Origin of the sequence: Rothia sp. LK2588, from assembly GCF_040946465.1 — a bacterium.
Lineage (GTDB): Bacteria > Actinomycetota > Actinomycetes > Actinomycetales > Micrococcaceae > Rothia.
In genome coordinates this window covers 1-57671 of sequence record NZ_JAYWLS010000001.1, presented here as the reverse complement: position 1 = coordinate 57671, position 57671 = coordinate 1, and the positions used below count along the sequence as shown (strand labels likewise).

Sequence of the window (57671 nt, the reverse complement as noted above, 5' to 3'; positions counted from 1 at the left end):
AGCTGAAGACCGGCGTCCGGAAACCCACCGGGCATTACCCCATTCGCTCGGCGTCACAGAACAACCTGCAGACCGTGGACGTGGACGTGCCGCTCGGCGTGCTCACGGTGGTCACCGGGGTGGCCGGTTCTGGTAAGTCGTCGCTGATTCACGGCAATCTGGTCGGAGCCGAGATCGACGGAGCCGAGGTCGTGGCGATCGATCAGGCACCGATCCGCGGTTCGCGACGCTCGAACCCCGCCACCTACACCGGTCTCATGGACCCGATCCGCAAGGCCTTCGCCAAGGCCAACGGGGTCAAGCCGGCGCTGTTCTCCTCGAACTCCGAGGGCGCCTGCCCCGACTGCAAGGGAACCGGCACCATCGACGTCGAGGCCGGCGTGATGGCCAAAGTGTCCCTGCCCTGCGAAACCTGCCAGGGCAAGCGATTCAACGAGGACGTACTTCAGTACCGCTTAGGTGAACTGAACATCAGCGAGGTCTTGCAACTGCCCGCCGAGCAGGCGCTGGAATTCTTCTCGGCCGCAGAAACCAAGGTGCCCGCGGCAGCCAAGATTTTGGCGCGGATGAACGAGGTCGGCCTGGGGTACATGACACTGGGCCAGCAGCTCTCCACGCTCTCGGGCGGCGAGAGGCAACGGTTGAAACTGGTCACCCACATGAACGATCAGGACGGGGTGTTCGTTTTGGACGAGCCGACCGTGGGTCTGCACCTGGCCGACGTGGAGCAGCTGCTCACCCTGCTCGATCGGCTGGTGGACTCGGGAAAGACTGTGGTGGTCATCGAGCATCACCAGGCGGTCATGGCCCATGCCGACCACATCATCGACCTCGGCCCCGGTGCTGGCAGCGAGGGCGGCCGGGTGGTCTTCACCGGTTCCCCCGCCGAGCTGGTCGCACAGGGCGAGACGCTCACCGGGCAACACCTGGCGCAGTACGTAGGCGCATAACCGCAGGCCACTGACCTATGCGGCGATCACCGGTTCGAGCGTGCGGGCCATGACGGCGCGACCGGTCTCCACGGCTTCCCGTAGCACCTTCGGGTTCGAGCCGACCATCGAGATCTTGGGGACGCCCGCAGCCGGGGCGACCTGCAAGACCCGCTCATCGGCGTCCATCAGACGCTCTAAACGCTGTTTCATGCGGTCGCGCTCCACCCAGGTGTGCGCCGCCCCCGCAGCGTGATTTGCCATCCAGCGCGCCACGGTGCGCTGTTTGAGAGTCGGAGTGCTGGGTAGCGCGAGACTGGGCGCCTTGGTGCGGATCACCAATACGTGGGTGGCACCGTCGGCCAGCGCTGACTCGACCGGCACGTTCTCGGCCATGCCGCCGTCGATGAACCGCCGCCCGCCCAGTTCCACCGGCTCCCCCGACAGTAGCGGGACGCGGGTGGTCGCCTTCATCGCCCGCTTCAGGCTGTCGCGGTCGTGGATCATCGGACGCAGGTCGGTGGAGGCACCGGTGTCGGCGTCGGTGGCGATCGGGTGAAACTCGATGTCGCTGGCCAGGATCTCGTCGAAACCCATCGGGGTGAAGTTCTCATATATTTCATCCACCAGGAAGTCCCCGTTGACCACGGGCATCCGCTTGAGGGCGTTGCTCAGGCGGATGGTTCCCTTCATGGATTCCGGAGCCCACCAACCGTGAATGTTGGCGTTGGCACGCTCGCAGATGAGCCAGGCACCGTTCAGCGCTCCCGCCGAGACCCCGTAGACCGCGTCAAAGACGGCCAAGAGGCCTGCGTTTTCGAGCGCGCCAATCATTCCGCCACCGTAAGCCGCGCGGGAGGATCCCCCTTCGAGCACGATCGCGAGGCGAGCGTCGTCGTCTCTTTTCAGCGGCTGGGATGCGGTGGTGTGGCGCTGACGCATGAGGTGCAGAACTGGGTGCATGTGGTTACTTTCTCTTATGCTGGGTAATCGGCTGTAAGTTTTTCGACAGGATTACCCCGGTCTGACGATGATTAGATTTTGAATTTCGCCTGACAAAAGAATTTTATTATTTTCTTTATCAAATAAAACTATCACGCGTAGACTTGTCTGTTTCTCCCGTGTTTACGCAGGTGACGGCCAGCTTGCACACATCAACGCCGCCGACTCCCCCGGCGACCTATTATTCTCGTCTCCCGCAGAGCCGGCTGAAAGAGAGCACAAAGTTCCCCAAAAATTCGCTTCTTCATCACTATATTGATGGAGTCAGTTTGTTCGCATTGCCGCACTTTTATTGGGGGAAAGATGAAGGCAAAAACTGTATTGGCAAGCGGTGTGCTTGTGCTGTCGGCCGGTTGGGGAATCCCGGCCCAGGCGCAGAGCGCACCTTCCACAACGGTGGCCGCCCACGAGATCCAGGTCCAACCCGCAGGGGAGCTTACGTCAGAAAAGCCCGCGTCCCTGCTGACCACCGAGATCCCGGAGGCGGCTGTGCAGGTTGCGGCTGAGGGTTCAGAGCAGAGCACCACGGTCGCATCCGAACACAACAACTCGGGCGCCCTGGCACAGGGTCTTGCAACCGGGTTGGGACTGCTGGCCCTGGTGGCCTGGACGTTCCAGGCCATGGTGCGCCGCTTTCACGAAAACTGTGATTTCTAAGCGGTAGCGCCCACAGGTAAACGCGCGCCCCGGTCTTCCCTGAGAGACCGGGGCGCGCGTCCGTTTAACACCCTGCGCGATAAGCTGAAGTTTCAGGTTGTTGGCGCGGAGGAGCGTGAGAGTCATGCCGGAACCGGAGAAGACGGAAGACGGTCGGTACATCATCGTCAAGGGTCGCAAGTGGCGCGCGACCGACCCGAATATCCCAGAGAAGCTGAAAAAAGAGCTGGTTAAGGAGCTCATGAACGCTCGCCGGCTCGTGAAGTCTCAAGGGGACGCCGCGCGGTTCCGGGTGCAGGACGCCAAGGTGGCCCTAGGTGAGCGCGGTGAGAAGTGGTGGGAACCCACCGAGGAGGGCCAGCGTCATCGTTTAGCTGCCACGATGCGCACGCTGTTACGTGCCCGCGACGGTTCCACGATCTGCCCTTCGGACGCCGCGCGCGTGGTCGGTGCCGATCATTGGCGGGATCTCATGCCCCTGGCCCGCGAGGTGGCGGCGGAACAGTCTGAAGCGGGGGTTCTAGTGATTATGCAGAAGGGTGAGGAAGTTAACCTCGCCGAGGTGAAGGGCCCGATCCGGTTAGGCCCCGGCCCGCGCCTTTTCGAAAAGCTGTAGCTGTTGCTGAGCAGGCCTCCAGTACCCGGCGCGGTCGGCGATGATCTCTTTGAAATAGGGCGAGGCGATTTCATCGAGGGCATTGATGTAGTCGCCGACCATGCGGCGCGGTAGGCGCAGGCCAAGAGTGAGGTGTGGGATCCACCGCTCTCCCCTGCCTTCGGGGTTGGTGGCGCTGATCTGCCGAGCAACCGCTTCGAGTTGGAGGTCTGTTTCGAGCATCCAGGCCACGGTCTGTTTACTGCGCGTGCCGAAGGTGACGAAACCGCGCCGGGAGAACGTGGCAGGTAGGTGGTCAGGCAACAGCCTGGCTGCGAGGTCGACGGTTTCTTGCGGCAGTCGGGGTGCGAAGGTCACGCTGATGTGCGGTGTCTGGTGTTGCTGAGGAAAACCGCGGTCGGCGAGCTGGGCGAAGATGTCGCGCACCTGGGCGTCGTGGTCGGTGCTGAGGTAGAAGAGGATGTTCTCCGGTGAGGTCATGTGCTCCCTCGCTGACGCCGACAGGTGTGGTGGGTGAGACGGCGACAAACCGGGATTCCCGCGCCGCGCCGTTTCTTGGACGGTTGCGGGCGGGTCTCCCGGTTTGTCGACATGGTACGCCTTAGCGGCGGTGGTTGGCGGGGCCTTCGTCTTCCATGGCTGCGGCGGGGTCAGAGACGACGTCTGCCGGTGCCTTCTCGGCGAGCTTCTCGGCCTTCTTATCAGCCTTCTTCTCTTCGCGGTTGGCCTTGACCTCTTCGGCCTTAGCCTTGGCCTGGTCTACGCCGGAGGCTGCTGCTACCTTGCCCTTTTCGGCGACGACGGGTGCCTGCTCGCGAACGGTCTGCTGAGCGTTCTGGATGCCTTCCTGCACCTTGGGGTCGTTCCAGGTCTTGACGGTCTGAGCCTTGAGCTTCTCGTAGCTGCCGCGGCCCGCTGCCGAACCGGCCACGAAACCGACGGCTGCGCCGGCGACGAATGCGATCTTCATACGCAACATGGTGTTCTCCTTGTTTGGATGGTAGTTACCGCACACCATCTTATGACACAGCGCACGTCGAACGCGGTCCGCCCCGCGGCGTCCCCGCTATATGACGGGCTAAACGTTGAAGCGGAACTCCACCACGTCACCGTCGTGCATCACGTAGTCCTTGCCCTCCATGCGCACCTTACCCTGGGCCTTAGCCTCCTGCATGGAGCCGGCGGCGTCCAGGTCTTCGAAGGAGACAACCTCGGCCTTGATGAAGCCGCGCTCGAAGTCGGTGTGGATCACGCCGGCGGCCTGCGGTGCGGTGTCGCCCTTCGAGATCGTCCAGGCGCGGGACTCCTTGGGGCCCGCGGTCAGGTAGGTCTGCAGGCCCAGGGTCGAGAAGCCCACGCGAGCCAGCTGGTCTAGGCCGGATTCCTCCTGGCCGTTCATCTCCAGCATTTCGCGGGCCTCTTCCTCGGAGAGCTCCACGAGGTCGGCCTCGAGCTTGGCGTCCAGGAACACGGCTTCGGCCGGCGCCACCAGGTCGCGCAACTCCTGCTGCTTCTCCGGGGATTCCAGCACGCCCTCGTCCGAGTTGAACACGTAGATGAAGGGCTTAGTGGTCAGTAGGTTCAGTTCCTTGAGCTTGCTCAGGTCGATGCCGGCCTTGTCCGCCTGCGAGATCACGGTGTGGCCCTCTTCAAGCACGGCCTGGGCCTTCTTGTACTCCTCCAGCGCCGCGGCGTCGCCCTTCTTGATCTTCACAGCCTTCTCCAGGCGCGGGATCGCGTTTTCGAGGGTCTGCAGATCGGCCAACACCAGCTCGGTGTTGATGGTCTCCATGTCCGAGGCGGGGTCGACCTTGCCGTCCACGTGCACCACGTCGGGATCGTCGAACGCGCGAACCACCTGGGCGATCGCGTGAGCGTCGCGGATATTGGCCAGGAACTGGTTGCCCAGGCCCTCACCCTCGGAGGCACCGCGCACGATTCCGGCAATGTCAACGAAGGAGACGGTCGCGGGCAGGATGCGCTGCGAACCGAAGATCTCGGCCAGGCGATCCAGGCGGGAGTCGGGCAGGTTGACGACGCCCACGTTGGGTTCGATGGTCGCGAACGGGTAGTTAGCCGCGAGAATGTTGTTCTTGGTCAGAGCGTTGAAGAGGGTGGACTTGCCCACGTTGGGCAGACCCACGATACCGATCGTTAGAGCCACGAAAATTGAACCTTACTGGATGGGAATTGATCTGCTGTCTAGTTTAGCGGTTTTCACCGGGGTGCTGGCTCTCGCTGACATCTAGTTGCGCGGTGACCGGTTCGTGATAGAGCGGGTTCTCCTCGAGATAGCGAGCCTCGACCTCGGTTTCCGGCTCAAAACCGGCCTCCGCGTGGGAGACACCGCCGAGATTCAAGATGACCACGCCCGCGGCGATCAGCCCCACCCCGAGCAGCTTAATGGTCGAGAGCGGTTCGTGCAGAAAAACCGCGCCGATCGCCACGATCGCCACCGTTCCCAGGCCACTCCACAGCGCGTAGGCCACGCCCACCGGGATGGTCTTCACCGCCTGCGCCAGCCCTAAAAACGAGACACTGTAGAGCGCCAAACAGGAAATCGTGGGTACGAGCTTTGTGAACCCTTCGGTGGATTTCAGCAGCGAGGTCGCGCACAGCTCGGCGGCGATGGCGACGAACAAGAAGACGTAGGGCACGGGCGCTCCCCTATCAATCGGAATAGTGGTTCAGGGCATGTGAGTCCCCGAGATACTCCAATTTTATCGGCGGGTGACAAGCGGTGGCGAGGGCGCACCGGCAGGACGTAGGCCACAGCGATGCGCCTGCGGGGCAGGTTCAGCTGCGGTTGAGATCGAGAAAAATCTTCGTGACGGCAAATTTTTCGCTTATTTTGTCAGTCGGCTCTGGCACAGTTGAACCGTGACTTTTACAACGGTTGTTTTGGCAGTAATCCTGGCGCTCATCATCGGAGTGGCGCTGGGTTGGTTCTTGGCGAGCTCCCACGGCGGTTCAGCTGAAGGGTTACAACGCGAGAACGCTCAGCTCCGCGCAGACTTGGCGGGCGCCACCGAGGCTCGTACCCTGCTCAGCGAGCGGGTCCGCGACCTCGAGGAACGCTCCCGCGCAGACGCCGACGTGCTTCAGGCCCTCGCCCCGGTCAAGACCCAGCTGGCCACCATGGAAAAATCGGTGCGCACGATGGAGCAACAGCGCGCCGAACAGTACGGTTCGGTCTCCGAGGCGCTGCAGCATTCGGCGCGCACCCAGGAACAATTGCGCGCCATGACGGCAACCCTCTCGACGGCCCTGCGCTCGTCCTCGGCGCGTGGCACCTGGGGTGAGGCCCAGCTCAAGCGCGTGGTCGAAGCCGCGGGCATGACCGAGCACGTCTCGTTCTCCGAACAGGTCTCGGCCCAGGCCGCCAACTCCTCCGACCGCGACGCCGCCGTGCGCCCCGATATGGTCATCGCGCTGCCCGGTGGCAAGACCATCGTCTGCGACGCCAAAGCACCGCTGGTCTCTTATCTCAATGCCCAAGACGCCGAGAAAGACACCGAACGCGCCGAGCACCTCAAACGGCACGCCAAGGCGGTACGCTCCCACGTGGACGCCCTGGCTTCCAAACGCTACTGGTCCGGTTTCGACGCCTCCCCCGAGTTGGTGCTCTGCTTCATCCCCGTCGAGTCGGCGCTGTCTGCCGCGCTTACCGCGGACGCCACCCTGCTGGACTACGCGGCATCGAAGAACGTGGCGCTGGTATCGCCTGTCTCTCTGCTCTCGGCGCTGAAGGCGATCTCGTTCTCGTGGCGCCAAGACGCGCTGACCGACAACGCCCGCGAACTCTTCGCGCTCTCCAAACAGCTCTATGAACGCCTTGGCACCGCGGGCATGCACCTCTCCTCGATGGGACGCATGCTGGGGCGCACTGTGCAGTCCTACAACTCGCTGGTCGGCTCGCTGGAATCCCGAGTCTTCGTCACTGCCCGCAAGATCGCCGCGCTGGATGCGGCCGGCATCGTCGACGACCTGACCCCGTCGGTCCTCGAAGAAACGCCTAAACCGATCACCGCCGCCGAGTTCCTCGAACACATCGAAGAACCCGACCCTGCCTCGCATCAACGGGAAGAGAACGACGCCGATGTTGCCACGGATGCAGCTCAGCAGGAAACCGACCCGGCGCAGAGCGCTTACGAGCAGTACATCGCGGCCCTCGAAGAGAACCGGCTCACCGATGGTTCTGCCGAAGAACCGGACCACATGCTTGACCCGAAGAAGGCCGCCTACACGCCCACCTATGAGGACATCCCGCTCTGGGAACAGTACCCCGACGGGTTCAATGAGGGCGCAGACGAGAGCTTCGACGACTACGACGACGGCCCGGCGATCATCACCGAACGCCCCTACCCCGGTGGCGATACGGCGAAGGGCCGCCCGTCGTCCGACGAGCAGCCCTTCGACTACGATTCATGGAATAGCTAGCTCGCAACCGCAAGGAACTCGCAAGCTCGTACCCACCGGATTCGCCCAGCTCTTACTTGCTCGCTAGCTCGCAACCGCAAGGAACTCGCAAGCTCGTACCCACCGGATTCGCCCAGCTCTTACTTGCTCGCTAGCTCGCAACCGCTGGGCTCATCTAGTTGGCTTAGCGCCGCGTCCACCCAGCTGACGGCCGGCGTCCCCCTCATTCTTCAGGGCCGCACGCAGCTCCTTCGGCAACGAGAAGAGAATGTCTTCCTTAGCGGTCTCAACCTCTTCAACCGAGGTGTAACCGTATTCGGCCAACAGGCTCAACACGTCGCGCACCAGCACCTCGGGCACCGACGCACCAGAGGTCACGCCCACGGTCGCCACGCCCTCGAACCACGCCTCGTCCACCTGGTTGGCGAAGTCCACGCGTTCGGCGCGGGCCGCACCGTACTCCAGCGCGACTTCCTTCAAGCGCACCGAGTTCGACGAATTCGCCGACCCCACCACGATCACCAAATCCGCCTGCGGCGCGATCTCCTTGATCGCACCCTGACGGTTCGAGGTCGCGTAACAAATATCGTCCGAGGGTGGATCCTGCAGAGACGGGAACCGCTCGCGCAGCTTCGCAACGGTCTCCAAGGTTTCGTCCACCGACAGCGTGGTCTGCGACAACCACACGACCTTCTCGGGGTCGCGCACCGTCACCTGATCCACCTCGTCCGGTGAATTCACGATCTGAATATGATCGGGGGCCTCACCGGCGGTGCCCTCCACCTCTTCGTGGCCGGTGTGGCCGATCAAAAGAATGTCGTAGTCCTGCTTGGCAAAGCGGATCGCCTCGCGGTGCACCTTATTCACCAACGGGCAGGTCGCGTCGATAGTGTTCAGCGAGCGCTCCTCGGCACCGGCAATAACTGCCGGAGAAACACCGTGAGCGGAGAATACGGTGACTGAACCCTCGGGTACCTCATCGACCTCGTCCACGAAAATCGCGCCCTGGGCCTCCAGCGTCTCTACCACGTGGCGGTTGTGCACGATCTGCTTACGCACATATACCGGCGAACCGTAGTGCTCGAGCGCCTTCTCGACGGCGATCACAGCGCGGTCAACACCGGCACAATAACCACGCGGGGCCGCGAGCAACACCCGCTTTTCACCGGTCACGGGGGCGGCGGCCTCGACCTCGGCGCGGGTTCGGCGGGTGCGCGGCACCTGCGGCAAACCCAGGGAAACGGAAGAATCAACTGCAGTAGTGGACATGCAGACTATCCTACTTGTTCCGCTCACACGGTTGAAGAGCGGCCGCGGGTTCTCGCGGATAGCTGAGCCAGCTGAATCAACATACCGATCACCAAGAATGCGGCCGCAACGAGGACGATGGGGCCGATCAACCCGTGCCAGAAATCACCCAGGCCTGCGGCCACGCGGGTGGCCAGCTGGTTGATGAAGACCCGGCCGGCGTCGGTGGAGACCTGCAACTGCCCGGCCTGGTCGGTGATGTAGGAGGTGTTCTGGGTGCAGAAGAACAATCCGGCCGCGACTAGGGCTGTGACGACGGCGGCGAAGTAGAACCGTTTGCCGGGAAAGATCAGGAAGGCCACAACGGCGCAGACGCCGGCCAGTACCAATTGCAGCATCCAGCTCTTCGAGAAGTCCTGAAGCTGCATGATCTTGTCGTGGATCGGGTACGAGCCCTGTTGCGGGGCGTCCAGGTAAATCATGCGTTCGCCGAACTGTTTGAGGTCCGGGTCGAAACCGGCCACCGTGCCGATACTCTGATCGACAGCGTCAAAAACCGGACCGATCACCAACGCCGCCGCGCGGGAGTCCACGGCCATCAGATAGGCGTGGCTACGCTGGGTCACTTGGTTCCAGACCTGGGGGTATTGATCGGATTCCACCACTGACTGCGTGGCAGACGATACCGCTCCCGAGAGTTGGCCGTGCGCCCAGTTCTGCACGGTGCCTAAGATTCCGTCGCGGTGGCCGTCCCCCACTGAATTCTTCACCATATCCGAGGTCATGATGTCGTTGGTCACGGCCTGGGCCAGTGTCGATTGAAACTCGCGGTCGTGCGCCATCTCGTTGGAGAGCTGCGCGAAACCGGCGGGGTCGACGAGGTGCTGTTGCACCCAGTAGGCGGTCGCGCCCGAGATCCCGAGGACCACCGCGGTCAACGCCAACAGGGTCGCCGACAACGCCCGGAGACCGCGCGCCCTAGCGCGGTGCTCGGGTCGACCTCCTGCGATACGGGACCCCCAGCTCAGCCGGGCTGAAGGGCTGTACTCGGCCCCTTGTTGGGTGACCGGGACGAGGGGTTCGGTGCGGCGCCAGCTACCGTGATTGTCTAACCGCTGGGTCTTCTCTGCGTCGTCCCCGGTGACGCTGAGCGCAGGGGAATCCTCACCGCGGTGCGCAGACACGCGCGGCGTGGTCTTCTTCGGATCAATGGCCATGAGGTCAACGCTACCGTTGTTCGAGTTCACAACCGGGCCACCGGGCTCTGAGAAATCGCTCAAAGTTCTTGGAGGCGGTCGCCAAGAATGCGCTTATTTTGTCAGTCGGGCGTGTCACGATGGGTCTATGACTGATTCCCTGGAACCCTCCTTGGTGCCCGATGAACAGCCGGTTGCGCCCCAGCAACCACAGGCCGAGCGTGCCTCAGACACCACGCCCGAGAACCCGTGGCCGTTGAGCCGGCTGTCGCAGAATATGCACGCCTATATCGCCAAGGTGTCCCCCACCTGGGTCGAGGGGCAGGTTATCGAGTTGAACCGGCGTCCGCGGGTTACTTTCCTTACCCTCCGCGACGTCAACGACGAGGTTTCGGTCTCGGTCACGCTCTTCGCCCAAGAGGCGGCCCGCGCCGGTGATGAGTTGGCCGAAGGTCAGCGGGTCGTGGTGCGGTTGAAGCCCGATTTCTGGATGAAGACCGGCAGGCTGTCGATGATCGGTTCGGGCATCCGCCCGGTGGGCGTGGGAACCATGCTCGAACGCATCGAGAAACTGCGCCAACAACTGGCCGGTGAGGGGCTGTTTGACACCCGGCACAAGAAACCGCTCCCCCTGTTACCCCACCGTGTAGGGCTGATCACCGGCCGTAATTCGGACGCCGAGAAAGACGTCATCCGGAACGCCAGCCTACGCTGGCCCTCCGTCGAATTCGAGGTGCGCGAGGTCGCTGTCCAGGGCGTCAACGCTCTGCGTGAGGTGACCGAGACCCTGCACGAGCTCGATGCGCACCCCGAGGTGGACGTCATCGTGATTGCCCGCGGCGGTGGCTCGTTCGAAGACCTCTTGCCCTTCTCTGAAGAGGCGCTGGTGCGGGCCGTCTACGCCGCACGCACCCCGGTTGTTTCGGCGATCGGTCACGAGGCGGACTCGCCGCTGTTAGACCACGTCGCGGACCTGCGCGCGTCCACCCCCACGGACGCCGGCAAACGGATCGTGCCGGACGTCGCCGAGGAGCGCGCCCGCATCGCCGAGGCACGCGCGTTTCTACAACGCTCGGTGCATTTCTTTCTCGACCGTGAGCAGCAGATGCTGGCGCAGGTACGATCGCGGCCGGCGCTCACCGCGCCCGAGACCGTGCTCATCCACCGTGAGGAAGACATCGACCGCCTGCGCTCTCGCGCGTTGACCGCGGCGACCGCCCAGATCCACCGAGCCAGCGACGTGGTGGCTCAGATGCGGGCTCGCGTGACGGCACTGAGCCCGCAGCAGACCCTGGAGCGCGGTTATGCCCTGGCCCAGAGAGCAGACGGCTCACTCATTCAGGACGCCACCGAGCTAGACCCCGGCGAAAAAATTCTGGTGCGTGCCGCCCACGGTGCCGCCCACGCGTCTGTCGAATCCACCGAAGACTCCAATATCTAAACCGCTGAACGAAAGGAAACCTATCATCATGGCCAATAACGCGGCAGAAAACATCGAATTCACCACCGAAACCAACGGCACCCCCGTGGAGCAGCTCTCCTACGAACAGGCTCGCGGGGAGCTCATGCAGGTGGTCAATCAGATGGAATCGGGCTCAACCAACCTCGAACAAACCATCGCGCTGTGGGAGCGTGGCGAACAACTGGCCGCGCGGTGCGAGGCGTGGCTCGACGGTGCCCGCAAGCGCCTCGAGTCCGCCCGCACCGCGCGGGAAGAAAATCAGTAACCGAACCTAATTCTGCTTGTAGTCGTCCAGGAAGTCAGCCAGGCGTTCCAGCGACTGCTTGAGCGTGCCGACGTCCGGAAGGAAGACCAGGCGGAAGTGGTCGGGCTTGGGCCAGTTGAAGGCACGGCCGTGGCTCACCAAGATCTTCTGGTCTTGCAAGAGGTCCAGCGCGAACTGCTCGTCCGAGGTGATGTTGAACTTCTCCACGTCGAGCTTGGGGAACAGGTACAACGCGCCGTCCGCCTGTTCACAGCTCACGCCGTCGATCTCATTGAGCATCTTGTACGAGAGGTCACGCTGTTCGCGCAGCCGACCACCGGGAACGATGAGATCGTTGATCGACTGGTAACCGCCCAAGGCAGTCTGGATCGCGTGCTGGGCCGGTACGTTAGCGCACAGGCGCATCGAGGCCAGCAGCTTGATGCCTTCGAGGTAGGGGCGCGCCGCGTGCTTGGGCCCGGTGATCGCCACCCAGCCCGCGCGGTAACCGGCCACGCGGTAGGCCTTGGAGAGACCAGAGAACGACAGGCACAGTACGTCGTCGCCGGCCACGGTGGCCATGTGGGTCATGGTCACGTCTTCGTAGGTGATCTTCTCGTAGATCTCGTCGGCGAAGATGATGAGGTTATGCTCGCGGGCGATATCGACGATCTGCTGCAGCACTTCCTTGGAGTAAACCGCGCCGGTGGGGTTATTGGGGTTGATCACCACGATGCCGCGCGTGTTCGGGGTGATTTTCGAGCGGATGTCTTCCAGGTCCGGCTGCCAACCGTTTTCCTCGTCGCAGAAATAATGAACCGGGGTGCCGCCGGCGAGCGCGGTGGAGGCGGTCCACAGCGGATAGTCGGGGGTGGGGATGAGGATCTCGTCGCCCGGGTCGCACAGCGCCTGCAAGGTCATCGGGATCAGCTCGGAGACGCCGTTGCCCAGGTAGACGTCGTTGGGCTCGAGATCCAGGATGCCGAGGTTCTGGTAGTACTGCACGATCGCGGTGCGTGCCGAGTACAGGCCGCGGGAGTCGGAGTAGCCCTGCGTCTGAGGCAGGTGCTGAATGATGTCCATCATGATGGCATCGGGGGCTTCGAAACCGAAGGGCGCGGGGTTACCGATGTTCAGCTTGAGAATGCGGTGGCCCAGGGCCTCCATCTTCTCGGCTTCTTCGAGTACCGGTCCGCGGATGTCGTAGAGAACGTTTTGAAGTTTCGCTGATTGTTTGAAAGATGCCATGAGATTCAGATTACTCCGTTGTGCGGCGCATCCAGAAGTCTGCGACGCTTTGTTTATCGATCGCATCTTGGCCGCCGGTGAGCCGGTTGAAAGTTTTCAAATCGTCGGTGCTCAGCTGCGCGGAGACGCTGTTGATGGCGTTTCGGGCAGATTCGGGCAGTGACTGCTCGTTGTACACCGGCACGATATTCTGCGGGATGAAGATGTTTTGCGGGTCTGCCAGCGAGACATACCCGTTGTCGTCGATATCGGCTGAGGCCGAGAAGATGTCGGCCACCTGCACGGTATTGTCGGCCAGCTTGTCGGAGAGTTCCGATTGGTCGTTTTCCACCACGAACTTCTTCGGGGTGCAACCGTATTTCTCTTTCAGCGACTTCAGCCCGTATGAGCGGGTCTTGAAACCTTCGGGGCCGCCGAAGGTCAGCTTCGAGCAGTGCGCGGCGAGGTCTTCGATGCTCGAGAGGTTGTACTTTTGCGCGGTGGCGGCGGAGACCACCAGGCCGTCGCGGTTCTGCGCGTCCGAGGCGTCCAGCAGAGACAAGGACTCGGGCAACACGCGCTTGATGGAGGCGTCGATCTCGTCGGTGGTCAGCGCCTTGATGTTCAGCTCGGTGGGCACCGGCGAGGGCGTCACTGAGCTTCCCGGGCCGCCCGAGACGACGGGGCTGGGATCTTGCCCGGCAGCTCCGGGGGCGAGGCTGGGTTCGGGGGTGGGTGCTGCGGTGGCGTTCGGGGTCGAACCCTCGCGGGCTGCAGCCTGGTCGTTGTCTCCCCAGCCGAAGTCGTAGTTCGGGCTGGCCGAAGCGGAAGCCATCGCCTCGCGTTGCCGCTGGATATAGGCGGGGCTGAAGGAGCCGTCCTGCGTGAGATAGAGCAACAGGTTGCCGGAGTAGTCTGCGGCGAGGTCCACGGAATTCTCGGGAGAGGCGGAGGGGTTCGGCGAGGCGGTGGGCATGCCGTCGACCTGCTGGGTTGTGGAGCGCATCTTCTCGAGGTACCCAGAGCGGTCGGAGCCGGTGTCGACGAGTTCTACCGAGTAACCGGCCTTGCGCAGGGCCTGGGCGTAGATTTCGGCGATCTGCGCGGTCTCGTCGGAGATACCTCGGGAGATGTGGATGGTGCGGTAGCTGGCGGCGTGCGGATCCACCGAGATTTCCGGTTGGGTGCTACAACCGACAAGGGCGCCGAGAGTCAACGTGGCCACAGCGATCGCCGGGGTGAGGCGCTTTTTGTCGCGCGGGCGTGCAGAGGTGGTGGACCGTAGCGAAAATTTAGTCATGGTTGCTCCCCTGCCCTTGCGGTGTTTCATCCTGAACCCTGCGTGAATGCGCGACCCACTCGGCGAGGTCCCGATACCCCAGGTAGGCCGCGACCACGTCGAAGAAAGGCATCGTTCCCGGGTTTTGGGTCGCCTCGATGAGGGCGGGCAGTTCAGCGATCGGCACCCACCGCACGTCGTCGGTCGAGCCGTCTTGCTCCACGGTCAGTTCCCCACCCACGATGTGGGAGCGGTAGAGAGTGCGCATTGCACAAAAGAGGGAACCGTCCGCCTGCTCCGCATAGGCGCAGTGTACCCCGAGCAGGTTGTCCACGCGAACCCGGTACCCGGTTTCTTCGAAGGCCTCGCGGACCGCGGTTTGCTCCGGTTGCTCTCCCGCTTCGATGCCGCCACCGGGCAGCGTCCACCCGCTGATCTGCCGCCCCTCGATCGTGGCGACGAAGTGGCTAAGCAGTATCTGGCCCTGCTCGATGATCACCGAGTAGGCCGCCGGGCGGGTACGCATGGGTTGAGGCATGCCCCTAGTTTAACGTGCTGATCGACGGGCACCACCCGCGCACCCGTCTGCAGGTTCATTATGCTGGAGAGACAGTTAGCTTGCCCCGATCCGAAAGGCCGTACGCCGTGTCGCAGGTTTTCGACGAATTATCCCGCTTGATCACCCTCGATTTTTGGCTGGGGGCCCCGCTGCGCATCGTCTTGATTGTGGTGTTCGCGGCGACAATCCGCGTATTACTTTCCCTGGTGATCAAGAAGATCACGCATTCGGTGGCCCGCGGCACCACCGCGCGGGTGGTGAGGGACGAACACAATGCGGCCCGCACCTGGCGGACCGACACCGTCATCTCCAATTCCCGTCAGGCCCAGCGGGCGCGCACGGTGGGATCGGTGCTTTCTTCGGTGGCCTCGATCGTGGTCTGGACGATGGCCGTGCTCATGATCATTTCGGAGCTGGGCTTCAATATCGCCCCGGTCATCGCTTCGGCGGGTATCGCCGGCGTGGCTCTGTCGTTCGGCGCGCAGTCTTTGGTCAAGGATTTTCTGGCCGGTATTTTCATCGTCGCCGAGGATCAGCTGGGCATCGGCGACTTTGTCGATTTGGGCGAGGCCAGCGGCACCGTGGAGTCCGTGGGTCTACGCATTACCGACGTCCGCGACGCCAACGGCACGCTCTGGCACGTACGCAACGGCGAGATTATCCGCGTGGGCAACTCGTCGCAGGGGTGGGCGCGAACCAACATCGACCTGCCGGTCCCCTACGACTCCGATATCGAGCAGGTCACCGAGCTGTTGTTGGACGCCGCACGCCAGGCCATCGCGGCTCCCGATATCGCCCCGCATGTGCTCGATGACCCGCAGGTACTGGGTGTCGAGGCCGTCAGCGGCGAGTCGCTGACGGTGCGAGTCTCGGTCAAGACCGCGCCCTCCCAGCAGTGGGCGGTGGCTCGCGCGTTGCGCGTGGCGCTCAAGCAAGCGCTGGACGCCAGCGGCGCCCGCATCCCCTTGCTCAACCAGTCGGTGATCCGCCGGGAGAACTAACGCTTACGGCCCGGTTTCCTACCGGCCCGCGAGGCGCTCCCCTTGCCCTTGCCGGACGCCGCACCGGGGCGTCCTGAACTTTTGCGGCCGGCGCGGGAGGCGGCTTGGGCTCGAGCGTTGCGTGCGCGACGAGCCTGCTTGGCGGCCGCCTTCTCGCGGGCCTTCTGCTCGGCGACCGCAGCCTGCGTGGGGCTACCCCGGTCGGAACCGGGAGTGCGCCCGCGGCAAATGCCGATGAAATCTTGGATGATCTGTTCTTCAGCGTCCTCGCGGGCTGCGCGCGGCCACACGAGCGCGACCGGGCTCTCCGACAGCTCGGGAACGATGCGATAGGTGAGGTCTTTGCGGTGATAAAAACGGGCCACCGACATCGGGACCAGCAGCAGACCCAGCCCCGCCGCGACCAGCTCGATCGCGTCCTGAGTGTGCCGCATCATCGGTAATTTCTGCGGGTGCGCTTGCCGATAAGCCACCGAGACGTGCGCCCACTCGGGCACCGTCTTGGGGTCTTGGAGCATGAACTCTTCGGCGAGCTCAGCCAACGGCACCTCGTCTTCGTACAGACTCAGGGTGTGATCGCGGGGCAGAACCACCACCATCTTTTCGCGGTAGAGTTCGATGAGGTGAAAAGCGTCTTTGTCGCGGCTGGCGAGCTCTTGATCGGGGCGCAGCAACACCATATCGGCCAAGGGCGCGTACCCCTGCCGGCCCTGCAAGGAGGTTAGCCCGCCGGCCTCCGTCAGGGGCGCTTCGAAGAGCGGGCACATGTGGTCGTAGCGTTCGTGCCAACGGGAGAACCACTTTCCGGGCATCACACCCGGCACGTATCCCACGCGTAAGCGAGGGCCGGAACACTCGAAACCGAGGTAGTCTGCGCGCTCGGGGGTCAGCAAAAGATCCCGATAGACATCGAGCATCTCTGGATTATCGTCGCGGTGCTCACCGGCGTTTTCAGGGGTGGTCATACCCCTCAACGTAGCACGAACCGCGCCCGCGAGGGGCCCGGGATTACTTCAGCGAGAGCTTCTTGATCTTCTTCAACTCGGCGGGCACGAGCGCGTGGTCGGTCATGCGCAACCCCACCTGATAGTAGGAGCTTCGACCCATGAGGTACCCGATACCTAGCCGATCTTGATCACCGCGTGCCGCACGGCGAGCGGTGGACGACAACCACCCGGTGAAGACCTGTTCGTCAGAGATCACCGAGAGCTCACGGTGGAGATCGATGCAGGTGTGCATGAGGCGACGCTGGTCGTCGGTGACCCGCTCCCCCAACCCGGCGCTGAGCGCGTGCAGGCAGTAGAGGCCGTTCTGGGCGGCCCGGCGGATGTCGAAGAGCAGCTCATTGTTGTCTTCGGCGTAGGCGAAGTCGGCTGTGGGCTGCACCCAGACGTCCTTGAAGTCCTCTTTGAGATACACCGTGAGGGACTTCCTGATCCGCTTGGCCACCTTGTTGAGGTAATTCTCGGGATTCAGCGGTAGCTCGACGAACGACTCGGTGTGTTCGGCGATCTCACCCAGCGCCTTATGCAGGTGTAGGGCAGAGTCGGTGTTGAGGCGATTGATCCCCAGCGGTTCGGCGTTGGCGCGGTCTTCGGCCAGTTGCCGGTGGAGATTCTCAACGTCGTGGGCGGTGAGCACCCCGGTCAGGGGCTGCACGGCGTTGAGGGACTGCTCGACGATATCGAGATCGCGGGCCGGCGCGAGCGCGGTGCGCAGTTCGCGGAGCACGTCGGTGCAGGCGTCCACCTCGAGCGCGTCCGCTTCGCTGCGCACATAAGGCCGCACAGCGAAACGCAACACCGCGCCCAGCGACTGAGCTGTTTGCCGTAGCTCGTGGACGGCGGTGGTGTCTCCGGCGCGCAGACGCAACTCGCGCAGGAGCAGCTGATCGATGAGCTGCGTCAGGGCCGCCGAGAGAACCTGGGTGGAGCCGGGCGGGGCGGAGTGCTTATTCTCGACAACCTGTGGCGTAGCCGCTGCGGAGTTGTTCTCCCCGTTCTGGGGTGAGGCCTCCTCGGTGCGGCCACGGCGCTCTCCTTCTGCGCCCCGGCGTGCCTCAAACGCCGGGTCTTTGCCAAGGGCGCGCACTAGCTTGGCCGGGCTATCCGAGGGGCCGATACCCGCCGCCTGCAGGACGCGCTCGCAGGCGAAGAAGATCTCTTCGCCTGTGATAACACCGCGGTTGAGAAGTTCGACCTCCCATTCGCTCCAGGCGCGCCGCGAGTCGTCGGCGGCCGAGTGCGACTCCACCTTGTCCGCGCAGATTTCGGCTACCTCCGTGCCCTGCCGGTCGGTCAGGACGCTACGCCGCCGAACCGTCTGTATCTCAACGGTGGGCTGCAACTCTTGATCGTGGGTGACGTTTCGCAGGGCGCGGTAGAGGGCGGTGGGCAGGGTCTCGACCGGATCGACGAGGTCAAAGTGCATCTCGTGGCGGTTGCCTGATCCGTCGTCGAATTTCACGTGCCAGCCCTGGTCGTATCCACCCACGCGGCGGCGTACTGCCACTTTCGCAGCGGAGAGCCTGCCATCGACGGTGTCGAGGTAGGTTGCGGTCATCTCTTCCGTCACGGTCTTCACCACGGTCAGTCGGCCATCGGTGAGCTCCTCGAGCTGGCCCCAATCCGGCGTGGGCGTTGGAGCCTGCGGGTCGAGTGCCTCGTACTTTCGTTCGACCTCGATGTGGTGAGCCGACATTCAGTTTTCCTCCGCGACTGCTGATGAAGTAGTTGTCTCTGTTTATCAGCTTACGATGAAGCGCCCGTTTCCGGTGAGGGAATGGGCGCTTAACGAGGGGTATTACGCGCAGTGCGGTGAGGTGGTATGGCTATGCTCGGCGGCGGCGCAGGATCTCGTCCAGGGCGATGGCGCCGGTGGCGGACTGAGTGGACTCGTGCGTCTCGGTTGCGGCGTTGCGCTGGCTGAGCTCGGTCTTCTCGGCGGCCTCTTCCTCTCGCTTGGCCTGCTCGTAGGAGGCGAAGTCAGCCGGTTGCGGCAGGTGCGCGTAGGAGGGCGCTACCTCCAGGTAGGTGGGAATCGGCACCTCGCGCGGCTCCCAGGAGCTGGTGGCCGGTTCGAACGCGGGGTGCAGTTCATGTTTCAGGCCCAGCTCCTGCACTCCGGCGGTGCCCAGCAGATCTCGGTAGGAGGGTTCGCGGGTGGCGCGTGCGTTCTTCAAGGACTTCACCGCCTGCTTCACCGGACGCTGGGGTTCGGCGGGTTCATCGTCCACCACAACGGTGGACGCCGCACGCAACGCCTCCGGCTCCTCGGCCTGCTGCTCCGGGGCGGGTTTCGTCAGAACGATCTGCGAGGCTTCTGCGGCATATTCGTCGCGGTAACGACGGCCGCGGCGGCGGGCGTCCGCCAAGGCCAGGGCGCGCAGGGCCGCGAGAGATCCGCCGGCCAGCAAGAGACCGGCTCCGGGTACCCACCACGAGAGCGCAGTCATCACGGCAATCGGGGCACCCACCAAAACCATGGCCAGTCCAAGAACGACGAAAGCCACCAACATGATGCGGCCCGGCGCGAGCGGGGTACCTGCTTCGCGACCCGTGAAGGTGGCGGCGTATCCTGTATCGGGGCGGCTGGGAGTCACCGTATCGTAGGCGGGATCGGTCAACTCGGCGTCATCGGCGATGATGTCGTCGGCGTTCCGCTCGGCGTGAATATCGCTGGTACGCGACCGGGCAAAATAACTGGGCATGGCTATAAGGAATGCGATCGCGATGATCACCAGAACACTCGATGCACCGAGCCATGTCAGAGTCATAATTACCTTGGGGTAGCGTGCGGAAAATGGTGATAAATATTCTTTAGAAGTATAACCGATAACACATGCGAAATCCGGAATAAAAACAGGGGTGTACCGAATGCCGGTACACCCCTGATATTAATCGGGATTCGCTAATGCGTTAATGTTATGCCTGGTCAGCTACGAAATCCTGCAACCAAGCACGCAGGGGCTCTCCCAGATCCTCACGCTCGGCAGCCAGGATGATGTTGGCCTTCAGGTACGAAAGCTTGTCACCGGTGTCGAAGCGGCGTCCCTTGAAGACCACGCCGTAGACGCCGTCGCCCTCACCGGTGCCGGCAGCCAGGGTCTGCAGGGCATCGGTCAGCTGGATCTCATCACCGCGACCAGGAGGGGTGTTTTCGAGAACCTCGAAGACCTTCGGGGACAGCACGTAGCGGCCGATCACCGCGTAGTTCGAGGGAGCCTCTTCAGCCTTGGGCTTCTCCACCAGTTCGGTGACCTTGAAGAAGTCTTCGCCTTCGACGGTCTCGATGGCGGCGCAACCGTAAGCAGAAATCTGGTCATTGGGGACCTCCATCAAGGCCACTACCGAACCACCGGTCTTCTGCTGAACTTCCACCATCTGCGAGAGGAGGTCTTCCTTCTCATCGATGAGGTCGTCGCCGAGTAGCACTGCGAACGGTTCGTTGCCCACGTGGATCTTGCCGCGCAGAACAGCGTGGCCCAGACCCTTGGGGTCGCCCTGACGCACGTAGTGCAGTTCGCCCAGGTCATTGGTGTCGACCACGGACTGCAAGAGCTTGTCTTTGCCCTGATCGTTGAGCTGCTTCTCCAGGGTGGGAACACGGTCGAAGTGGTCCTCGAGGGCGCGCTTGTTGCGGCCGGTAATCATCAGCACGTCTTCCAGACCGGCACGTACGGCTTCTTCGACGACGTACTGGATTGCAGGACGATCGACTACCGGCAACATCTCCTTCGGAGTTGCCTTGGTAGCCGGAAGAAAGCGGGTTCCCAGGCCCGCTGCGGGGATTACTGCCTTCGTAATAGGCTTCTTGTTCTGGTCAGTCATGTCTTACACCATACCCGACCTTGCGGGTACTTTAGGGAATAGACAATCTTGAAATAGCCCGACAATAAGCGGACAAATTAATTCCTCTGCAATGCCCTGAAGGGATGACTCCCATGTCAAGTTCTATAGCCGAAGCCAAAAAACTCCTCCGCTTTCATGTGCGCAGGTCACGCCGGAAATTAGCCCCGTCTCGCGCATCGTATAACGAGTCTTATACCGCCACCATCACGGGCCTGATAGCAGATCGGGGTGAGAATCTCACGGTTGCCGCTTACCTCCCAACGGCCGACGAGCCCCCGATCATCGAATCGCTACACCAACTCGTTCGCGCAGGTCACCGGGTACTCGTGCCGCGGGTGCTCCCCCGGCGTCAATTGGGGTGGGTACAGTGGCACCCCGACGGGGAATTCACCACGAATTCGCTCGGTATTAACGAGCCGGTCGGTGAAGTGCTGGGCAGCGAAGCTTTTGCCGCCGCCGACGTCCGGCTGATCCCCGCACTGGCCTATGACGTTGCCGGGCGACGCCTCGGCCAGGGCGGCGGATACTACGACCGTCTGTTACCCGCCGTTGACCTGGCTGCCGAAACGGGAAAGTCCCCGGAGCAATCGAGCAACTTCGGGATCGTCTTCGCCACCGAGGTACTCGACCGGCTACCGGCAGATACCTGGGACGCCGTGGTGCCCCATGTGATCACCGAGCACGGGGTACGCACCCTGGGTTAAGAGGGCCCCATCGCGTAACGGCGGGCGTAATATAATGAATCGACTTTACACAGACCTTGAAACAGGAGACGTCGTGCCCGTTTACGTGTACCAGTGCAAGAACTGCGAGTATATTTTCGAACAGCACCAGTCCTTCTCAGACGCTGCGCTGAAGACCTGTCCGAACTGCGGCCAGGATCAATTGCGCAAGAAATACGGCAACGTGGGCGTGGTGTTCAAGGGTAGCGGATTCTACTCCAACGACAAGTCGTCGGGTTCGGAGTCCTAACCCCTACTTCATCTCGTGGTGCGGCGGCCGTTGCTCCTGCAGCCAGCGGTCGCGCTCGGCACGTTCGCTGAGTTCTTCGTTCGCACGAGGCTCAGCGAAACCTAACCGAGGCTCGGGCCCCGAGAACCCTTCGGTCGAACTCACACGGCGGTGGCCCCGTCGTTTGCGAGGCGTCGGTGAATAACCGGCGCCTTTGTCATGCTCGCTCACCGGGCACCTCCCCTAGTTCTCTGATTCGGTTTCAACACCGAGGTACAGACAGATCTTGTCGACTACCGACTCGGGGTCGGCGAAGACCTCGATGGTCCACAGCGTCAAGTAGTTCCATCCGGTGCGCGCCAACCGGTCGGGCACCAGGCGGGCGCGTTCCCGCACCGACTGACCCACGTGCTGTTCCGAACCGTCGGAGAGCGCGGCCAGGGGGAAGTTTAGCGAGCTCACCGCGGCCTCCTTGCCCATTTTGCGCACGCGGGGGCTCGGGGTGGAACCGGCCAAAAGCGACTGCTGATGCGATGAGGCGATCAGCGAGATCTGGCCCGAGGCGTCGTCCTTGAGGGAGACCCCGCGGGCGGCCAGGCGACGCACCATGTCGTTGAGCAACCAGTCCCCCATGTCGATCGCCTCGACGTCTGAATTCTTCAAGAACTCGTTGGCGGGCATCGACTCGGTCACCGGAGCCGGCGTGGCCAGGTGCTTGCGTTCCTGCAGCTCGGCGTGGGCGCACAGCACCCGATAGACGTCCAGCGCGCCGTGTTCCAAAAGATTGGGGTCGAGATCCTCCGGTTGCACGCAGGTGATCAACCGCGTGAGGTGACGCGCGCGAGTCATACCCAGCACGAAGTACTCGCGGCCGTGCTCGGAGGAGAGCTGCCCCAGGGTGTGGTTGACCATGCCCTGTCGCGACTTGCCCGCACCCAGCGAGAAGATGATGACGTCGCGTTCCAAGCCACCGGCGCGCGAGAGGTCGACCACGCGGAAAGGTTCTTTCGCACCACCGCTGAAGAACGGTGCCAGCTGCGGATAGCTGGTCAGTAAGTCCTTGACTGCCTCGGCGATGCGGCGGGCATGTCGGGGCGAGGCGGTGACCACGGCCAGCGACTGCTGCGGGTTCTTGTACGCGTGTTCGGCCACGCGCTGCGCCACGCGGGTCACCTCCACGCCCGGCGAATCCAGGTTCGAGTTATCGGAGACCTTGCCGGTGGTGTCGATGTACTCGGCGATGAAGCTGGGGACGTCCTCGGACATCTCCTCGGCCCACGGGTAGTGGCGCAGTGCCCCGTTGTAGAAGTGCTCGTTGAGGTAGTCGAAGACGGCAGGATCCACCGCGTGATCAACCATCAGCGACAGCGTGCGCGAGGGCAACACCTTCGCGAGCGCGCTATAGGTTGAGTCGATCCGCTCGTGGTCGGTCTCCGGGGTGTCTTTGACGAGCGCCGAGACGACGAACGGCGAGGGGAAGCCGGCGTGCGGGTCGCCGAAGGCTATGACCTGGTCGGCACGGGTGACGGCGGGCAGGTTAGCTGCCAGCGGCGTGGACTCGGCGTCCAACAAGATAACCGTGTCGAAGCGCATGGACGCCGGGAGGTGGCGGGCCAGCGCGAAGGGGCTGGAGACCCACAGCGGGTAGAGGGTGCTGGCCATACTCGGGGCGTGTGTCAGCAACTCCTCTAACCGGAAATCGTGTCCGCGCAAGAGACTCTTGAGGTAGGCCGCGGGATGCGGTTCTCGTTCGATGCGGGTGCGCCAGTTTCGGGCCGCCGCAGCGGTGAGGCGGGCGGGTGCAGATTCGACGTGTGCGGTATCGAGGCGGCGGAAGGTGGATTCTAGCTCGCGGAGAGTATCACCGTCGAGGATTTGCACCTCGCGGGAGGCCAGCATCATTTCCAGCGCGCTTTGCCACCAGGCCAGTTCCAGTTCAGCGCCGACGTTTTCGGCGGAGACCTGACGGTTCAGCAGGTCGTCGAGGAGGCCCGACAGGCCCCAGGAAGCCAGCCAGTTCTCGAGTTCTACGCGTTCGGGCAGGGTCGTCAACAGGCGGTGGTCGTCGTGGAGGTTCTGCAGGCGGTTGGTCACGGCCTGTAGCGGTGTGGCGGTAAAGTCGTTGCCTTCCGGCGAGGCCTCGAGGACCAGGGCCAAGCCGTCGAATTCCTGATAGAGGTCAGCCAGCATCTCCCGTAGTTGCGGAAGATTCGCGGGGATATGGGGTTCGCGGGGCTCCTCGGCGAAGGCGATCCATTCCTCTCGTTGCGACTGGACCACCTGAAGGTTCTCGAAGAGGTCGGAGAGGTGTACGCCGGGGCGGATATATTCCTTGGCGACCCGGCGCAGCTTCGACCGCTGGATGGAGCTCATCTCCACGCCGTGTTCACGGCGCCAGGTGCCGGGTGCGGTGGCAGCGATGAGATCGGTGACGGGGCGGTCGTAGACGTCCGGGGTGAACCGAGTCAGCGTCTGCTGCATGCGTTCGAGAAGGTCGAGCTGGGCGTCGAACTCGTCGATGCTACGCGCCGGGGCCATCCCCGTCTCCTGTGCCAGCTCACGTATCTGTTGCTGGGCGGAGACCAAAGAACGCAGCAGGGAGCCCACCAGGTCGTGGGCGGCCTCGGTCTCGTCGTTGTTCAGTAACTTTGCGTTACGCCAGGGCGAGAGACGGGTGGAGGGTCGGAATCCGGCCAGTTCGGCGTAGCGCTGTAGTTTCTCGGCGACCTCGGTGCGGTCCACGAGTTGATCCATGGTGTGGCGGCTGAAGCGCACGGTGGTCGTCGGCGCCGGGTTCTGAGCGGTCAGCGCGGCCAGGGTCTGTAGCGCGTCGTAGACCGAGCACCCCCAGCGGGATTCGGTGAACCGCAGGGATGCGGTGTGCTTGGCGAGCTTTTCGCGGGTTTCCACGAGCTGCGGGTACACCGCGCTCATGTTGGGTTCGGCGACTCGCTCGTTGCGGATGATCGCCTGCACGAAGGCCGCGCGCTCTTCTTCACCGGTGCGTTCCTGCAACAGCGAGTAACTCAGTTCGCTCAGGTTCTTCTCGGCCAGCAGGGAGTTGAACTCGGATATCGTCGACGATTTCTCCCCCACCACCAGAACGGATTTACCGCGGCTGATCAGCGAGGACGCCGCGTTGACAGCGGTACGCAACGGGTCGGTTCCGGTGGGTGCGGTGACCACCAGCGAGTGGCCAGAGGTGGCGAGATCGATAACCTCCTGCGCCGAGGCGTCGGCGTCGAAGATCAGCACCTCGTGTTCGGGTTGGCGTTCGTCCAACGGGATCGCGCTGTTGCGCACGAACCGGGGGCTGAGCTGTTCAGCCTCGGGGTCGAGCAACATCGCCAGGTCACGCACCAGCGGGGTATAGGACGTCTCGGGCAGAGTCGCCGGGTTTTCCTTGAGGTCGGCGAAGGTCGAGATCAGGTATTTGGTCTCGATCATCATGCCCGGCACACGGCCGGCGGTCGTGCGCATACGGTCGATGACCGGTTCGGGATCCAGTTTCGACATCGACTTAGCGAGCTGGGCGACGTCCAGGCGTGAGAGGTCGATGCCGAATTCCTTCTTCAGCTGCCGAACCATGGCGGGGTTGAGTTGAGCGTCCCCGGCAAGGCGAATGTCGAAATCTTTACCGCTGGGGTGCGGAACGATGCTCACCGGTGCCAACAGGATCGGCGCGATGAATCGCTTTTCGCTAGCCATCGAACCGCCGTGAGTGTCGCGAGAGAGCCAGGAGGCGGTGCCGGCGGCGAAGTAACCGGCATGCAACCCGTGGTGGTGTTCCAGCTCGAAGATCTTGCTACGCAAGGCCGCGGCCGCGCGCATGCCGGCGTCGAACTTGGTGCGATCGTTGAGAATGGTGGAGAGCCGAGTATTGCGGCCCATCATCAGCTGCGCCAACCCCGAAGGGTTCGACTCGGTGATGTCGATGTGCACGTAATCGACCTGGTTGAAGTCCAGGAGCGCATCGGGGCCGGTGTAGCGGTCCATCTGCCGACCCCACCGCTCGAGTCCTGCCTGGATGCGCTGGGATGAATCGGCTGCGGCGGCGTTGTGATCAGTCACGAAATAGATGCTCTCTCACGATTGCGATGGTCTCGAATGTCAATACCCCATCATAGCCAACCGGCCAGGGCCAACACGGTGAAAACCGCTAGCTGGCCAACACCCGCAGACCGATCACCGCGGTCAGCAGAGTCAGAAAGCCGATCAGCGCCGTCCCGCCCAGCATCACCGCGCGGTGGGGTTGACCGAGGGGCTCCCGCGGGGCCCACCACAGGGAGCGGACCAAGAAATACGAGAGGAGCGCGCCCAGGACGTTGCCCACCACCAATTGCTGCACCCCGGCGAAGATGGCGAAGGCCTTCTCGGTGTGCTCATTGCACCGCCGTGCCAGCAGCAAGAGGGCTACCTGGATCGGCATCATGCAACAGATGATAAACGTCAGCGCGATGGTCGGGTCGGCCAAAAAGGCGCGGAAGTCGAGGCCGAGTTTGCCCGCGGTGAGCAGAGCGTAGGCGATAAAAGCCGCCGGAACCACGCACCAGTAGATGATAAGCGCCTTGCGTAGCTTCGCGGTGTCGTTGAGGAATGCCCAGATCGCACTCATGAGTTTCCTTCTTCTAAAAACTTAATGTACTGCCGAGTCAGGTAATCCAAGAGAACCGTCAGCGCCACAAAGGAATGGTAGGGGGTCTTGTGGCCGGGTAAGCGGGTGGGTGTGGTCTCGTAGTGGAGGGAGAAGTCCGCCAGGTGCGACATCGGGTTGATCCCGGCCCCGGTGATCGCGATCATCGGCACCTTGCGCAGGGAAAGCGTGCGTACGGTTTCCATCACCGACTCGGTGCTGCCGGAGAGCGACACCAGAATCACCACGTCTTGCTCCCCCATCGCCTGGACCGACCCGATGAACTCATTCTTGGCCGGAATCACGTGGGTGAACTTGCCACAGGCCACCATCGACTTGGCGAACTCCTGCACAGCGTTGCGCTGGGCGTACCCAGTGCCGAAACAGTAGACCGTCCGCGCCCGGTGAATCTTTTCTACCACCTCGGTGAGATCCCGCTGGGTGAGGTCCGAGAGGGTCTTGTTGATATCACGCGCCCCGGAGGCGATGAAGTCGGTATTGACCGGTGCCGCCTCGGCCAGCGAGTTCTTCACGAAGTATTTCAGCTCGGCGAAACCGGTGAACCCGAGCTTCTTGGTGAGCCGAATGATGCTGGAGGTGGAGGTAAAGGTGCGGTGCGCCAGGGAGGTGATGGTCGAGTCGGCAACGAACTGCTCGTTGTTGAGCATGAAGGCGAGAATCTCGCGCTCGGTCTGGCTGAACTGTTGTTGGTGCGCGTTGACCAGCGACTCTAAATCCATGAAAGCTCCCGAACTCGACGCTGCGGCATACCTAACAGATACTACCTGCAACGTGCGTCCGGGAGCCTTCACATCCCACGCCTCGGGTGGGCCTAGGGCGTGTTACTTGCCCGAGTTGACCATGGCTTCGAAGCGGTCACGCACCTGGGGTACGTCCATGCCCACGATCACCTGCAGGGCCTTGCCCTTGTTGACCAGGCCCAGCGCGCCCGACGACTTGAAGTCGGCTTCACCGGCCACCAGCGACGGGTCGCTGACCGAGACTCGCAAACGGGTCGCACAGTTGTTCACGTCGGTGATGTTCTCGGCACCGCCCAGCAGTGCCAGGAAGTCGTGTGCGCGCTGCGAGTAGGGATCGTCGAAGCTTGCCCCCTCTGCGGCCGCGGTGGTTGCCGCCGCAGCGGGTGCTGCCACGGATCCGTCGCGCTCGTTGTGCAGGGTGCCGTTCTTCTTCGCCTCGCGGTACTCAGCCTTGGTGTACAGCTTGGTGTCTTTACCGATCTCCTCACGGCCGGGGGTCTTGAAGTCGAACTTCAGGATCAAGAAACGGAAGATGAGGAAGTACAGGAAGGTGAAGACCAAGCCGATGAGGATCTGGAGCAGGTAGGTGTTGTGGTGGTTGCCCCACAGCGGGATCCAGTTCTGGAACAGCATGTCGATCAGGCCACCACCCATGTTGCCGCGCAGGCCGAAGGCGTACATGGTCGCTGCCATGGTGGCAGCCAGCACAGCGTGCGCTGCGAACAGCGGGGGTGCCACAAAGAGGAAGGTGAACTCCAACGGCTCGGTGATGCCGATGAGGATCGCGGTCAAGCACACCGGGATCAACAGGGCCAGGGTTTCCTTCTTCTTCTCGGGGCGCGCGGTGGTGTAGAACGCAGCCGCGATACCGATCGGCGCAAAGACCTTCGAGTTACCGTGCAATGCGAAACCGCCACCGGGGAACAGTTCAGACAGTGGCTGGGTGCTACGCGAGAACTCAGACAGCGAAGCCACCCAGTCTTTGGTGATGCCGTTGGGGGTCACCGCCGGACCGAACACGAAGGGGGTGTAGATAAAGTGGTGCAGACCGGTGGGAATCAGGATGCGCTCGAGGAACGTGTAGAGCCACACACCAAAGATGCCCGAACCCATAAAGACGCCCTGCAGACCGGCGATACCCTGCTGGGCAAAAGGCCACAGCCAGCAGAAGAGCAGCGCGATAGGCATCATGAGGAAGAAACCCAGGCCGTAGATGAACTGGGTGCCCTGGAAGATACCCAAGAAGTCGGGCAGTTTCTTCTCGAAGTAGCGGTTATGAAGCCAGACCACCAGCGCCGAGATAATGATCGCACCGAAGATACCGGTGTCCAGCGTCTTGATGCCGGCGATCATCTTTAGGCCGGTGCCGGCTGCGGACTCGCTGATGTCCTGCTCGAAGTCGATATTGAAGTTCGGTCCCCAGAAGCTGAGGATCGTGCCGACGAAGTAGTTGAAGGTCAGGTAAACCATGCCGGCCTCAAGCACCGCACGGGCCTGTGCCTTCTTCGCCAGGGCGATGGGCAGACCCAGCACGAAGAGCAGCTCCATCTGGTTGAACACGGTCCAGGCTCCAGACTCCCAGACGCTCCAGAACTTGTACCAACCGGTACCCTCGGCCGCGATCGGACCGAGCAGGTCTGCGTTCTTGCAGATGATCGCGATGCCGACGGCCAGACCGGCGAATGCAAAGATGAGAACGGGCGCCAGCATCGCCGACCCGAACCTCTGGATTTTCTCCATCATGAGAGAATCCTTCCCCGAATGTTGTAGTGAATGTCACGATGAATACTAGGCGGCTACACTCCCGGGGAGGGCTTTCACACGGAATTCAGATCAGATCCGGCAAAAGTTTCAGTTTTTGAACATCGTCCGAGGAACCTTGCGCTGAGAAGCGTTTATAGGATGGTGTGCCGTAGGGTCGATCCCCCCCCTGAGAATCAAGCGCACCGTGTATGAAAGCGAGCCACTCGTTGAAACTGCTCACTCTGAACACCCACAGCTGGCTTGAAGTACATCAACTCCACAAGATCCGAACCCTTGCGAAATTCATCGTCGACCACGAGATCGACGTGATCGCGCTCCAAGAGGTCAACCAGCTCAGCGACGAGCCCCCTACCGACACTCCGGTGAACTTCCTCCCTGTCTGTGAACACCCGCTCAAAGACTCCAATTTCGGGCTGTTCCTCATGCGCTATCTCGCCGAACTCACGCCGCAGCCCTATACCTTCAGCTGGGTCGATTCCCACGAAGGCTGGGGTCTGTACGACGAGGGGCTCATGATGATCACGCGCCTGCCCGTGCTCTCGGCGCACCGGCTCGTCGTCAGCCACGAGTACTACACCTTCCACGATGTTTTTCGTCGGTGCGCGCTCGCCTTCGAGATCGCAACCGAGCACGGCCCCGCGTGGTTCGTCAGCGTGCACATGAACTGGTGGGTCATGCACGAGACCGCGCTCTTTGAACACGACTTCGCCTCCCTCGATCAGCAAATCCGACGCCTGGCCGATGACGCCCCCATTTTTCTGCTGGGCGACTTCAACAATGACGCCGCGATCGCCGACGAGGGATACGCACAGATCCGCTCCCTCGGCTGGGCAGACGCCTTCGACCACGCCCGCCAGCGCGAGGGCGAGTTCACCGTACACAAGAGCATCGCCGGCTGGGAAGAAGCCATCCGCACCATGCGACTGGACTACATCTTCAGTTCGCACCCCATCCCCTTTGACTCCCATCGAGTCGTCTTCGCCGATAACACCGAGGCGGCGATCTCCGATCACTCGGGCTTAATCGGCGAGTTCGACCCGGCCCAGCTACGGCAGACCACGCCGCAACCGGCGTCCTCGGTGGTCACCGTCTCGGCGCTAGAACAAGGAGAGTAAAAGAATGTCTAACGCAGGAAAACAGTGGTGGAAAGAGGCCGTCGTCTACCAGGTATGGCCCCGCTCCTTCCAAGACTCCGACGGCGACGGAATCGGTGATTTACCCGGCGTCACCGCCCGCATCCCCTACCTGGCCGAGCTGGGCATCAACGTCATCTGGCTCTCCCCGGTCTTCGCCTCCCCCAACGACGACATGGGGTACGACATCAGCGACTACCGGCAGATCATGCCCGAATTCGGCACCATGGCCGACTTCGATGTCCTCTTAGAAACCGCGCATGCTCACGGGATCAAGATCCTCATGGATCTCGTGGTCAACCACACCTCCGACGAACATCAGTGGTTCGAGGCCGCCCGCGGCAGCCGAGACAACCCCTACCGCGACTTCTACATTTGGGCCGACTCCGCCGGCCACGACGAAACCGGTCAGCCGCTACCGCCCAACAACTGGGGATCCGAATTCGGCGGCCCAGCCTGGGAATACGACGCCGGCACCGACCAGTGGTACCTGCACATGTTCTCCCGCAAACAGCCCGACCTGAACTGGGATAACCCCGCGGTGCGCGAAGCCATCCGGGAACTGGTGATCTGGTGGTTAGACAAGGGCATCGACGGATTCCGGTTAGACGCTATCAATATCATCTCGAAACCGGCCGGCCTGCCGGACGACCCCTCCGTGGACCCAGCCAAGCACAGCTCCTCGGTGCCGTTCGTGATCAAAAACGGCACGCACGTCCATGCCTGGATGCACGAGCTCAACCGCGAGGCGTTCAGCCGCTATGACTGCATGACCGTCGGTGAAATGTCTTCGACCGGCCCCGATGAGGCCGCACGGTTCGCCGGGTTCGACTCTGAAGAACTCGACATGATCTTCCACTTCGAGCACATGAGTGTGGACTCCGACCCTGTCAGCGGCATGGGCAAGTGGTCCTTGAAACCCGTCGATCTCAGGGAGCTCAAGGGCATTCTCAACACCTGGCAGACCACCCTGGCCGGTAAAGCATGGGGGTCCCTGTACTGGAACAACCACGACCAACCGCGTGTGGTGTCTCGCTTCGGCGATGATTCCCCGCAATGGCGCGAGGTCTCGGGCAAAATGCTGGCCACCGTGCTGCACTTCATGCAGGGCACCCCGTACATCTACCAGGGCGAAGAGTTTGGCATGACCAACATCTCTTTCGCCTCTGTGGACGACTACCGCGACCTCGATTCGCTGAATTTCTACCACGACATGGTCACCGAGCGTTCACTGCTGAGCCCCGATGAAGGCCTGCACTTGATCCATCACGTGGGTCGCGACAACGCACGCACCCCCATGCAGTGGGATGACTCCGCCAACGCGGGCTTCACCGCCGCTGCGCCCTGGATTGACGTGAACCCCAACTTTCACGAAATCAACGCCGCCGAAGCGATGTCACGGCCCGACTCGCTCTGGAACTACTATCGCCAGCTCATCGCGCTGCGCCGCGGCGAACTGCGAGAGCTGATGGTCTACGCCGATTTTGTACCCCTCGATCCCGACGACGCCGAGGTCTACGCTTACGAACGCCGGGCCCACAACGGCGAGAAGCTCCTGATTCTGGCAAATTTCACCGACCGGGAGGTCACCCGCGACTACCTGGGAATGCACGGGGGCGAATCGGTGATTTCGAACTATCCCGACGACGCCGGTGAACAGCTCCGACCCTATGAGGCGAAGGTATACCGCATCCCTGTTCACGAGGTTTAGGCCCCGGAGAAACCGACATCGAGCCGCACCCCACGGCGGTGCTGCTCATCGTCGGTGCGGCGTCACGGGAAGATTCGATACCAAAGAAAAAGACGAGCCGGCCGCCCTCATCGGTGAAGGGGCAGCCGGCTCGTCGTTGCAGAATCCGTGACTTAGCGGGTCTTGCGGTTCTTGACCTTGTTCATAACGTCGTTCATCTTCTGCTGAACGCGAGGATCGTTCATGTAGCGCTGGATCTTCTCGCGCATGCGGGGATCGTTGATGATGGACTTGATCTTGTTGATGATCGAATTAACCATGTCGTGAAGTCTCCTTGAGAATCTTAGAATTTGAACTGCATCAATGATCTTACCGAATATTCAGGCAAGACACAGCTTAGGCGTTCCTCAGTTCCTCGATCCCCTACCCGGTTTTGACCGCCAAACATGCGAAATGACCGCCAACTGACGGTCATTTCGTACATTTCACGGTCGAGAACTTTCAGAAGTCCTGACCTCACGCTCTCACCGCTTCGCTGTGTGAGAGCGAGTAACCGAATTTTTTATTTCCTCGCTCGCTCGGAAAAATTCGGTTACTCCCATTCAATCGTTCCCGGGGGCTTCGAGGTGACGTCCAGAACAACTCGGTTGACTTCAGAGACCTCGTTCGTGATGCGGTTCGAAATACGCGCCAGCACGTCGTAGGGAATGCGCGACCAATCGGCCGTCATCGCGTCCTCCGAAGAGACCGGACGCAGCACGATCGGGTGACCGTAGGTGCGGCCGTCGCCCTGCACACCCACCGAGCGGACGTCCGCCAGCAAGACCACCGGGCACTGCCAGATCTCTTCGTCTAGGCCGGCGCGGGTCAACTCTTCGCGAGCGATAGCGTCTGCGGCGCGCAATACCTCGAGGCGCTCGCGGGTCACCTCACCGATGATGCGGATGCCCAGCCCCGGGCCGGGGAAGGGCTGGCGAGCCACGATCTTCTCGGGAACACCCAACTCACGGCCGATCGCGCGCACCTCGTCCTTGAAGAGGGTACGCAACGGCTCCACAAGCTCGAAGGTCATATCGTCGGGCAGGCCACCCACATTGTGGTGCGACTTGATGTTCGCCGCGCCTTCACCGCCGCCGGACTCTACGACGTCCGGGTAGAGGGTGCCCTGCACCAAGAACTTGATGTCGGCGCCGTCGTCCGAGGCCTCTTCGATGAGCTTGCGCTGAGCGGCCTCGAAGGAGCGAATGAACTCGCGGCCGATTGCCTTACGCTTGGTTTCGGGGTCGGTGGTTCCGGCCAACGCGGCCAGGAAGCGCTCCGACTCGTCGATGGTCACCACCTTGATGCCCATAGTCGACGCGTAGTCGTTCTCCACCTGCTCGCGCTCGTCCTTGCGGAGCAGACCGTGATCGATGAAGAAGCAGGTGAGCTGGTCCCCCACTGCCTTGTGCACCAGAGCCGCAGCGACCGAGGAATCCACGCCACCGGACAGCGCACAAATCACGCGGTCGTCGCCGACCTGCTCGCGGATCTTCGCCACGTGCTCTTCGATGATGTTCGAGGTCGACCAGGTCTTCTTCAGACCGGCGATGTTGTACAAGAAGTTCTCGAGAGCGGCCTGGCCGTGGTCGGAGTGCTTGACCTCCGGGTGCCACTGCACGCCACCGAGGCGACGCTTCTCGTCGACCATCGCGGCGACGTCCGCACCCGGGGTGGTGGCCAACACCTTGAACCCTTCGGGAGCCTGGGAGACGGAGTCACCGTGGCTCATCCACACGTTCTGCAACTTCGGGGTGTCGTTGAGGAACGAGGAATCCCCGGCGCACACGGTCGCCTCGGTGGCGCCGTATTCGCGACGACCGGTATGCGCGACGGTGCCACCCAGGGTCTGGGTCATCAGCTGGAAGCCGTAGCAGATGCCGAAGATCGGCACGCCCGAGTTGAACAGTGCGGGGTCGCCGGCGGGTGCGCCCTCGGCGTAGACCGAGGCGGGGCCGCCGGAGAGCACAATAGCCGCCGGATCCTTCGCCAGGATCTTCTCGGTGGGCATGGTGTGCGGAACGATCTCGGAGTAGACACCGGCTTCCCGTACGCGGCGAGCGATCAGCTGCGCGTACTGTGCACCGTAGTCAATCACCAGAACCGGGCGCTCTTCGAGCTCGGTTACAGAAGATTCAGTGGTCACGTGTCACCTTTGGTTGATCGGTTTACCGCCGCAAGGACGACGGTTAAAGGTCTATGTACATTCTAGGCTATGCGCGGGTTACGTTCTCACGTGCCAGCGCGGGGCCGGTTACTAGCTCGGTGATGCGAGTGGTTAGTACCGCTTCGTGGACTGCGGGTTGGCGGCCAGCAACTGCAAGGTCTCGCGGTGAATCCGCTTCTCCACGATGAACGAGAGGAAGGGAACCACGCCACCGAGAGCCATGACGATCAGTTGCGGCAGACCCCAGCGCATGAGCAGCCACAGGCGGAAGCAGGCGATGAGGTAGATAACGTAGAACCAGCCGTGCACGATCAGAATCCAGGTGGAGATGTTGACTCCGCCCACCAGGTTACCGGTCTCGCGGTTGAGCCATCCCAGCGGAACCGTTTGCCCGGTCTGGGCGTTCTGCGCTCCGGCCATGAGGTCGTAACCGATGAGGTAACGGGTGATCATCTCCAGCACCAACAGCAACAGGAAGGTACCGGAGATCCAGGCACACCATTTGTAGAAGGTCAGCGCGCCACGGATCTGTGACTCGGTGCCGCCGAATTTTTTGCGGACGGTAAAGCCGCCCTTTCCGTCGGAGCGCCCTCCGGAGGAAAGCGTGACCTTCTTGCCGTCGGTTCGTTCCACGGGCCGGGCCGCGGCGGGGTCGGGGGTGTGCTGGGGATCAGCCATTGTAGTCGTCCTTCTCATGTGGGTCGTGCTGAATGAATAAGGGGGCTCAGTCGTGCGTTGCCGGCGGAACCTCATCGAAGAAGTAGAACTTTTCGTCGGCGGGGTCCCAATAGTAGTAGCGTCCGGTGGCTTCGTCACGCCAGTACTTGCCCTCGTATTCGAAGTACTGGGCCGGGTTTTGTTCCTTCTCGTGGGCGTCCTTGAGCAACCGCCACCACAGGTAGAGCGCGAAGCCGGCGAACACCAACCACTCGAGCGCGTAGAAGATGTTCAGCCAGTTCACCGTTTCGTCGGTGACCTGGGTGGTGCCCACCGGGCGGAGGTGATCGTTCTGCCCCATGATGGTCGCGTCCTCGCGCAGCTTGCCCTCGTGGTCGGTGGGGACCTGTTGCCCGGCGGTCTCGGAATCGGCGGCGAGGATCGCCGTGTACAACGGGGCATCCCAGAAGTTCGTCAGCTGGGCGGTGGCCGCGCTGGGGAGCATCCGGTCGCCGGTTTCTTTGGCGTCGCGCGAGTAGATGGGGCCGTCGTTGGGTATCACACGTCCGGCGACGGTTACCTCACCCCGGGGCTCCTCGGGGATTTTCGCCACCGAAGTCCATGCCCGGGCCACGGCGATAGACCGCGGCTGGTCGTGAACCTCGGCGGTGTGGTGCTCGGGGCTATCGACCGCGGGCTTCAGTTCGGTGACCACCCAATAGCCCTTCTCCCCCTCGTTGAGCTTGTCCGCCACCAGGTAGGACGACCCCGCCACGTACGTGCCTTGGGCCGAGACCATGGTGTCGGCCTCCTGCGCGGTCAAAGGCTCGTGCGGGTGGAGCACCTCCGAGAAGGGACGCACTACCTCCTTGGCGGGGTCGGCCGAGACCTGCCCGAGGGTTGAGGCGTTGAGCTGCCACCGGCTGAGCATCACAAAGCCGGTAGCCAGCGCGAGGATCAACGCCAACAGAGCAAGCCATCGAGGCGTGAAAGCTAGTTTGAACAACGTCGCCCTTTTCTTGGATCGCGGGGGCTAAACACCGATGCCCTGCGGCGTGCAGAGAACGCGCAGGGCATCGGAGACAGCGCTTTAGAAGGTGTTGAATCCGGAGAGAACAACTTCGCTGCGCTGGAATTCCTTCAGATCGGTGAAACCGCAGGCAGCCATCGCCTGGCGAATCGCGCCGACGATGTTGGCCGTGCCGTCCACTCGATGCGAGGGGCCGTAGAGTACCTCTTCCAAGGTGCCCACGGTGCCCAGTTCGGTGCGGGATCCGCGCGGGAAGGTTGAGGAATGAGCCTCATTGCCCCAGAACAGACCCTGACCGGGAGCCTCGGCGGCACGTGCCAGCGGGGCGCCGATCATCAGTGCGTCCGCGCCCAAGGCCAGCGCCTTGACCAGGTCACCGGCACGGCCCAACTCGCCGTCGGCGATGACGTGCACGTAGCGTCCACCAGATTCGTCGAGGTAGCGGGAACGAGCCGCCGCCACGTCGGCGAGCGCGGTAGCCATCGCTGCCTGGATGCCCAGCGCGCGCTTGTTGGTGCTCGAGGAACCTCCGCCGAAGCCTACCAGCACGCCGGCGGCGCCGGTACGCATGAGGTGCAGAGCCGGGGTGTATCCGGCCACGCCACCGACCAGCACCGGGACGTCCAGCTCGTAGATGAACTTCTTCAGGTCAAGCGGTTCGGTCTGCGACGAAACATGCTCGGCCGAGACGGTGGCGCCGCGGATCACGAAAAGATCCACGCCGGCCTTGACGACAGTTTCGTAGAACTCTTGGGTGTTGGGAGGAGTCAGCGAACCGGCCACGGTCACCCCGGCCTCGCGAATCTCGTGCAGGCGCGCGGTGATCAACTCAGGCTTGATGGGCTCGCTGTAGATCTCCTGCATCCGTCGGGTCGCAGAGACCTTGTCGGTCAGGCTGATGGCGGTGATTTCGTCGAGGTAGGGTTGCGGATCCTCGTAGCGGGTCCACAGACCTTCGAGGTTGATCACGCCCAAGCCACCGAGCTTGCCCAGGGCGATCGCCGTGGCCGGTGACATGACCGAGTCCATGGGAGCGGCGATCAGCGGGGTTTCAAAGGTGAAGGCGTCAATGCGCCAGCGGGTGTCGACGTCGCGGCGGTCGCGGGTACGGCGCGATGGCACGAGGGCCACGTCGTCCAGGGTGTAGGTACGACGCGCCTTCTTGGAGAGTCCGATTTCAATGTCGGGCACGATATTTTCCTTTCAGGACGCCCGCGGCGACTAGCGGCGGTAGTTGGGGGCTTCGACGGTCATCATGATGTCGTGCGGGTGCGATTCCTTCAGACCCGCCGGGGTGATGCGCACGAACTTGCCCTTGGTCTTCAGTTCGTCGATCGAACGGGCACCCACGTAGAACATGGTTTGGCGCAGGCCGCCTTCGAGCTGGTGAATCACCGAAGACAGCGGGCCGCGGAAAGGCACCTGACCTTCGATGCCCTCGGGGATTAGCTTGTCTTCGCCCTTGACGTCTGCCTGGAAGTAGCGGTCTTTCGAGTACGACTTGTGGCGGCCGCGGGTCACCATCGCGCCCAGCGAGCCCATGCCGCGGTAGGCCTTGAACTGTTTGCCGTCGACGAAGATCAGGTCGCCCGGTGCCTCAGTGGTGCCCGCCAGCATCGAACCCATCATCACGGAGTCGGCGCCGGCCACCAGGGCCTTGCCGATTTCACCGGAGTGCTGCATGCCACCGTCGGCGATGACCGGCACGCCGGCGGGGATAGCGGCCTTGGCGGCCTCGTTCACGGCGGTCACCTGAGGTACGCCCACACCAGCGATGATGCGGGTGGTGCAGATCGAACCGGGGCCAACACCCACCTTCACGCCGTCTGCGCCGGCATCGATGATAGCCTGAGCACCCTCGCGGGTGGCGGCCTGTCCGCCGATGATGTCGACGTGATCGGCCGCCGAGTCCTTCTTCAGGCGGGCGATCATGTCCAAAACACCCTGGGAGTGGCCATTGGCGGTGTCGATGAACAACGCGTCTACACCGGCCTCGATGAGGCTCATGGCGCGTTCGTAACCGTCGCCGAAGAAGCCCACTGCCGCGCCCACGCGCAGGCGACCTTCGTCGTCCTTGGTGGCGTTGGGGTACTGCTCGGTCTTGATGAAGTCCTTCACGGTGATCAGACCGGTGAGCTTACCCGCCGAGTCAACCAGCGGAAGCTTTTCAATCTTGTTGCCGGAGAGCAACTCGAAGGCTTCGTCCTTGTTCATGCCTTCGCGGCCGGTGATCAGCGGCATGGGGGTCATGACTTCGCGGACGGTTCGCTTCTCATAATCTGTCTCGGGCAGGTAGCGGATGTCGCGGTTGGTGATGATACCCAGCAGAATACCTTCGTCGTCGACGACCGGCAAGCCGGAGACGCGGAAGTGACCGCATACGCGATCCAGCTCTTCGATGGTGGCGTCGGGGCCGATGGTGGCCGGGTTGGTGATCATGCCCGATTCCGAACGCTTCACGCGGTCCACATGCGAGGCCTGATCTTCGATGGAAAGATTACGGTGCAGCACACCCATACCACCCAACCGGGCCATGGCGATCGCCAGCTCCGACTCGGTAACGGTATCCATCGCCGCCGAGATGATCGGGGTGTTCAGCGTAATGCGTTTAGAGAGCTTCGTTCCGGTGTTCGCCTCGGCGGGGTTGACGTCGGTGTTGCCCGGGAGCAACAGCACGTCGTCGTAGGTGAGGCCGGTGAAGCCAAAAGGATCATCTGACAAAGCGGTAGGCGTAGTCATTAACCGTATAACCTTTCGGTTGCTAGGTGGTGAGCGCGCGGGTCACCCATATGAGTTCTCACCCTCCATACTATCCCCCGCGCCAGGTGGGGCGGGAGGGGCAAGAACTGTGACCCTGCCGAAACATCCATGATATGGCATCGGTACAGACAGGGGTTAGCTGGAGTGGGTTTTGACCTGTTTCAGGGCCTGTTGCATTCTCTGGTTCATGAAGTCCACCGTGGTCGCCACGTAGGTGGCGGTGATGTGGTCGTAATCCTGATACACGTAGACATTGCCGATGACCACCGGGCATTCATTGTCGGGGCACACCACGTCGGACATATTGACCGCACTGAAACCGGCGTACTTTTGTTGCAACTCAAGCTGTGGATCGTGATGGACGTCCTGCCCCGCAGGTTGGCCACAGGTCGCCACCGTACCCAGCTTGTCGAGGCATTCCTTATGTTGTGTGACCATGCGCGGGGTATCGCGGATTCCAATCACTTCCCTACCCGCATCGGTCAACTCTGCTACCCGCTTCTCGATTCCGGGGGTCACTCGGTCTTGCTCACCCGCGGCCGAGATGGTTCCGTTGAGAATCACCAGATCGGGGTCTAGCTGCTCGATCAGTTTTGCCTGTGAGTCGGCGGCGGTCATACAGTCGTCGTAGAACTCGTCATCGCGCACGTCCTCAGGAGCGAAGAAGCACCCGCCGTGCGTCATCATCACCAAGTCCCAACCGTTGGCCTCCGCCGTGGTCTGCAGCGCCGGCGCCCACATTTGGATATGGCTGTTGCCCACCGCGCCCACCGTGCGGGTGGGGTGCTCGGTGACCTTGGTGTGGTGGCAGTTGGCCTGTTGTTCAGCGTCGAGACTCCACTCCGGGTTGGTCTCGGTACACAACGGGCCCATGTCGGCCCAGTCCGTTGCCTGGGTGCGAACGGGTATCAACACCGGATCTTCGGCGCCACGGTAAACGTAGCCAGCCTCGAGAGTCTTGGCCCCTTCGTTGTTGAGACCCCGCTGGTTCTGCGCCTGTTGCACTGTCTGATGAATGTCGTTGGCCCAATAATTGACGGGTGCCAAGATCATCACGAGGCAGGCCAGGATCATGCCCAGAGCCGGCAACGAATAGGTGTTGGTCCAGCGCCAGCTACGCAGCGGGGTCTCGACGAACTTCGTCATGACCCAGGCGATCACGATCGACGCGGCGAGCATGACGACGCCGGCGAGGGGGCCCGCCTTCTCCTGCTTGACCCAGTTCAGGTAGAACACCAAGATCGGCCAGTGCACCAGGTACAGGGCGTAGGAGATATTGCCCAGCTTCAACAGCGGCGGGAGGGTCAGGAGTTTCTCAGGCCCCCACTGGGTGCCGGTGTCTCCGGCGGCGATGATGAACACGGCCGCCAGCGTGGGCCAGAGGGCGGCGTACCCGGGGAACTGGCCCTGGACGTCCAGCACAAACCCACAGGAGATGATCATCGCGATGCCCAGCCACCCCATCACTGCACGTACCACGGCGGGGAGGGTGATCATGGACAGGACGATCGCCGCCAGCGTACCGAGGGCAAACTCCCACAACCGCGCGTAGGTGTTGTAGTAGGCGGTTTGCTGATGCAGGGCGGTCTCACGAACCGAGTACCACAGGGAGCCGACGAAGATTAGGCCGAAGACTACCGCCAGCAGAGGCCGGGCAGGCAGCCTCAGGTACTTAATGGGCAACCAGGCCACGAGAAAGATCAGCGGCCACAAGAAGTAGATTTGCCCCTGCAGGGAGAGGGACCAAAAGTGACGGAACGGTGAGGCCAGGGAGCTGTCGGCGGCGTAGTAGTCGACCATGTGCTTGATCGACCACCAGTTCTCGCGGTACAGCATGACCGATTTGGCCTCGTCTAACAGCGTGAGCCACCGCTCCGGGGGCATCATCAGGTGGGTCGCTACCAGAATCAATCCCACGGTCAGCGTGGCCAGTGGCAGAATGCGCTTGAAGACGTGTAGCCAATACTTGATGAGCGTCTCGGAACCGGCAAAGGTGTCGTTCTCGATCTTGCGGGTGAACGACCCCGCCATAAGGAACGCAGAAATCAGCAGGAAGACGTCTACGCCCCCGGAAACCCGCCCAAACCAGAAGTGATAGGCGGCCACGAGTAACACCGCCAGCGCGCGGAGGCCCTGAACTTCAGGGCGAAACGCGCGCTGGGGTGCTCTGGCAGGACGCCGGTCGTCAACTGGCGCGGTCGCTCGTGGGTTTGGAATCGCCTAGACCCCCTCGAGCCAGTGCTGGCTATCCAGCTGGTCTAGCGCGAAATCGGTCAGGGTGACGCCGAACGCTTTGCCGATGTGGTTGTCGTCCATGTAGACGTAGATATTGCCGATGATCGGCTGGCAGGTGCCATCGGGGCAGTATTCCTCGGTGAAATCCAAACCATAGATCAGCTCGTTAGCATCGATCATCTCTTGAGCCGGGTTCACCTCGGCGAGCTTCTCCCCTACCGGGGCCGAGCAGCTGGTCAGGTTGTCTTGGGCCATCTGCGCGCACTCGTAGTTGCTCTTGGACCAGCGCGGGTTGTCGCGCAGGCCGATGACCTTGATGCCGGCCTCGGTGAAACGATTGGTTTCCGCCTCGATGTTTGGCACTCGAACCTCGCGGTTCGACGCCGGATCGGTCTGGGTGATCATCAGCGCCACGAAAGTCGGGCGTTTCTTGATCACTTCGTCTGCGATCACGCGGTTGTACGTCAGGCAGTCCTCGGTGGGGTTGGGCTCGGCGGCCAAGGGGTAGCGGCAACCACCGGTGTGCAGGTCGATCAGGTTCAGCTTCTTCTCCCGAGCGACCTCGCGGTAAAAAGCGATCGACTGGCCGGTATGCGAACCGCCGATCACCATGATCGAGGGACCGTTGGGGTCGGTATTCTGTTCGACACCGCAGAGCTTATTGAGCTCGGAGTGCGCGGGAGCGAAATCACCTGTACACGATCCGGGCGTGAGCCCGTCGTACTGCGAGAGCGGTTCGCTCACCGGGATAGGTGGGGCGTCATATTCTTGGTTGCCCTTGCCGATGGCCAGCGCACCGGGGAACTGTTCGCTGCCGGCCTGAGTGGCCTGGGCTTTCTGCTGTTCGTTGCGTTCGCTTAACCACGACTTGGCACCCAGCAGCGGGGTACCCACCAAAAGCAGGCAACCGCCGATGACGGCCAGCGAGGTGAGGACGGGCGAGAAGGTGCGACGAGTACGTGCCGGACGAGCCGAAACCGACCCAGCCGCCGCGCGGCCCGTAGTGCCGTGACCGGGGGCTTCGGCAGGCTTTTTACGGGTGCCGGCCTTGCGCAGGGGTTGTTCGATGAAACGGTGAATCAGCCAGGCCACGAGCATCGAGAAGACGATGAGCGCGGTACCGACGAGGAAGTTTGGGTGGTTCACACCGGTCTTGGCGGTGTAGAAGATGAAGACCGGCCAGTGCACCAGGTAGAGAGCGTAGGAGATTTCGCCCAGTTTCAAGAAGGGCTTGGACGCCAAGATGCGGTCTGCGCCCATCGGCGAACCGGTTTGTCCGGCGAGAATAACCATGGCGGCAGAAACCAGCGGCCACAGCGCCAGGTAACCCGGGAAGGAGCTCTCCACCGGCAACACGAATCCACAGGAGATCAAACCGATCACGCCGAGCCAGCCTATGGGAACGCGGAGCGCCTGCGGGGGTTTCCACTTGAAGGTGATCAGCGCCAGCAACGTACCGGCGGCGAATTCCCAGAGTCGGGTTCGGGTATCAAAGTAGGCGAAGCCCTGGTTGGTAGCGGTTTCGTAGACGGAGAAAGCCAGAGATACCGCGAAAATGGTACCGAAGACAGCGGCCGCGGTGACGACCAAATGTTTACCCATGCGGCGGGCGATAAGCCCCACCACTAGGAACAGCAACGGCCACAGCACGAAGATCTGGCCCTGCATCGACAGCGACCAGTAGTGCTGCAAGGGGGTCTTGCCCGCGGCGTCCTGCGCGTAATAGTCGACCGAGTTAATCGCCAACCGCCAGTTGAGGAAGTACAGCATCGCCGCGAAAGCGTCTTGGACGATGCTGAGCAGTCGGGTAGTCGGCAGGAAATAGAACGCGGCGGCGACGGTGGCGGCGATGACGGTGGCCGCGGCCGGTAGCAAACGCTGGAAGACGTGTAGCCAGTAGGCCACCGGTTTCAGCGGCTTACCCTCGTTGATCTTACGCATGTTCGACAGCGAGAGCAGGAACGCCGAGATGAACAGGAAGACGTCAACGCCGCCGGAGACGCGGCCGAACCAGATGTGATACGAGACCACCAGGAACAGCGCGAGCGCGCGAAGGCCCTGGATCTCCGGTCGGAACCCTCGGGTCTCGAGAAAGTTGGCGTCGAGGAGAGGCTGTGGTTCAACGGATTGTTTCGACATTAAATTCCCTGTCTCGACATGGCCTCGCGGGCGCGAGCGACGAAGATGTCGCTGGTGGTTTCCACGTAGGTTTTCGTGATGTGGTTATCGTCCATATAGGTGTAAACGTTTCCGATCTGAGAGGGACAGGTGCCCTGGGGGCACACGTAGGCATTCATGTCTACGGTAGCGAAGAGGGGCAGTTCTGACTCGTACTTCGCCAATGGGTTTTCGTTCACATCGAGGCCGGAGGGTTTCTGGCAATGCTCAGTTTCAATGCAGTCAAAGAATCCGGAGGAGAAGCGCGGGTGATCCCGGAGTGCTAACACGGAGGTACCTGCATCGTTGAGTTCGCGGATGCTGGCCACCATGGTATCGGTAACCTCGTCGGGTCCGTCGTTCTGGGCTTTGGTTCCGGTGAGAACTACGGTCTCGGCACCGGAGTCTTTGATGAACTGGCGCGATTGTTGCGAGAAGGTGGAGCACTTTTCAATGTGGTTCTCACCCTCGGGGTAGAAGCAAGCGCCCAAGACGAAGTAGTAGAGACGCCAGTTCTCTTGTTTGGCCAGTTCGGTGACGGCAGGCGCCCACACCTGCATGTGGCTGTTACCCACGGCTACCACGGTCTTGGTGGGGTTTTCGGGGTCATTACCAACCATGCAGAGCTTGCTAATGTCGGTGCTGGTCGAGAAGGGCAGGTTCTCCGGGGTGCAGCCGGGGCCCATGGAGGCCCAGTCTTCGCGCAACTTGGCCAAGGCCGGCAACGGTTCTGCTTCGGGGGTGACGGTCGCAGGGTCTTCGTCCATCAGGACGCGCGCGCCGGGGTTATTCAGCTCCTTCATCTCCTCAGCCTGGGCGGTGTCGTAGGAGATTTTGGACTGCCAGCCGAAGGCTGGGACGAGGGCAACCGCCAGACACGCAGCGACGACGGCCAGTCGTCGCACGTTGGAGCTATCCAGTCTCTTCTGCGAGCGCACGGGTTTCTCGACGAACTCGGTGAGCAACCAGGCGAGTACGAGCGAGATACCCAACAACCCCACGCCGGAGACGATCCCCGCTTTTTCGGCGTGGTTGCGGTGCAGGTAGAACACCAGCAACGGCCAGTGCACTAGGTAGAGAGCATAGGAGATGTTGCCCAGCTTCAACAGCGGCGGGAGGGTTAGAAGTTTCTCCGGGCCGAAACGGGTTTGCGTGTCGCCGGCCGTGATGATGAAGGCCGCGGCCAGAGTCGGCCAGAGGGCCGCGTACCCGGGGAACGCACCCTCAACATTGAAAATGAATCCACAGGACACGATCATGACGATGCCGACCCAACCCATGACTGCGCGGAGGTAGCGGTTGATGTTCAGCCAGGGCAAGATGATCGCGGTGAACGAACCCAGCGCGAATTCCCATAGACGGGCGAAGGTATTGAAGTAAGCGGTCTGCTGGGAGTGGGCGGTCACATAGATCGAATAGGCCAAAGACGCCGCAAACACCACACCGAAAACGGTCGCGATGAGCACGCGTGGCCGGATTTTCAGCACACGGGTCAGAGCGGCGGAGAGCAAAAACAGTAGCGGCCAGAGGATGTAGATCTGCCCCTGCAGGGAGAGCGACCAGAAATGACGCAACGGAGAGGCAACCGAGGAATCGGCGGCGTAGTAGTTGACGAGGTTGGCGATAGACCACCAGTTCTCGTAGTAGAACACCACGGAGATCGCCTCGGAAATGATCGATTCCCAGCGGTCTTCGGGTAGCACCAGATAGGTGCCCAGTAGCACGCCGGCCACGGTGACCGAGGCCAGCGGGAGGATGCGTTTAAAGACGTGGATCCAGTACTCCACCACCGCCCGGAAACCAGCAAAGGTGCCGCGCTCGATCTTGCGGGTGAAGGAGCCCGCCATGAGGAATGCGGAGATTAACAGGAAGACGTCGACGCCGCCGGAAACCTTACCGAACCAGAAGTGGTAGGCAGCCACTAGAAAGACGGCCAACGCCCGGAGACCCTGAATTTCGGGACGGAACTTGCGAGACGCTTGATTATTGATGATCTCGGGCCGGTCTGCAGACCGGCTTGTGTCAACGCTGCTACTGTCGACTTCCCCTGCTGGCACGCTCATCTCTCTACCGCTATCCACTCATTTGCCTCTGCGTGAGGCACCCCTAAAGTATGCATGCTTGGTTTCAAGCGCACAGAGAAACGTTACCGCAAGGAAATTTCAGCGGAAAGTTAAAACAACAAGTCCCCCAACTTTGTGATGAATTACAAAGAAGGGGGAACTTGTCTGTTTTACAACGATAGGGGCGTTAGTCCTCGTCGTCGTCTTCTTCGGCGGGCTTGTCCACCACGAGGGTCTCGGTGGTCAACACCAGGGCTGCAATCGAGGAGGCATTCTCCAGTGCAGAGCGGGTGACCTTGACCGGGTCAATGACGCCGGCAGCCAGAAGGTCCTCGTATTCACCAGTCTTGGCGTTGAAGCCGGAACCGAGCGGCAACTGAGTGACCTTGTCGATCACCACGTAGCCGTCCTGACCGGCATTCTCGGCGATCCAGCGCAGGGGCTGAACCAGTGCGCGCTTGACGATCTCCACACCGGTCTGGGCGTCCTTGGTGTCCAGGGTCAGGCCGTCCAGGGCAGCCAGGGCGTGCACCAGCGCGGTACCGCCACCGGCGACGATGCCCTCTTCCATCGCAGCGCGAGTGGAGGAGACGGCGTCCTCGATGCGGTGCTTGCGCTCCTTGGCCTCGACCTCGGTAGCGGCACCAACCTTGATGACGCCCACGCCGCCAGCCAGCTTAGCCAGACGTTCCTTGAGCTTCTCGCGGTCCCACTCCGAATCGACGTGCTCGATCTCTCGACGCAACTGCGCCACGCGATCGGCCACGGCCTCGGCCGAGCCAGCGCCGTCGACGATGGTGGTGTTGTTCTTGGTCACCGTCACGCGACGAGCCGAGCCCAGCTGGTCCATGGTGGTCGCATCGAGGGACGCACCCAGCTCGCCGGTGATCACGGTGGCACCGGTCAAGACACCCAGATCCTGCAGGATGGCCTTGCGGCGGTCGCCGAAACCGGGAGCCTTCAGCGCCACAACGTTGAGGTTGCCGCGCATCTTGTTGACGACCAGGGTCGACAATGCCTCGCCGTCGACATCTTCAGCGATGATGGTCAGCGGCTTCTTAGCCTGCACGACCTTCTCCAACACAGGCATGATCTCGGTGACGGTGCTGATCTTGCCCTGGTAGAGCAAGATAGCGGTGTCTTCGAGAACGGCCTCGGCGCGCTCGGCGTCGGTCACGAAAGAGGGCGAAAGGTAACCCTTGTCGAACTGCATACCCTCGGTGATATCGAGTTCGATTTCGGTGGTGGAACCATCTTCGATGGTGATCACACCATCCTGGCCGACCTTCTCGAAAGCCTGCGCCAGCAATTCACCGATTTCCGGCGACTGAGCAGAGATCGCAGCCACATGTGCGACCTCGTTGCCCTCAACCTCGCGGGCGTTCTCGAGCAAACGAGCCGAGACAGCCTTGACGGCGGTCTCGATGCCGCGCTTGACCTCACCGGGTGCGGCGCCGGAGGTCACGTTACGGAGACCTTCGGCAACCAGTGCCTGCGCCAGCACGGTCGCGGTGGTGGTGCCGTCACCAGCGACGTCATTGGTCTTGGTGGCGACTTCCTTGGCCAGCTGAGCGCCCAGGTTCTCGTACGGGTTGTCCAACTCGATTTCTCGAGCGATGGACACACCGTCGTTGGTGATAATGGGCGAACCCCACTGCTTATCCAGCACCACGTTACGGCCGCGGGGGCCGAGGGTTACTTTGACAGCGTTGGCGAGCTTATCGACACCGGCCTGCAGGTGCTTTCGCGCGTCGTCGTTGAATTCAAGCTGCTTCGCCATGAATCCATCAACTCCTTATGAGTAGTGAGCGGAAAGTTGCTTACTTGGTGACGACAGCCAGCACGTCGCGTGCCGAGAGAATCAGGTAGTCGGTGCCGCCGTAGGAAACTTCGGTGCCGCCGTACTTGGAGAAGATCACGGTGTCGCCCTCGGCAACATCAACGGGGATGCGGTTGCCCTTGTCGTCGGTGCGACCGGGACCCACGGCGATAACCTTGGCTTCCTGCGGCTTTTCCTTCGCGGTGTCGGGGATGACCAGGCCGGAGGCGGTGGTCTGCTCTGCCTCTACGATCTGAACAACAACGCGGTCTTCAAGCGGCTTGATGTTTGACATGTTTTCTCCCTGCTCGAGGTAGGTCTTCAAATGTTGAACGTGCTCATACCCTGTGTGCGCCATCGTCGCGGTGACGGCGAACCCAGTTGCAACCGGTTTCGGTTTTAGCACTTCACACATTCAAGTGCTAACACAAACTTTAGAACCGTCCCCGTGAGCAGGTCAAGAAAACCCCTCCGTTTCGCGGTGAGCGCACCTTATAAGATAGGCAGTGATGACAGATCTCAGCCCCGCCTTCGATCGCCCAGCAAGCCCCGACGCGCCCGCACCCCTCTCCCCTGCCCCTGCAGTCTTAGCATCTGCCGCCGAAATTGCGGCCATCGAGGAGTTCGTGCCCTATGAATCCTCCTCGGCTCTGGCCGCGGCCAGCACTCTGCGCGACCGCGGTTTCACCCCCGATCAGGTCTCCTGGGTGCTGAACCAGGCCAAAACCCGTACCAGGGCCGCCGTGAAGTTCGGCGAGCGCGCCGAGCGCATGCTCTTCACCTCCGCGGGCTTTGAGCAGGCAACGCGCACCGCCGTCGCCCGCTGGCACGCCGCCCGCTTTCGCGCTGCCGGTCTCGACTCGGTCGCCGATCTTGGATGCGGTCTGGGTACCGATTCCTGGGCCTTCGCCGAGGCCGGATTGTCGGTCAGCGCAGTGGAGATCGATCCGCGCACCGCGGCACTGACGGCCCACAACCTCGCCGAGTTTCCCACCGCGCGCGTGCTCGTGGGAGATGTTCAGGACGCCGACCTCAGCCAGCTCGGGCCGGCACCGGGCGAGTTGCCTGCCTCATTGTGGTTGGATCCAGCCCGCCGCGATCAGAGCGGCGGTACCAACGGGCCGCGCATCTTCGACCCCGAGGCCTTCGCGCCCCCGCTGTCTTTCGTCCGCAACCTGGCTGACACCGGGATTGCGATGGGCGTGAAAATGGGCCCGGGGCTGCCGCACGAACACATCCCACACGGTGCCCAGTGTCAGTGGGTCAGCCACGGCGGTTCGGTAGTCGAGGCCGTGCTCTGGTTCAACGCGCTGGCGCAACCCGAGGTGGCCCGCACGGCAACCCTGCTGGATGCAGACCCGCTGAACCCCCGCGTCCGCTATGAAATCTCTAGCGCACACCGCGAATCCGCCACCGGCCCCGTGGGTGAGCTGGGGCGCTACCTCTACGAACCCGACGGGGCGATCGTGCGATCGCACCTCGTCGCGGAGCTCGCGGCGGAGGTCGGCGCGCATCTGCTCGACGAACGCATCGCCTACCTCTCGGCAGACCATGACATCGATCACCCCGCACTCCAGGGATTCCGCGTGATCGACACCATGCCCATCAACGATAAGATCCTCAAGCGCTGGGTGCGTGAAGAAGGCATCGGCGCGCTGACCATCAAGAAACGCGGGGTAGACGTCGTTCCCGAGCAGTTGCGCAAGAAACTGTTGGCCGGGTCGAAGAAGAAATCCGGCAAGGCCTCCGCAGCCCACGAGGCTACGCTCGTGCTCACTCGGTTTGGCGAGGGAGCATCCAGCCAGCGAGTTGCGATTCATGTACGACCGCTCTGAACCTCTAAAATTGAACAAAGACAACCACAGCCCAGCCGCTGGGCGCAGTAAGCCCAGCTGAGCGGAGAACATACGTGACTGAATTTGCATCCTCGGCCCAATCAACACTCGGCCTCGAATGGGAGCTAGCCCTGGTAGACCGCGCCACCGGCGAGCTCTCCTCCCGCGCCCAGGAGGTGCTGGAGCTCATCCCTGAGCGGGCCCCGGAGTTGCTCAACACCACTGACGGCGCCCATATCACCGGCGAGTTTCTCGATAACACGGTAGAGCTCGTCACCGGAGTCTGCTCCACCGTCGCCGAAGGCGTCGGTCAGTTGCAGAACGCCGCCGAGAGTTTGCGCGCGGTCACCGATGAGCTGGGGCTCGACTTCTTCTCCGCCGGCACCCATCCGTTCTCTAAGTCTCTGGACCAGCCAGTGGCCAACAAAGAGCGTTATCAAAAGATGCTCGATCGCACCCAGTACTGGGGTCGGCAGATGGTGATCTATGGGGTTCACGTGCACGTCGGCCTCGACCATCGCGACAAGGTGTTGCCGGTGATCGACGCTCTGACGAACTACTACCCCCACCTGCTGGCGCTCTCGGCCTCTTCACCCTTTTGGGAAGGTCACGACACCGGTTACGCCAGCCAGCGAGCCCTCATGTTCCAGCAGTTGCCGACCGCGGGCCTGCCGTTCAACTTCGCGACCTGGGACGACTACGAGGACTACCTCAACGATATGCTGACCACCGGCGTCATCGACGATCCGAGCGAGAACCGCTGGGATATTCGTCCGGTGCCCCACTACGGCACCGTGGAAATGCGCATCTGCGACGGCCTGCCCTCCCTGGCGGACGTCGCCGCGCTTGGCGCCCTCACCCAGTGCCTGGTCGAGCACACCGCCCGCGAACTGGACGCCGGGCGACGCGTGGAGCCGCTGAAGCCCTGGCACGTTCAGGAAAACAAGTGGCGCGCGGCCCGCTACGGCCTGGACGCGATCATCATCCAGAACAACGCCAACGACGAGTTGTTAGTCACCGAGGATCTCCAGCGCTTGCTGAGCGAGCTGGAACCGATAGCTGAAGACCTGAACTGCGTAGAAGAACTGGGTCAGGTTCAGCGCATCATTGAGAGCGGCGCCAGCTATCAGGAGCAGCGATCCATCGCTGAAAACCACGGTGGAGATCTGCGCGAGGTGGTCAGCTATCTGGTGGATCAGGCTCGCACCCCCTGGATTCGCTAGACAGAAAACGGGTCCACTAGAGGGAAATCGTGGTCACCGGCAGCGAGGAATCCGCCTCAAAACCGATGCCGGAGGGGGCACGTCCTTGGCTGACCAATCGGGCACCCAACGCTGCGACCATCGCCCCGTTGTCCGTGCACAGCGAGAGCTTCGGGATCACCAAGGAGATACCGTTCTCCGCGCACCGCTCGGCGGTCAGCGCCCGCAGCCGTGAATTGGCCGCCACGCCGCCGCCCAGCAGCAGGGTGTCGATGCCTCGCTCGGTGCAGGCCAACATGGCCTTGCGAGTGATCACGTCAACCACGGCCTCCTGAAAGCTGGCCGCGATATCGGAGACCGGCACCGTCTCGCCGCGAGCCTCAAACCCCTCCACCACACGGGCCACGGCGGTCTTCAGGCCCGAGAAGCTGAAGTCGTAGCGGTGCGGACCTGGCTCATCGGCGCTACCCATGAACTTACGCGCCGAGAGCCCACGCGGGAACCGGAACGCGGTGGGGTCGCCGAACCCTGCGGCCTTATCGATGGCCGGACCACCCGGGTAGGTCAACCCCAGCAGACGGGCGACCTTGTCGTAGGCCTCGCCGGCGGCGTCGTCCAGGGTTGCCCCGAGCAGTTCGACGTCGCCAGTGATATCGCGTACGGCCAAAATCTCGGTGTGCCCACCGGAGACCAAGAGCGCACCGAGGCCGGTCTCGGGTAGCGTATCGAGGAAGTCCGCGGAGTGGCCCTCGATGCCGCAGTCGTCCAAGAGGCCTACCCCGACGTGCGCTACCAGGTGGTTGATGCCGTAGAGGGGTTTACCGGTCGCCACCGACAGGGCCTTCGCGGCCGAGACGCCGACCATGAGCGCACCGGCCAGGCCGGGGCCAGCGGTGACCGCGATGGCGTCCAGATCATCGAGACTGACCTGTGCCTCCTCCAGGGCGGCACGCAAGGCAGGAACCATCGCGTCGAGGTGGGCGCGCGAGGCGATCTCGGGGATGACGCCGCCGAAGCGGACGTGCTCTGCCATGGAAGAAGAGACGGTGTTGGTCAGCAACTGGGTGCCACGGACGATGCCGATGCCGGTCTCGTCACAGGAGGACTCGATGCCCAATACCAGGGGCTGTTTAGTCATGGTTGTCGTCTTTCAATTCTTTTTGCATGATGAGGGCGTCTACCCCGTCGTTGTAGTACGCGGGCCGGGTATGAATATGCACGTAGCCGAACCGAAGATACAGCTCTTGCGCGCGCTGATTGTCCGCGCGAACCTCGAGCAGCACTTGCTCGGCGCCGCGGGCGACGGCCTCGGCGTGCAGAAATGCGAGCATCGCGCGGCCATAACCGCGCCCCTCGTAGGCGGGCAACACCGCGATGGTCTGCACATCGGCGGTCTCAGCCACCGACATCACCCCCGCGTAACCGATGACCTCCCCGCCACGTTCCACCACCACGTAACCACGGGTGGGGTGCGCGATCTCGGCAAGGAACATATCCAGCGGCCACGCGTCGGCGGGGAAGAGCCGCATCTCCGCCTCGTGGACGGCGGCCACATCGGCCAGCGTCATCTCCCGCAACGTCGCGCCGTCAGGAAGACTCCCCGGAAGGGCTGCGTTTAACATGACGGGTTAGCTTTCTTCGCCGAGGCGGGCACCTTGGCGTCGGATTCGCGCAGGTAGAGCGCCGAGGTGTCGGTAGAGAGGTGATCCACGCCGATGCGGGCGGCCGCGGCCAGCAACGAGGCGGCCTGAGGCTGTCTCTGCGCGTACTCGTCTACCGCCTGCAACTGATCGGAGTACAACCCTGCCCCGGCACCGTAGGCCGGCACCCCGGCCGCCTCCGCGGCGGGGCCGACGTGCGGGCCGTCCTTCAGTTCGTATCCGGACTGCGTCAGCGCGAAGCGCGCGGTGTAGACCTCGCGGCGGCGGGCGTCCGTGGCCACCAGAAACTCAGCGTTGTTACCGGCGCGTGCGTGCTCGGCCGCCTGCTCAGCCAGGGAATAGAGGCTCATCAACCCGAAGAGCGGAACGTCCCAGGCGAAAGCCAGGGTGCGCGCGGTGACGATGCCGGCGCGCAGACCGGTAAAAGGCCCGGGGCCGGTACCGGTGACGATCGCCCCGACATCCGAGGCGGTCACCCCGGCCTGTTCAAGGGTCTCGGCGACGAAAGGGGCCATGACCTCGGCGTGGGAGCGGGTATCTGCGGTGAACCGCTCAGTGATTAACTCGACGGTGGAGCTGCCGGGCGCTATCCGGCCCAGGGCCACCGAGGCTGTGGCGGAAGAATCGATTCCAAGTACTAGCACGGCTACCAGTGTAGTAGCAGGTTCAAGCGCTCGTCACGGCAGCCCAGAGATCCTGCCAGGCAGTCCCTTCCCAGCGGGGGCCAGTCCCCGAGATCACCAATCGCCGCGGTTCAGGGCGCGAGTCGGTGTCTTCGTCGTCAAAATCCTCGTGATCCCAGTCGTCGGTTCCGGCCGCGAACTCCAGGCCGGCGGCGACGTCCGCCCCCGTCACCCGGGTCAGCTCAAGGTCTAACCGCGACTGCGCGAGGTGCTCGACCTTACCGCGGCCCCACTCAATGACGGTCACCGAACGATCCAAGGAGTACTCGAGGTCGAGATCATCCACCTCTTCCGCGCTGGAGAGGCGGTAGGCGTCCACATGCACCAGGTCGGGACCACCGGGACGCGGCCCGTCAGGCACATTGGGGTGAACGCGCGAGAGCACGAACGTCGGCGAGATCACTCCGGAGCGCACGCCCAGCCCCTCCCCGAGGCTGCGGGTAAAGGTCGTCTTGCCCGCGCCCAGTTCCCCGGTCAGCACGAGCAGGTCTCCTGCAGTCAGGACGTCGGCGAGCGCCCGGGCGACCCGCCCAGTGTGTTCGGGGTCGGCCAGCTCGATGGTCAACGGCTCGGTCATAGGTTCTGCTCGCCGCCGGTGTAGACTCGCTCGATGCGGTCGGAGATGCGGGTGACCACCTCGTAGTTGATGGTGCCCGCCTTCTCGGCCCATTCCTCCACGCGGGGATCCTCGCCCGCGCCGAAGAGCACGGCGCTGGCCCCCAGGTAGCCCAAGGCGGGGTCGGCCAACCCCGGCTCGCCCAGGTCGATCACCAACTGATCCATGGCGATCCGGCCGACCGCCCAGTAGGTCTTCGGTTCGGCGGAACCCGTGGGGTACACGCGCACGGGCCCGCCCGTGGCCACACGCGGCACGCCGTCGGCGTACCCCACCGGAACCACTGCCAACGTCGTGGGTTTTTCGGTCACGTAGTGCAGACCGTAGGAGACGCCCTGCCCCGCCGGCACCTCCTTGACCGCGCTAATGAACGTCTGCACGGTCATCGCGGGGATGAGCCCGAGGTCTTCGGAGGTCTTGCCTTCGAAGGGTGAGAGTCCATAAATGCCCAAGCCCACCCGCACGCCGTTGCCGACCACGGAACGCGGATCGTCATTGTCCACGGCGACGAGGGTGCCGGGGGTATTGGCGATGTGCACCAATTTGGGCGCCAGACCGGCCGCGCGGGCGGTTCCCACGGCGCGGGCGAAGGCGTCGGACTGTTCGGCGTTTTCGGCGCGTTCCGGTTCGTCGGCCACGGCCAGGTGAGAGAAGATCCCCTCCACGTGCAAGACGCCTTCTTCTTCGTATTCTGCGGCCCGTTGCACCAGCTCGGGCCACTTCTCCAGAGTTGAACCGTTGCGGCCCAGACCGGTATCGATCTTCAGGTGCACCCGCGCCTGCCATCCGGTAGCCCTGGCGGCCTCTGCGACGGCCTCGAGATCCCACCCGGAGACACCCAGCTGGATGCTTTTGTTCAGGGCCGCTTCGAAGTCGGTGTTGGGTGTGTGCAACCAGGCCAGGATGGGAGCATCGATGCCGGCACGGCGCAAGCGCAACGCTTCCGAGACGTGCACGACTCCGAGCATGTCTGCCCCGGAACCCAGAACCGTGCGCGCAACCTCTTCCATCCCGTGGCCGTAGGCATCTGCCTTGACCACCGCGATGAAGGTGCGGTCGCCGATGAGTGTGCGGATGTGCCGTACGTTATGAGCCACTGCGTCCAAATCGATCACGGCCATGCGTTCGGGGGCGCCCGGGGCGCGCACGGGTTCATAGTGGTGGTGAACGGTCATGTCGTTTCCTTCGCATGTGGCGGTATGACAGCGGGCAATGATTCATCTGCACTTTATCGCACCGACCAGGCTACGCGCTTGTTAGAGTTGAGTCGTGAATGAGACTTCCCCCAATTCGTCAGGCCCGGCGGCCGATCGGCCCCTGCACCTGCACCTGATCTCGATGCACACCTCACCGGTGGCGCAGCCCGGCCAGGGGGACGCCGGCGGGATGAACGTGTACATCGATCGTTCCCTGCGGGCAATACTTGCCCATCACCGCCACATTTCGGTGGAGGTTTTCACGCTGTCCACCGCCCCGGTCAAAGCCGCGGTGCAGCAGCTTTCGGAGCGCGCCGTGTTGCACACCCTCTATCTTCCTCAGGCCGAGGGCGCGAGCAAGGCTCAATTACCTCGCTTCATCGATGACTTCGCGCACGCGGTGAGCCGCGCAGCTCGTCGCCGCCCCGATGTGGTCCACAGCCACTATTGGCTCTCGGGTGCGGTAGCGCTCGCTTACGCGCCCGAGGTGCCGCTGGTCCACACGATGCACACCACCGCCGCCGCCAAAGACGCCGCCGCCGGCGAGGGCGAGCCCCGGGAGCCAGCACTGCGCCGCGAGACGGAGCGAGAGATCGCGTCCCGGGCCGCCGCGCTGGTGGTCAACACCGAGATCGAGGCGGAGCAGATGCGCGTGTTCTATAGCGCCGCACCCGAGAAACTCCACGTCATCGCGCCCGGTGTAGATACCGGCGTATTCAGCCCCAGCCCCAGCCAACCGGCACTGCACGCCGGGTCAGCGACGTCCGCGCACGTTGTCTTCGCCGGACGCCCGCAGCCGCTCAAAGGGCCCCACCTGCTGGTCGAGGCGCTCGCCCTACTCCCCGAGGATCTCCGTGTTGATCTGGAGATTATCGGTAGGTCTGGAACAGATTATGAAGACCGGTTGCTGGACCGCGCGGGGCAGCTCGGTGTGAGCGATCGCGTGGTGCTCCGCGAACCGGCACCGCCGGCCGCCCTGGCCCAGGCCTTCCGCCGCGCCGACATCGTGGCGTGCCCGTCGTCCTCGGAGACCTTTGGGTTGGTTGCCCTTGAGGCTCAGGCCTGCGGGGTGCCGGTGTTGGCCAGCGACGTCGATGGGCTGAGGACGGCGGTGGCCGACGAAGAATCCGGGTTGCTGGTCTCCCCGCGCACGCCTCAGACATGGGCTGCGGCCATGGAGCGCATGATACGCGACCCGCAATTACGCCAGCGGCTGGGGGCCCAGGGTAGAACCCGGGCGTTGAGCATGCGCTGGACTGATACCGCCGCCGCCCTGGTGCATACCTATGAGCTCGTGCGCGACCGCACGTCCCGCGTCCCCGCCTCAGACCTCCAATAACCCGCTGAACCGATCGAACGGAGCCGAGACCCTTGAAACTGCGTCCCTTCACGATGACCGAACCAGAGTTCGCCGAGTATCTGCGCGAATCGCGCATTTGCGGCCGCGTTGCCACCGCCCGTGAAAACAATATCGATCACATGCACGGTTTCGTGGCGGGCAATGAACACCTTGAATTCGGGGTGCGCTGGACCCGCGAGTGGACCTATGACAAGGTCTTCCAGCTCATGGCGGAGAGGGTGGGGACCAGCGACGACCCCGATTTTCTCGAAGGCGTCGATACCATCAGCGCCGAGAAGTGCATTGCCGCCCTCAATGAATACGCCCATATCTTCGGGCAAACGGTGGCGGACGGCGGTTCGCTTCTCTTCGCTACAGGGCACCCCGCCGGGTTGTTTCCTATCTACGCCGAGTTGGCACGGGCTGCGGAATCAGCCGGCGCTCATATCGTGCGGATTCAGGAGGGCGATCGTTTTCTCGACGGTGACCTGCGCCAGATCATGGACGTGGTGATGTTCGAGCAGTACGGCAACCTGCAACACACCCACTTCCCCGGCCCCATGCGACTGGTGCTGGAACAGGCCGGGGCTCCCATCCCCGATCTGGTGGTTGCCGACCACGGTATGGCGGGCTTCGCTGCCTCGGCCGGGTTACGTACCATCGGCATTGCCGATTGCAACGACCCAGGCTTGTTCGTCTCGGCCGAACAAGGCCAGATCGAGGTCGCGGTACCGATGGACGACAACGTCACGCCCCATCTGTATCAGCCTGTGATCGAGTTTATATTGACCCGCGCTGGGTTGCTCTGACCTGGAGAGACCTTAAATTTTTGTTCGTTTACCCTAGTCAGCGCCGGTATTCCCAAAATGGGGTTTTTGCCCCCATATGTGGGGAATGCCGGCCTAGCGCCCGGTGATGAAGCGATTCGTCACCTACCATATGAGGAGTCTATTTGAACCACAGGGCTTTAAAATTCTTATAATGTTATGTCACTCAAGAGGCACCTGTTTCGCAATTTTCCACGGTGCTTCTTGTCTAATTTAGGGGATGGACGCGAGGTATCTGGGTGGGAAATGAAGCCATCATCGAACAGCGCTGGGCAGAATCACGCAGTGAACGCACGTGGCAGCCGAAGATCGTTGCCGCGCTCAATCTAGGCGACCTTCTCGCTATCGCGTTCACCATCGTGGTGGCGCACATCATCAGCTTCGGCTTTCGCGACTCTGAGGTTTTTCAGCGAGACGCCACCAACTGGAACTACTCGGCTACCGGTGTTGTCATCGGCATTCTCTGGTTCATCGCCTTAGACGTTTCTAGCTCCCGCAACATACGCCACCTGGGTCAGGGCTCTCAGGAATACCGCCTCGTCATCAAGTCCACAGTCTACTTTTTCTGCATGCTGGCGATCTTCTCATACCTCACGAAGATCGACTTCGCCCGCACCTACGTGCTGTTGGCACTCCCCCTCGGCTTATCCCTACTCGTTATCGAACGCTGGATCCTGCGCCAGATTCTCGTCCGCTGGCGCCGTCGCGGACGCGCCCTGACCCGCGTCATGGTCATCTCCGACACCGATTCCGGTGAACACCTGTACCAGACGCTCCACGGCGCGCAGCTCTCGGGTCTGAACCCGGTTGCGTTCTACTTCCCCGGGTTCGAAGAGGGCACCAAGCTCGAAGTCAACAGCGCTCCGGTGCTGGGGTACAGCACCGATTCCCGTGAGATCCTCAAGACCTGCCGCGAGAACAATATTCACGCGGTGGCGGTGTCTTCTGGCCATCGGCTCAGCCCCCGCCAGCTGCGCGCCCTAGGTTGGGATCTCGCGGCCGCTCACATCAAACTCATCATGGCCCCGGCCATGACCGACATCGCCGGCCCGCGCATCCACACCCAGCCACTCAACGGCGTGCCGCTCATCCACGTCTCTACGCCGCGCATGGAAGGATTCTCCGCCTTCCTCAAGCGCACCGTAGACATTGTTGCCTCCGGCCTGGGCCTGATCTTCCTCTCCCCGCTCTTGCTCCTGATGGGTTTGATCGTCAAGTCGGACGGCGGCCCCATCTTCTTCTTCCAGTCCCGTGTGGGTTACCGCGGCCGTCCCTTCAACATGATTAAGTTCCGCTCCATGGTGGTCAATGCCGAGGAGCTGAAGAAGGAGCTGATGTCCCGCAACGAGGGCAACGGCATCCTGTTCAAGATGGCCGATGACCCCCGTATCACCAAGATCGGCCGCTTCATCCGCAAGTACTCGATCGATGAATTGCCGCAGCTGTGGAACGTATTCATCGGTGACATGTCGCTGGTCGGTCCGCGTCCGCCGCTGGAGACCGAGGTCGCGCAGTACGAAGAGGACGCCTACCGTCGCCTGCTCGTCAAGCCCGGCATCACCGGTCTGTGGCAGGTCTCGGGCCGCTCCGACCTCTCGTGGGAGGAGTCGATCCGACTCGACCTGTACTACGTGGAGAACTGGTCGGTCACCGGCGACCTAATCATCCTGTTCCGCACCGTCAAGGCGGTCTTTGCCAAGGACGGCGCCTACTAAAAACAATCTGAGATCAACCGGGGCGGGGTCTGCATCCAGCAGATCCCCC

General features: G+C 62.6%; 51 protein-coding genes (1 of these 51 running past the window's edge). 16 read left to right on the top strand and 35 right to left on the bottom strand.

The window, feature by feature from the left end; genetic code table 11:
• On the top strand, window positions 1-950 hold the 3' portion of the coding sequence (locus tag VVR12_RS00255; RefSeq protein WP_368549118.1) for an ATP-binding cassette domain-containing protein. The gene continues 1417 nt to the left of window position 1, outside the view; the window shows 950 of its 2367 coding nt (coding positions 1418-2367); the start codon falls outside the window, past its left edge; its stop codon occupies window positions 948-950.
• Window positions 951-965: 15 nt separating this feature from the next.
• Here the strand turns inward: VVR12_RS00255 and VVR12_RS00250 are convergent, their stop codons facing one another.
• A complete protein-coding gene (locus VVR12_RS00250) occupies window positions 966-1892 on the bottom strand; it encodes a patatin family protein (protein WP_368549117.1) in 927 nt (308 codons plus the stop codon).
• A 342-nt stretch (window positions 1893-2234) separates the two neighbouring features.
• On the opposite strand from VVR12_RS00250, the gene VVR12_RS00245 reads away from it, so the two are divergent.
• Both VVR12_RS00245 and VVR12_RS00240 read left to right on the top strand, forming a co-directional pair.
• Complete coding sequence (locus VVR12_RS00245; protein ID WP_368549116.1) at window positions 2235-2588, top strand: hypothetical protein; 354 nt, start codon at window positions 2235-2237, stop codon at window positions 2586-2588.
• A 124-nt stretch (window positions 2589-2712) separates the two neighbouring features.
• Entirely contained in the window at window positions 2713-3204 is a 492-nt protein-coding gene (locus VVR12_RS00240; RefSeq protein ID WP_368549115.1) for a DUF3253 domain-containing protein, read from the top strand.
• Here VVR12_RS00240 and VVR12_RS00235 read toward each other — a convergent pair.
• The 4 genes from VVR12_RS00235 to VVR12_RS00220 form a co-directional block, all read right to left on the bottom strand.
• On the bottom strand, window positions 3169-3684 hold the full coding sequence (locus VVR12_RS00235; RefSeq protein WP_368549114.1) for a 2'-5' RNA ligase family protein: 516 nt from the start codon (window positions 3682-3684) through the stop codon (window positions 3169-3171). The two genes, VVR12_RS00240 and VVR12_RS00235, sit on opposite strands and share 36 nt — an antisense overlap.
• A 121-nt stretch (window positions 3685-3805) precedes the next feature.
• The gene (locus VVR12_RS00230; protein WP_368549113.1) at window positions 3806-4183 is read right to left on the bottom strand and encodes a hypothetical protein; all 378 of its coding nucleotides are present in this window, start codon (window positions 4181-4183) and stop codon (window positions 3806-3808) included.
• A gap of 99 nt (window positions 4184-4282) precedes the next feature.
• Window positions 4283-5368 carry a redox-regulated ATPase YchF gene (gene ychF, locus VVR12_RS00225; protein ID WP_368549112.1) on the bottom strand — a complete coding sequence of 362 codons (1086 nt, stop codon included), beginning with the start codon at window positions 5366-5368 and terminating at the stop codon, window positions 4283-4285.
• 43 nt (window positions 5369-5411) lie between these two features.
• Window positions 5412-5861 (bottom strand): multidrug efflux SMR transporter, encoded by a 450-nt coding sequence (locus VVR12_RS00220; RefSeq protein WP_368549111.1) that lies wholly within the window; start codon window positions 5859-5861, stop codon window positions 5412-5414.
• Between the two features lie 223 nt (window positions 5862-6084).
• On the opposite strand from VVR12_RS00220, the gene rmuC reads away from it, so the two are divergent.
• A complete protein-coding gene (gene rmuC / locus VVR12_RS00215) occupies window positions 6085-7644 on the top strand; it encodes a DNA recombination protein RmuC (RefSeq protein ID WP_368549110.1) in 1560 nt (519 codons plus the stop codon).
• A gap of 150 nt (window positions 7645-7794) precedes the next feature.
• Here the strand turns inward: rmuC and VVR12_RS00210 are convergent, their stop codons facing one another.
• Window positions 7795-8892, bottom strand: coding sequence for a 4-hydroxy-3-methylbut-2-enyl diphosphate reductase (locus VVR12_RS00210; protein ID WP_368549109.1), 1098 nt, complete (start codon window positions 8890-8892; stop codon window positions 7795-7797).
• A 23-nt stretch (window positions 8893-8915) separates the two neighbouring features.
• On the bottom strand, window positions 8916-10151 hold the full coding sequence (locus VVR12_RS00205) for a hypothetical protein (protein ID WP_368549108.1): 1236 nt from the start codon (window positions 10149-10151) through the stop codon (window positions 8916-8918).
• 64 nt (window positions 10152-10215) lie between these two features.
• Here VVR12_RS00205 and xseA point away from each other — a divergent pair, with 64 nt between their 5' ends.
• A complete protein-coding gene (xseA, locus tag VVR12_RS00200) occupies window positions 10216-11508 on the top strand; it encodes an exodeoxyribonuclease VII large subunit (RefSeq protein WP_368549107.1) in 1293 nt (430 codons plus the stop codon).
• Between the two features lie 28 nt (window positions 11509-11536).
• Window positions 11537-11794 carry an exodeoxyribonuclease VII small subunit gene (locus VVR12_RS00195; protein ID WP_368549106.1) on the top strand — a complete coding sequence of 86 codons (258 nt, stop codon included), beginning with the start codon at window positions 11537-11539 and terminating at the stop codon, window positions 11792-11794.
• 6 nt (window positions 11795-11800) lie between these two features.
• Here the strand turns inward: VVR12_RS00195 and VVR12_RS00190 are convergent, their stop codons facing one another.
• From VVR12_RS00190 to VVR12_RS00180, 3 genes are read right to left on the bottom strand one after another with little or no spacing between them, the layout of a single operon-like run.
• Entirely contained in the window at window positions 11801-13021 is a 1221-nt protein-coding gene (locus VVR12_RS00190) for a pyridoxal phosphate-dependent aminotransferase (RefSeq protein ID WP_368549105.1), read from the bottom strand.
• A 10-nt stretch (window positions 13022-13031) separates the two neighbouring features.
• Window positions 13032-14300: a glycine betaine ABC transporter substrate-binding protein gene (locus VVR12_RS00185; protein ID WP_368549104.1), complete on the bottom strand. Its 1269-nt coding sequence runs from the start codon at window positions 14298-14300 to the stop codon at window positions 13032-13034.
• Entirely contained in the window at window positions 14293-14817 is a 525-nt protein-coding gene (locus VVR12_RS00180; protein WP_368549103.1) for an NUDIX hydrolase, read from the bottom strand. Before VVR12_RS00180 ends, VVR12_RS00185 begins: the two co-directional genes overlap by 8 nt.
• A 107-nt stretch (window positions 14818-14924) precedes the next feature.
• Here VVR12_RS00180 and VVR12_RS00175 point away from each other — a divergent pair, with 107 nt between their 5' ends.
• Window positions 14925-15839, top strand: a complete 915-nt coding sequence (locus VVR12_RS00175; RefSeq protein ID WP_368549102.1) for a mechanosensitive ion channel family protein — start codon at window positions 14925-14927, stop codon at window positions 15837-15839.
• Here the strand turns inward: VVR12_RS00175 and VVR12_RS00170 are convergent.
• The 4 genes from VVR12_RS00170 to galU all read right to left on the bottom strand — a co-directional run bounded on the left by VVR12_RS00170 (window position 15836) and on the right by galU (window position 20668).
• Complete coding sequence (locus VVR12_RS00170; protein ID WP_368549101.1) at window positions 15836-16804, bottom strand: LysR substrate-binding domain-containing protein; 969 nt, start codon at window positions 16802-16804, stop codon at window positions 15836-15838. The genes VVR12_RS00175 and VVR12_RS00170 overlap by 4 nt on opposite strands.
• Window positions 16805-16847: 43 nt before the next feature.
• Complete coding sequence (locus VVR12_RS00165; RefSeq protein ID WP_368549100.1) at window positions 16848-18539, bottom strand: CHAD domain-containing protein; 1692 nt, start codon at window positions 18537-18539, stop codon at window positions 16848-16850.
• 130 nt (window positions 18540-18669) lie between these two features.
• Entirely contained in the window at window positions 18670-19614 is a 945-nt protein-coding gene (locus VVR12_RS00160; protein WP_368549099.1) for a hypothetical protein, read from the bottom strand.
• A gap of 148 nt (window positions 19615-19762) precedes the next feature.
• A complete protein-coding gene (galU, locus tag VVR12_RS00155) occupies window positions 19763-20668 on the bottom strand; it encodes a UTP--glucose-1-phosphate uridylyltransferase GalU (RefSeq protein WP_368549098.1) in 906 nt (301 codons plus the stop codon).
• Between the two features lie 113 nt (window positions 20669-20781).
• Between galU and VVR12_RS00150 the strand changes: the two genes are divergently transcribed.
• A complete protein-coding gene (locus tag VVR12_RS00150; RefSeq protein WP_368549097.1) occupies window positions 20782-21393 on the top strand; it encodes a 5-formyltetrahydrofolate cyclo-ligase in 612 nt (203 codons plus the stop codon).
• Window positions 21394-21466: 73 nt separating this feature from the next.
• Entirely contained in the window at window positions 21467-21661 is a 195-nt protein-coding gene (locus VVR12_RS00145) for an FmdB family zinc ribbon protein (RefSeq protein ID WP_368549096.1), read from the top strand.
• Window positions 21662-21664: 3 nt separating this feature from the next.
• Here the strand turns inward: VVR12_RS00145 and VVR12_RS00140 are convergent, their stop codons facing one another.
• The 5 genes from VVR12_RS00140 to VVR12_RS00120 form a co-directional block, all read right to left on the bottom strand.
• On the bottom strand, window positions 21665-21871 hold the full coding sequence (locus VVR12_RS00140) for a hypothetical protein (protein ID WP_368549095.1): 207 nt from the start codon (window positions 21869-21871) through the stop codon (window positions 21665-21667).
• A 12-nt stretch (window positions 21872-21883) separates the two neighbouring features.
• The gene (locus tag VVR12_RS00135; protein ID WP_368549094.1) at window positions 21884-25711 is read right to left on the bottom strand and encodes a DNA helicase; all 3828 of its coding nucleotides are present in this window, start codon (window positions 25709-25711) and stop codon (window positions 21884-21886) included.
• An 88-nt stretch (window positions 25712-25799) separates the two neighbouring features.
• Window positions 25800-26255, bottom strand: a complete 456-nt coding sequence (locus VVR12_RS00130) for a hypothetical protein (RefSeq protein WP_368549093.1) — start codon at window positions 26253-26255, stop codon at window positions 25800-25802.
• Window positions 26252-27013, bottom strand: coding sequence for a MurR/RpiR family transcriptional regulator (locus VVR12_RS00125; protein ID WP_368549092.1), 762 nt, complete (start codon window positions 27011-27013; stop codon window positions 26252-26254). The genes VVR12_RS00130 and VVR12_RS00125 overlap by 4 nt, the downstream gene beginning before the upstream one ends.
• 102 nt (window positions 27014-27115) lie before the next feature.
• Entirely contained in the window at window positions 27116-28777 is a 1662-nt protein-coding gene (locus tag VVR12_RS00120; protein ID WP_368549091.1) for an alpha-glucoside-specific PTS transporter subunit IIBC, read from the bottom strand.
• A 227-nt stretch (window positions 28778-29004) separates the two neighbouring features.
• On the opposite strand from VVR12_RS00120, the gene VVR12_RS00115 reads away from it, so the two are divergent.
• Both VVR12_RS00115 and VVR12_RS00110 read left to right on the top strand, forming a co-directional pair.
• Window positions 29005-29913, top strand: a complete 909-nt coding sequence (locus tag VVR12_RS00115; protein ID WP_368549090.1) for an endonuclease/exonuclease/phosphatase family protein — start codon at window positions 29005-29007, stop codon at window positions 29911-29913.
• A 4-nt stretch (window positions 29914-29917) separates the two neighbouring features.
• Complete coding sequence (locus VVR12_RS00110; protein WP_368549089.1) at window positions 29918-31642, top strand: alpha,alpha-phosphotrehalase; 1725 nt, start codon at window positions 29918-29920, stop codon at window positions 31640-31642.
• 152 nt (window positions 31643-31794) lie between these two features.
• On the opposite strand, the gene VVR12_RS00105 is transcribed toward VVR12_RS00110, so the two are convergent.
• The 11 genes from VVR12_RS00105 to groES form a co-directional block, all read right to left on the bottom strand.
• Complete coding sequence (locus VVR12_RS00105) at window positions 31795-31941, bottom strand: hypothetical protein (protein WP_368549088.1); 147 nt, start codon at window positions 31939-31941, stop codon at window positions 31795-31797.
• A gap of 272 nt (window positions 31942-32213) precedes the next feature.
• On the bottom strand, window positions 32214-33806 hold the full coding sequence (guaA, locus tag VVR12_RS00100; protein ID WP_368549087.1) for a glutamine-hydrolyzing GMP synthase: 1593 nt from the start codon (window positions 33804-33806) through the stop codon (window positions 32214-32216).
• Window positions 33807-33938: 132 nt separating this feature from the next.
• Window positions 33939-34505 (bottom strand): DUF3817 domain-containing protein, encoded by a 567-nt coding sequence (locus tag VVR12_RS00095; RefSeq protein WP_368549086.1) that lies wholly within the window; start codon window positions 34503-34505, stop codon window positions 33939-33941.
• Between the two features lie 46 nt (window positions 34506-34551).
• Complete coding sequence (locus VVR12_RS00090; RefSeq protein ID WP_368549085.1) at window positions 34552-35490, bottom strand: SURF1 family cytochrome oxidase biogenesis protein; 939 nt, start codon at window positions 35488-35490, stop codon at window positions 34552-34554.
• Window positions 35491-35574: 84 nt separating this feature from the next.
• Window positions 35575-36705: a GuaB3 family IMP dehydrogenase-related protein gene (locus VVR12_RS00085; RefSeq protein ID WP_368549084.1), complete on the bottom strand. Its 1131-nt coding sequence runs from the start codon at window positions 36703-36705 to the stop codon at window positions 35575-35577.
• A 30-nt stretch (window positions 36706-36735) separates the two neighbouring features.
• The gene (guaB, locus tag VVR12_RS00080; RefSeq protein WP_368549083.1) at window positions 36736-38253 is read right to left on the bottom strand and encodes an IMP dehydrogenase; all 1518 of its coding nucleotides are present in this window, start codon (window positions 38251-38253) and stop codon (window positions 36736-36738) included.
• 156 nt (window positions 38254-38409) lie between these two features.
• On the bottom strand, window positions 38410-40491 hold the full coding sequence (locus VVR12_RS00075) for an acyltransferase family protein (RefSeq protein WP_368549915.1): 2082 nt from the start codon (window positions 40489-40491) through the stop codon (window positions 38410-38412).
• A 3-nt stretch (window positions 40492-40494) separates the two neighbouring features.
• The gene (locus tag VVR12_RS00070) at window positions 40495-42648 is read right to left on the bottom strand and encodes an acyltransferase family protein (protein WP_368549082.1); all 2154 of its coding nucleotides are present in this window, start codon (window positions 42646-42648) and stop codon (window positions 40495-40497) included.
• Complete coding sequence (locus VVR12_RS00065) at window positions 42648-44723, bottom strand: acyltransferase family protein (RefSeq protein WP_368549081.1); 2076 nt, start codon at window positions 44721-44723, stop codon at window positions 42648-42650. The genes VVR12_RS00070 and VVR12_RS00065 overlap by 1 nt, the downstream gene beginning before the upstream one ends.
• A gap of 193 nt (window positions 44724-44916) precedes the next feature.
• Window positions 44917-46509, bottom strand: a complete 1593-nt coding sequence (gene groL, locus VVR12_RS00060; protein ID WP_368549080.1) for a chaperonin GroEL — start codon at window positions 46507-46509, stop codon at window positions 44917-44919.
• A 40-nt stretch (window positions 46510-46549) separates the two neighbouring features.
• Complete coding sequence (gene groES, locus VVR12_RS00055; protein ID WP_368549079.1) at window positions 46550-46843, bottom strand: co-chaperone GroES; 294 nt, start codon at window positions 46841-46843, stop codon at window positions 46550-46552.
• Between the two features lie 214 nt (window positions 46844-47057).
• Between groES and VVR12_RS00050 the strand changes: the two genes are divergently transcribed.
• Window positions 47058-48383, top strand: a complete 1326-nt coding sequence (locus VVR12_RS00050; RefSeq protein WP_368549078.1) for a THUMP-like domain-containing protein — start codon at window positions 47058-47060, stop codon at window positions 48381-48383.
• A 74-nt stretch (window positions 48384-48457) separates the two neighbouring features.
• Entirely contained in the window at window positions 48458-49606 is a 1149-nt protein-coding gene (locus VVR12_RS00045; RefSeq protein WP_368549077.1) for a glutamate--cysteine ligase, read from the top strand.
• A gap of 16 nt (window positions 49607-49622) precedes the next feature.
• Here the strand turns inward: VVR12_RS00045 and tsaD are convergent, their stop codons facing one another.
• From tsaD to alr, 5 genes are read right to left on the bottom strand one after another with little or no spacing between them, the layout of a single operon-like run.
• The gene (tsaD, locus tag VVR12_RS00040; RefSeq protein ID WP_368549076.1) at window positions 49623-50723 is read right to left on the bottom strand and encodes a tRNA (adenosine(37)-N6)-threonylcarbamoyltransferase complex transferase subunit TsaD; all 1101 of its coding nucleotides are present in this window, start codon (window positions 50721-50723) and stop codon (window positions 49623-49625) included.
• Window positions 50716-51207, bottom strand: coding sequence for a ribosomal protein S18-alanine N-acetyltransferase (rimI, locus tag VVR12_RS00035; protein WP_368549075.1), 492 nt, complete (start codon window positions 51205-51207; stop codon window positions 50716-50718). Before rimI ends, tsaD begins: the two co-directional genes overlap by 8 nt.
• Window positions 51201-51890, bottom strand: coding sequence for a tRNA (adenosine(37)-N6)-threonylcarbamoyltransferase complex dimerization subunit type 1 TsaB (gene tsaB / locus VVR12_RS00030; protein ID WP_368549074.1), 690 nt, complete (start codon window positions 51888-51890; stop codon window positions 51201-51203). Before tsaB ends, rimI begins: the two co-directional genes overlap by 7 nt.
• A 22-nt stretch (window positions 51891-51912) precedes the next feature.
• Window positions 51913-52506, bottom strand: coding sequence for a tRNA (adenosine(37)-N6)-threonylcarbamoyltransferase complex ATPase subunit type 1 TsaE (gene tsaE, locus VVR12_RS00025; protein WP_368549073.1), 594 nt, complete (start codon window positions 52504-52506; stop codon window positions 51913-51915).
• Window positions 52503-53720: an alanine racemase gene (gene alr / locus VVR12_RS00020; protein ID WP_368549072.1), complete on the bottom strand. Its 1218-nt coding sequence runs from the start codon at window positions 53718-53720 to the stop codon at window positions 52503-52505. Before alr ends, tsaE begins: the two co-directional genes overlap by 4 nt.
• Before the next feature lie 94 nt (window positions 53721-53814).
• Between alr and VVR12_RS00015 the strand changes: the two genes are divergently transcribed.
• The 3 genes from VVR12_RS00015 (at window position 53815) to VVR12_RS00005 (ending at window position 57622) form a co-directional block, all read left to right on the top strand.
• Entirely contained in the window at window positions 53815-55080 is a 1266-nt protein-coding gene (locus VVR12_RS00015; RefSeq protein ID WP_368549071.1) for a glycosyltransferase, read from the top strand.
• 53 nt (window positions 55081-55133) lie between these two features.
• Complete coding sequence (locus VVR12_RS00010; protein WP_368549914.1) at window positions 55134-55889, top strand: phosphatase; 756 nt, start codon at window positions 55134-55136, stop codon at window positions 55887-55889.
• Window positions 55890-56146: 257 nt separating this feature from the next.
• Window positions 56147-57622, top strand: a complete 1476-nt coding sequence (locus VVR12_RS00005) for a sugar transferase (RefSeq protein WP_368549070.1) — start codon at window positions 56147-56149, stop codon at window positions 57620-57622.
• The last annotated feature ends 49 nt before the right edge of the window (window positions 57623-57671 follow it).

Excerpts from the sequence above, each read along its gene's own strand:
- VVR12_RS00165 (WP_368549100.1), bottom strand. The coding sequence starts at position 18,539 with ATGTCGGCTCACCACATCGAGGTCGAACGAAAGTACGAGGCACTCGAC.
- VVR12_RS00235 (WP_368549114.1), bottom strand. The coding sequence starts at position 3,684 with ATGACCTCACCGGAGAACATCCTCTTCTACCTCAGCACCGACCACGAC.
- VVR12_RS00105 (WP_368549088.1), bottom strand. The coding sequence starts at position 31,941 with ATGGTTAATTCGATCATCAACAAGATCAAGTCCATCATCAACGATCCC.
- VVR12_RS00240 (WP_368549115.1), top strand. The coding sequence starts at position 2,713 with ATGCCGGAACCGGAGAAGACGGAAGACGGTCGGTACATCATCGTCAAG.
- VVR12_RS00010 (WP_368549914.1), top strand. The coding sequence starts at position 55,134 with ATGACCGAACCAGAGTTCGCCGAGTATCTGCGCGAATCGCGCATTTGC.
- VVR12_RS00150 (WP_368549097.1), top strand. The coding sequence starts at position 20,782 with ATGTCAAGTTCTATAGCCGAAGCCAAAAAACTCCTCCGCTTTCATGTG.
- VVR12_RS00185 (WP_368549104.1), bottom strand. The coding sequence starts at position 14,300 with ATGACTAAATTTTCGCTACGGTCCACCACCTCTGCACGCCCGCGCGAC.
- VVR12_RS00190 (WP_368549105.1), bottom strand. The coding sequence starts at position 13,021 with ATGGCATCTTTCAAACAATCAGCGAAACTTCAAAACGTTCTCTACGAC.
- VVR12_RS00125 (WP_368549092.1), bottom strand. The coding sequence starts at position 27,013 with ATGGATTTAGAGTCGCTGGTCAACGCGCACCAACAACAGTTCAGCCAG.
- VVR12_RS00180 (WP_368549103.1), bottom strand. The coding sequence starts at position 14,817 with ATGCCTCAACCCATGCGTACCCGCCCGGCGGCCTACTCGGTGATCATC.
- VVR12_RS00050 (WP_368549078.1), top strand. The coding sequence starts at position 47,058 with ATGACAGATCTCAGCCCCGCCTTCGATCGCCCAGCAAGCCCCGACGCG.
- xseA (WP_368549107.1), top strand. The coding sequence starts at position 10,216 with ATGACTGATTCCCTGGAACCCTCCTTGGTGCCCGATGAACAGCCGGTT.
- groL (WP_368549080.1), bottom strand. The coding sequence starts at position 46,509 with ATGGCGAAGCAGCTTGAATTCAACGACGACGCGCGAAAGCACCTGCAG.
- VVR12_RS00250 (WP_368549117.1), bottom strand. The coding sequence starts at position 1,892 with ATGCACCCAGTTCTGCACCTCATGCGTCAGCGCCACACCACCGCATCC.
- tsaE (WP_368549073.1), bottom strand. The coding sequence starts at position 52,506 with ATGACCGAGCCGTTGACCATCGAGCTGGCCGACCCCGAACACACTGGG.
- galU (WP_368549098.1), bottom strand. The coding sequence starts at position 20,668 with ATGACTGACCAGAACAAGAAGCCTATTACGAAGGCAGTAATCCCCGCA.
- alr (WP_368549072.1), bottom strand. The coding sequence starts at position 53,720 with ATGACCGTTCACCACCACTATGAACCCGTGCGCGCCCCGGGCGCCCCC.
- VVR12_RS00245 (WP_368549116.1), top strand. The coding sequence starts at position 2,235 with ATGAAGGCAAAAACTGTATTGGCAAGCGGTGTGCTTGTGCTGTCGGCC.
- VVR12_RS00170 (WP_368549101.1), bottom strand. The coding sequence starts at position 16,804 with ATGACCACCCCTGAAAACGCCGGTGAGCACCGCGACGATAATCCAGAG.
- rimI (WP_368549075.1), bottom strand. The coding sequence starts at position 51,207 with ATGTTAAACGCAGCCCTTCCGGGGAGTCTTCCTGACGGCGCGACGTTG.
- tsaD (WP_368549076.1), bottom strand. The coding sequence starts at position 50,723 with ATGACTAAACAGCCCCTGGTATTGGGCATCGAGTCCTCCTGTGACGAG.
- VVR12_RS00120 (WP_368549091.1), bottom strand. The coding sequence starts at position 28,777 with ATGATGGAGAAAATCCAGAGGTTCGGGTCGGCGATGCTGGCGCCCGTT.
- VVR12_RS00095 (WP_368549086.1), bottom strand. The coding sequence starts at position 34,505 with ATGGCTGATCCCCAGCACACCCCCGACCCCGCCGCGGCCCGGCCCGTG.
- VVR12_RS00070 (WP_368549082.1), bottom strand. The coding sequence starts at position 42,648 with ATGTCGAAACAATCCGTTGAACCACAGCCTCTCCTCGACGCCAACTTT.
- groES (WP_368549079.1), bottom strand. The coding sequence starts at position 46,843 with ATGTCAAACATCAAGCCGCTTGAAGACCGCGTTGTTGTTCAGATCGTA.
- VVR12_RS00130 (WP_368549093.1), bottom strand. The coding sequence starts at position 26,255 with ATGAGTGCGATCTGGGCATTCCTCAACGACACCGCGAAGCTACGCAAG.
- VVR12_RS00160 (WP_368549099.1), bottom strand. The coding sequence starts at position 19,614 with ATGACTCTGACATGGCTCGGTGCATCGAGTGTTCTGGTGATCATCGCG.
- guaB (WP_368549083.1), bottom strand. The coding sequence starts at position 38,253 with ATGACTACGCCTACCGCTTTGTCAGATGATCCTTTTGGCTTCACCGGC.
- VVR12_RS00230 (WP_368549113.1), bottom strand. The coding sequence starts at position 4,183 with ATGTTGCGTATGAAGATCGCATTCGTCGCCGGCGCAGCCGTCGGTTTC.
- VVR12_RS00110 (WP_368549089.1), top strand. The coding sequence starts at position 29,918 with ATGTCTAACGCAGGAAAACAGTGGTGGAAAGAGGCCGTCGTCTACCAG.
- VVR12_RS00210 (WP_368549109.1), bottom strand. The coding sequence starts at position 8,892 with ATGTCCACTACTGCAGTTGATTCTTCCGTTTCCCTGGGTTTGCCGCAG.
- VVR12_RS00195 (WP_368549106.1), top strand. The coding sequence starts at position 11,537 with ATGGCCAATAACGCGGCAGAAAACATCGAATTCACCACCGAAACCAAC.